This is a genomic window from Bradyrhizobium sp. UBA2491 (assembly GCF_002341725.1).
GTDB lineage: Bacteria > Pseudomonadota > Alphaproteobacteria > Rhizobiales > Xanthobacteraceae > Bradyrhizobium.
Genome location: NZ_DDOP01000015.1, coordinates 211,824 through 253,907 on the forward strand (window position 1 = coordinate 211,824; position 42,084 = coordinate 253,907).

General features: G+C 64.9%; 40 protein-coding genes (1 of these 40 cut by a window edge). 12 read left to right on the top strand and 28 right to left on the bottom strand.

Translation table 11 applies throughout. The annotated features are described in order from the left end of the window. The 4 genes from B2W55_RS04840 to B2W55_RS04855 form a co-directional block, all read right to left on the bottom strand. Positions 1 to 84, bottom strand: partial view of a barstar family protein gene (locus B2W55_RS04840; protein ID WP_029878720.1) — the beginning only. Its footprint begins 261 nt before the window's first position; 84 of the gene's 345 nt are visible here — the first part of the coding sequence; the start codon lies at positions 82 to 84; its stop codon lies off the left edge, out of view. 44 nt (positions 85 to 128) lie between these two features. Beyond that, the gene (locus B2W55_RS04845; protein ID WP_024578548.1) at positions 129 to 1,043 is read right to left on the bottom strand and encodes a DMT family transporter; all 915 of its coding nucleotides are present in this window, start codon (positions 1,041 to 1,043) and stop codon (positions 129 to 131) included. A gap of 253 nt (positions 1,044 to 1,296) precedes the next feature. After that, positions 1,297 to 2,355 carry a phosphotransferase family protein gene (locus B2W55_RS04850; protein ID WP_024578547.1) on the bottom strand — a complete coding sequence of 353 codons (1,059 nt, stop codon included), beginning with the start codon at positions 2,353 to 2,355 and terminating at the stop codon, positions 1,297 to 1,299. Positions 2,356 to 2,519: 164 nt separating this feature from the next. Next, entirely contained in the window at positions 2,520 to 3,752 is a 1,233-nt protein-coding gene (locus B2W55_RS04855; protein WP_024578546.1) for an acyl-CoA dehydrogenase family protein, read from the bottom strand. Between the two features lie 233 nt (positions 3,753 to 3,985). Between B2W55_RS04855 and B2W55_RS04860 the strand changes: the two genes are divergently transcribed. Then, entirely contained in the window at positions 3,986 to 4,675 is a 690-nt protein-coding gene (locus B2W55_RS04860; protein ID WP_024578545.1) for a TetR/AcrR family transcriptional regulator, read from the top strand. 21 nt (positions 4,676 to 4,696) lie between these two features. On the opposite strand, the gene B2W55_RS04865 is transcribed toward B2W55_RS04860, so the two are convergent. From B2W55_RS04865 to B2W55_RS04880, 4 genes are all read right to left on the bottom strand, one after another. Further along, on the bottom strand, positions 4,697 to 5,509 hold the full coding sequence (locus B2W55_RS04865; RefSeq protein WP_024578544.1) for an HAD family acid phosphatase: 813 nt from the start codon (positions 5,507 to 5,509) through the stop codon (positions 4,697 to 4,699). Positions 5,510 to 5,592: 83 nt separating this feature from the next. Continuing rightward, the gene (locus tag B2W55_RS04870) at positions 5,593 to 5,988 is read right to left on the bottom strand and encodes a RidA family protein (RefSeq protein ID WP_024578543.1); all 396 of its coding nucleotides are present in this window, start codon (positions 5,986 to 5,988) and stop codon (positions 5,593 to 5,595) included. Positions 5,989 to 6,068: 80 nt separating this feature from the next. Continuing rightward, the gene (locus tag B2W55_RS04875; RefSeq protein WP_024578542.1) at positions 6,069 to 6,788 is read right to left on the bottom strand and encodes a 3-keto-5-aminohexanoate cleavage protein; all 720 of its coding nucleotides are present in this window, start codon (positions 6,786 to 6,788) and stop codon (positions 6,069 to 6,071) included. An 89-nt stretch (positions 6,789 to 6,877) separates the two neighbouring features. Then, a complete protein-coding gene (locus tag B2W55_RS04880; protein ID WP_024578541.1) occupies positions 6,878 to 8,104 on the bottom strand; it encodes a CaiB/BaiF CoA transferase family protein in 1,227 nt (408 codons plus the stop codon). A 283-nt stretch (positions 8,105 to 8,387) separates the two neighbouring features. On the opposite strand from B2W55_RS04880, the gene B2W55_RS04885 reads away from it, so the two are divergent. Beyond that, positions 8,388 to 8,636: a hypothetical protein gene (locus B2W55_RS04885; RefSeq protein ID WP_024578540.1), complete on the top strand. Its 249-nt coding sequence runs from the start codon at positions 8,388 to 8,390 to the stop codon at positions 8,634 to 8,636. Between the two features lie 30 nt (positions 8,637 to 8,666). Here the strand turns inward: B2W55_RS04885 and B2W55_RS04890 are convergent, their stop codons facing one another. Genes B2W55_RS04890 through nirB form a run of 3 tightly spaced genes read right to left on the bottom strand, consistent with a single transcriptional unit; the run spans position 8,667 to position 14,126 of the window. Then, on the bottom strand, positions 8,667 to 11,330 hold the full coding sequence (locus B2W55_RS04890; protein WP_024578539.1) for a nitrate reductase: 2,664 nt from the start codon (positions 11,328 to 11,330) through the stop codon (positions 8,667 to 8,669). Between the two features lie 10 nt (positions 11,331 to 11,340). Beyond that, a complete protein-coding gene (nirD, locus tag B2W55_RS04895) occupies positions 11,341 to 11,670 on the bottom strand; it encodes a nitrite reductase small subunit NirD (RefSeq protein ID WP_024578538.1) in 330 nt (109 codons plus the stop codon). After that, positions 11,667 to 14,126, bottom strand: coding sequence for a nitrite reductase large subunit NirB (gene nirB / locus B2W55_RS04900; RefSeq protein ID WP_024578537.1), 2,460 nt, complete (start codon positions 14,124 to 14,126; stop codon positions 11,667 to 11,669). Before nirB ends, nirD begins: the two co-directional genes overlap by 4 nt. Before the next feature lie 637 nt (positions 14,127 to 14,763). Here nirB and B2W55_RS04905 point away from each other — a divergent pair. Next, positions 14,764 to 16,023, top strand: a complete 1,260-nt coding sequence (locus B2W55_RS04905; protein WP_024578536.1) for an MFS transporter — start codon at positions 14,764 to 14,766, stop codon at positions 16,021 to 16,023. Positions 16,024 to 16,056: 33 nt separating this feature from the next. Next, a complete protein-coding gene (locus B2W55_RS04910) occupies positions 16,057 to 17,760 on the top strand; it encodes a bifunctional protein-serine/threonine kinase/phosphatase (protein ID WP_024578535.1) in 1,704 nt (567 codons plus the stop codon). Positions 17,761 to 17,776: 16 nt separating this feature from the next. Here B2W55_RS04910 and B2W55_RS04915 read toward each other — a convergent pair whose 3' ends face one another. Beyond that, positions 17,777 to 19,009: an ABC transporter substrate-binding protein gene (locus B2W55_RS04915; RefSeq protein WP_244442104.1), complete on the bottom strand. Its 1,233-nt coding sequence runs from the start codon at positions 19,007 to 19,009 to the stop codon at positions 17,777 to 17,779. A 52-nt stretch (positions 19,010 to 19,061) separates the two neighbouring features. Continuing rightward, positions 19,062 to 20,846, bottom strand: a complete 1,785-nt coding sequence (locus B2W55_RS04920; protein ID WP_024578533.1) for an acyl-CoA dehydrogenase family protein — start codon at positions 20,844 to 20,846, stop codon at positions 19,062 to 19,064. 255 nt (positions 20,847 to 21,101) lie between these two features. Between B2W55_RS04920 and B2W55_RS04925 the strand changes: the two genes are divergently transcribed. Further along, on the top strand, positions 21,102 to 22,040 hold the full coding sequence (locus tag B2W55_RS04925; RefSeq protein WP_024578532.1) for an IclR family transcriptional regulator: 939 nt from the start codon (positions 21,102 to 21,104) through the stop codon (positions 22,038 to 22,040). A gap of 24 nt (positions 22,041 to 22,064) precedes the next feature. On the opposite strand, the gene B2W55_RS04930 is transcribed toward B2W55_RS04925, so the two are convergent. From B2W55_RS04930 to B2W55_RS04955, 6 genes are all read right to left on the bottom strand, one after another. Further along, a complete protein-coding gene (locus B2W55_RS04930; RefSeq protein ID WP_024578531.1) occupies positions 22,065 to 22,691 on the bottom strand; it encodes a hypothetical protein in 627 nt (208 codons plus the stop codon). Continuing rightward, entirely contained in the window at positions 22,688 to 23,179 is a 492-nt protein-coding gene (locus B2W55_RS04935; protein WP_029878714.1) for a c-type cytochrome, read from the bottom strand. Before B2W55_RS04935 ends, B2W55_RS04930 begins: the two co-directional genes overlap by 4 nt. A 113-nt stretch (positions 23,180 to 23,292) precedes the next feature. After that, the gene (locus B2W55_RS04940; RefSeq protein WP_024578529.1) at positions 23,293 to 25,035 is read right to left on the bottom strand and encodes a PQQ-dependent dehydrogenase, methanol/ethanol family; all 1,743 of its coding nucleotides are present in this window, start codon (positions 25,033 to 25,035) and stop codon (positions 23,293 to 23,295) included. A 163-nt stretch (positions 25,036 to 25,198) separates the two neighbouring features. Next, positions 25,199 to 25,669, bottom strand: a complete 471-nt coding sequence (locus tag B2W55_RS04945) for a copper chaperone PCu(A)C (RefSeq protein ID WP_244442103.1) — start codon at positions 25,667 to 25,669, stop codon at positions 25,199 to 25,201. Further along, positions 25,669 to 27,384 carry a thiamine pyrophosphate-binding protein gene (locus B2W55_RS04950; protein WP_024578527.1) on the bottom strand — a complete coding sequence of 572 codons (1,716 nt, stop codon included), beginning with the start codon at positions 27,382 to 27,384 and terminating at the stop codon, positions 25,669 to 25,671. Before B2W55_RS04950 ends, B2W55_RS04945 begins: the two co-directional genes overlap by 1 nt. After that, positions 27,381 to 28,952 carry a class I adenylate-forming enzyme family protein gene (locus tag B2W55_RS04955; RefSeq protein ID WP_024578526.1) on the bottom strand — a complete coding sequence of 524 codons (1,572 nt, stop codon included), beginning with the start codon at positions 28,950 to 28,952 and terminating at the stop codon, positions 27,381 to 27,383. The genes B2W55_RS04950 and B2W55_RS04955 overlap by 4 nt, the downstream gene beginning before the upstream one ends. A gap of 286 nt (positions 28,953 to 29,238) precedes the next feature. Here B2W55_RS04955 and B2W55_RS04960 point away from each other — a divergent pair, with 286 nt between their 5' ends. Together B2W55_RS04960 and B2W55_RS04965 are read left to right on the top strand one after the other, a co-directional pair. Then, the gene (locus B2W55_RS04960; protein ID WP_024578525.1) at positions 29,239 to 29,943 is read left to right on the top strand and encodes a GntR family transcriptional regulator; all 705 of its coding nucleotides are present in this window, start codon (positions 29,239 to 29,241) and stop codon (positions 29,941 to 29,943) included. Between the two features lie 19 nt (positions 29,944 to 29,962). Further along, on the top strand, positions 29,963 to 30,958 hold the full coding sequence (locus tag B2W55_RS04965; RefSeq protein ID WP_024578524.1) for a phosphotransferase: 996 nt from the start codon (positions 29,963 to 29,965) through the stop codon (positions 30,956 to 30,958). 3 nt (positions 30,959 to 30,961) lie between these two features. Here the strand turns inward: B2W55_RS04965 and B2W55_RS04970 are convergent, their stop codons facing one another. Next, complete coding sequence (locus tag B2W55_RS04970) at positions 30,962 to 31,669, bottom strand: NUDIX hydrolase (RefSeq protein WP_024578523.1); 708 nt, start codon at positions 31,667 to 31,669, stop codon at positions 30,962 to 30,964. 174 nt (positions 31,670 to 31,843) lie between these two features. Between B2W55_RS04970 and B2W55_RS04975 the strand changes: the two genes are divergently transcribed. Next, the gene (locus B2W55_RS04975; protein ID WP_024578522.1) at positions 31,844 to 32,890 is read left to right on the top strand and encodes an SPFH domain-containing protein; all 1,047 of its coding nucleotides are present in this window, start codon (positions 31,844 to 31,846) and stop codon (positions 32,888 to 32,890) included. Beyond that, positions 32,874 to 33,809, top strand: coding sequence for a sugar kinase (locus tag B2W55_RS04980; RefSeq protein WP_024578521.1), 936 nt, complete (start codon positions 32,874 to 32,876; stop codon positions 33,807 to 33,809). Before B2W55_RS04975 ends, B2W55_RS04980 begins: the two co-directional genes overlap by 17 nt. 27 nt (positions 33,810 to 33,836) lie before the next feature. On the opposite strand, the gene B2W55_RS04985 is transcribed toward B2W55_RS04980, so the two are convergent. From B2W55_RS04985 to B2W55_RS04995, 3 genes are all read right to left on the bottom strand, one after another. Continuing rightward, the gene (locus B2W55_RS04985) at positions 33,837 to 34,019 is read right to left on the bottom strand and encodes a hypothetical protein (protein ID WP_244442102.1); all 183 of its coding nucleotides are present in this window, start codon (positions 34,017 to 34,019) and stop codon (positions 33,837 to 33,839) included. Positions 34,020 to 34,108: 89 nt separating this feature from the next. Next, positions 34,109 to 34,564, bottom strand: a complete 456-nt coding sequence (locus B2W55_RS04990; protein WP_024578519.1) for a cupin domain-containing protein — start codon at positions 34,562 to 34,564, stop codon at positions 34,109 to 34,111. Between the two features lie 104 nt (positions 34,565 to 34,668). Further along, on the bottom strand, positions 34,669 to 35,370 hold the full coding sequence (locus B2W55_RS04995) for a GNAT family N-acetyltransferase (protein ID WP_244442108.1): 702 nt from the start codon (positions 35,368 to 35,370) through the stop codon (positions 34,669 to 34,671). A gap of 11 nt (positions 35,371 to 35,381) precedes the next feature. Between B2W55_RS04995 and B2W55_RS05000 the strand changes: the two genes are divergently transcribed. Beyond that, positions 35,382 to 35,927: a hypothetical protein gene (locus B2W55_RS05000; RefSeq protein WP_024578517.1), complete on the top strand. Its 546-nt coding sequence runs from the start codon at positions 35,382 to 35,384 to the stop codon at positions 35,925 to 35,927. A 40-nt stretch (positions 35,928 to 35,967) separates the two neighbouring features. On the opposite strand, the gene B2W55_RS05005 is transcribed toward B2W55_RS05000, so the two are convergent. The 4 genes from B2W55_RS05005 to B2W55_RS05020 are packed head-to-tail and all read right to left on the bottom strand — an operon-like array spanning position 35,968 to position 39,813. Continuing rightward, positions 35,968 to 37,077 (bottom strand): ABC transporter ATP-binding protein, encoded by a 1,110-nt coding sequence (locus tag B2W55_RS05005; RefSeq protein ID WP_024578516.1) that lies wholly within the window; start codon positions 37,075 to 37,077, stop codon positions 35,968 to 35,970. A gap of 9 nt (positions 37,078 to 37,086) precedes the next feature. Next, on the bottom strand, positions 37,087 to 37,911 hold the full coding sequence (locus tag B2W55_RS05010) for an ABC transporter permease (RefSeq protein WP_024578515.1): 825 nt from the start codon (positions 37,909 to 37,911) through the stop codon (positions 37,087 to 37,089). Beyond that, positions 37,912 to 38,763 (bottom strand): ABC transporter permease, encoded by an 852-nt coding sequence (locus tag B2W55_RS05015; RefSeq protein ID WP_024578514.1) that lies wholly within the window; start codon positions 38,761 to 38,763, stop codon positions 37,912 to 37,914. Between the two features lie 36 nt (positions 38,764 to 38,799). After that, positions 38,800 to 39,813 carry an ABC transporter substrate-binding protein gene (locus B2W55_RS05020; protein ID WP_024578513.1) on the bottom strand — a complete coding sequence of 338 codons (1,014 nt, stop codon included), beginning with the start codon at positions 39,811 to 39,813 and terminating at the stop codon, positions 38,800 to 38,802. Between the two features lie 165 nt (positions 39,814 to 39,978). Between B2W55_RS05020 and B2W55_RS05025 the strand changes: the two genes are divergently transcribed. Beyond that, the gene (locus B2W55_RS05025) at positions 39,979 to 40,503 is read left to right on the top strand and encodes a thiamine pyrophosphate-binding protein (RefSeq protein WP_145987277.1); all 525 of its coding nucleotides are present in this window, start codon (positions 39,979 to 39,981) and stop codon (positions 40,501 to 40,503) included. After that, a complete protein-coding gene (locus tag B2W55_RS05030) occupies positions 40,497 to 41,126 on the top strand; it encodes a thiamine pyrophosphate-dependent enzyme (RefSeq protein ID WP_024578511.1) in 630 nt (209 codons plus the stop codon). Before B2W55_RS05025 ends, B2W55_RS05030 begins: the two co-directional genes overlap by 7 nt. A 402-nt stretch (positions 41,127 to 41,528) precedes the next feature. Here B2W55_RS05030 and B2W55_RS05035 read toward each other — a convergent pair. Continuing rightward, a partial coding sequence (locus tag B2W55_RS05035; protein ID WP_291532184.1) for an NAD(P)(+) transhydrogenase (Re/Si-specific) subunit beta occupies positions 41,529 to 42,084 on the bottom strand: 556 nt, incomplete at its 5' end.

Here is a 42,084-nt window from a genome sequence, read left to right on the forward strand (position 1 = left end):
GTCGGGAAAGCCGAGCGTCGATTGGAAAACAGAATGAAAGCTGTCCCAATCCTGAATCTGGTCGACCGGAATTGTGATGATCATGGCGCGCCAGCGTAGTTGGCATGGTGCGGTTGCGCCAGCTTGGATCAGAGCCCATCCGGCGGCAGGCCGGGCCCGGTTGCGGCCGGGCGGAGCTTGTCGCGCTTGCGCTCGCGGTAGAAGGCGTAGAGGCCGGAGGCGACGATGATCGCGGCACCGGCGAGCATCGCGCCGTCGGGCTTGTGGCCGAACACGAGGTAGCCGAGCAGCATCGCCCACAGCAACGCGGTGTAGCGGAACGGCGCCACCGCCGAGATGTCACCCGTGCGCAGCGACACGATGATGCACTGGTAGCCGATCAGGATCAGCACCGCGGCGAATGTGAGCAGGCCGAGGGCATGGCCGGACGGCGCCTTCCAGCCGCCGAGCGGCACCAGCACGGCGGCGCCCGCAGTCGTCACCGTCACGGTCGTGAGCAGCGTGATGAACACGGTCGGCAGCTCCTTCGGGATGCGCCGGGTCGCCAGATCGCGCACCGCGCAGAAGCCGACCGACGCCAGCGCCAGCAATGCGGCCTGGCTGAAACCTTCGGCGCCGGGCCGGACGATGACGAGCACGCCAATGAAGCCGGCCGCGATCGCAAGCCATCGTCGCCAGCCGACCGGCTCGCCGAACACCAGCGCCGCGCCCAGCGTGATGACCAGCGGCAGCGCCTGGAAGATCGCCGACGCGTTGGCGAGCGGAATTTGCGCGATCGCCGACAGATAGGTCAGCGTGCCGCCGATCTCGCCGAGCACGCGCAAGCCCACCGGCCAGATCAAGAGCGCACGGAAGCTGCGCAGCGCATCGCGATACCACGCCAGCGCCGCAACCAGTACCATCGCGACCACGCCGCGGACCAGCAGGATCTCCCCGATGTTGAGCTCCGCCGACACCGCCTTGGTGATGGTGTCGTTGGCCGTGAAAGCGGCCATGGCCGCAGCCATGAACAGGCTGCCGCGAAGATTCGAGGACAGAGGCAAGGTGAAAGCGTCCGATCAGGACCAGGGCGGGAAACAGCGACCGGATTGACTTGCCAAAGCGGCGTGGCGAACTCAAGTCACAGATGGCTACAGGATGGAAACATGCCGTAGCGCAAATTCGGTGAAAGACGGATGAGCGGAAACTCCCCCTCACCCGGATCGCATCTGGCGATGCGATCCGACCTCTCCCCGCAAGCGGGGCGAGGTAAAAAGAGAAGCGGCGCGAGCTGTGAGCATCGCGCCGCTTGTCATGTCAGGTTGCGCCGGCCTTCTGCGCGTATTCCCACGATGCCTTCGACAGCGGCACGGTGCGCGCGGCCGACTCGAGGGCCTTGGCATTGGCAGCGGTGCCGTCGCGGACGCGGCCCGCAATGCCCTGCGTAATGCCGGCGAGGCGGAACAAATTGTAGGAGAAGTACCAGTTCAAGTCAGGCACGGCCATGCCGGTGACGTTGCAGTAGATCTGCGCAGCCTCATCCTGGCTCGGGATGTTCAACGCCTTGAGGTCGGCATTGGCGAGGCCCGGCATGGTCCACTGCATCAGCAGATAGGTGAAGTCGGCCATGGGGTCGCCGAGCGTCGACAATTCCCAGTCGAGCACCGCTTGCACCCGCGGCTCGGTGGCGTGGAAGATCATGTTGTCGAGGCGATAGTCGCCATGCACGACCGAGACACGCTTCTGCTCCGGCACCGTCTTCGGCAGCCACTCGGCGAGCTTTTCGAACTCGGGAATGTGCTGCGTCTCGGAAGCGCGGTACTGCTTGGTCCAGCGATCGACCTGGCGCGCAAAATAATTGCCGGGCTTGCCGAAATCGCCGAGGCCGATCTTCTCGGGATCGAGGACGTGCAGCTTCGCCAGCGTCTCGATCTTGCTGGTGAAGATCTTGTGGCGTGCATCGGGCGCCTGGCTCGGCAGCGTCGGATCCCAGAACACCCGCCCCTCTTCCATCGACATGATGTAGAAGGCCGAGCCGATCACCGCATCGTCGGTGCACAGCGCATAGGCTTTCGCGACCGGAAAATTCTGCTTGCCAAGTGCCGCGATCACGCGGAACTCGCGGTCCACCGCATGGGCCGACGGCAACAATTTACCGAACGGCCGGCGGCGCATCACGTAGTTGCGGCCGGGCGTCTCGAGCTTATAGGTCGGGTTGGACTGGCCACCCTTGAATTGCAGGACCTTGAGCGGGCCCTGATAGCCCTCGACGTGCTCTTTCATCCAGGCGTCGAGGCTGGCCTCGTTGATACGATGGCGCTCCTCGACTTCCCTTGTCCCGGAAAATTCCTCGTCTTTCCTGACGCCGTCCGCCACGGTGACGCTCCCTCAACACGTTTCTTGGGAGCGCCATTGGACGCTCCCTTGTTGACGGGAGCGCCTTTGCAGCGCTCCCTCGATCAGGCTGGCGCACCAGCCTGATTTCTCTTTTTCATTCTGAGCACGATGCGGTCGCGAACGCTATGCGTTCCCGGTCATGCTCAGTGCGACGTGTTTGCATACTTCCGAACTTCAAGCCTGGCAATGGCGCGATTGTGCACCTCGTCCGGACCGTCCGCCAAGCGAAGCGTGCGGATGTGGGCATAGGCGCGCGCCAGCCCGGCATCGTCGGAGACGCCACCACCGCCATAGGACTGGATCGCCTGGTCGATGATCTTCAGCGCCATGTTGGGCGCTGCGACCTTGATCATGGCGATCTCGGCCTGCGCGGTCTTGTTGCCGACCTTGTCCATCATGTCGGCTGCCTTGAGGCAGAGCAGACGATTCATCTCGATGTCGGTGCGGGCCTCGCCGATGCGCTGCTCCCAGACCGAGTGCTCGATGATCTTCTTGCCGAACGCAGTGCGCGAGGTGAGCCGCTTCACCATCTTCTCCAGCGCTTCTTCAGCCTGGCCGATGGTGCGCATGCAGTGATGGATACGGCCAGGACCGAGACGGCCCTGCGCGATCTCGAAGCCGCGGCCCTCGCCGAGCAGGATGTTTTCCTTCGGCACGCGAACGTTCTCGAGCAGCACCTGGGCGTGGCCATGCGGCGCGTCATCATAGCCGAACACCGGCAGCATCTTCTCGACCTTGATGCCGGGGGTGTCGAGCGGCACCAGGATCTGCGACTGCTGCTGGTGCTTGGCGGCGTTGAAGTCGGTCTTGCCCATCAGGATCGCGACCTTGCAGCGCGGATCGCCGACGCCCGACGACCACCATTTGCGGCCGTTGATGACATAGTGATCGCCGTCCTTCTCGATCCGGGTCTCGATGTTGGTGGCGTCGGACGAGGCGACCGCCGGCTCGGTCATCAGGAAGGCGGAGCGGATCTCGCCGTCCATCAGCGGGCGCAGCCATTTGCGCTTCTGCTCCTTGGTGCCGTAGCGGATGAACACTTCCATGTTGCCGGTATCGGGCGCGGAGCAGTTGAACACTTCCGACGCCCAGGAGATGTGGCCCATCTCTTCCGAGAGCAGCGCGTATTCGAGATTGGTCAATCCCGCGCCATGGAATTCGTCGTCCTCATGCGAGGACGGCGGCATGAACATGTTCCAGAGGCCTTCGGCCTTCGCCTTCTTCTTCAGTTCCTCGAGGACCGGGATCACCTTCCAGCGCGGGCCTTCGGCGTCCTGCTTTTCGTAGATCGGCACCGCCGGGCGAACGTGCGTTTTCATGAAAGCCTGAACGCGCTCAAGCCACTCCTTCTGCCTGGCCGACATCGTGAAATCCATGGGACGCTCCTCGTTTCCTAGACTTTGGGCCGCACTGTCCACCCGGCGCCCGGACGCCGCAAGGGCGTTCGCGGGACCGGCGCGGTGGTGTGCCAGAATGCCGCTCGCATTGTTGCGGATTGACATTGCCGGCTGTTCAAACGATAGTTTCATACAAATGTTTGAAATGCAACTCCCTGTCGTCTTCGTCGTTCCGGCGCATCGCGCGCAGACCGACTGAAAGGCTCTCAGCCATGGCCAGCGATCACACCCGGTCCGCCATTCTCGCCGCCGCCGAGCGACTCTATGCCGACCGCGGCTTCGGCGACGTCACGCTGCGCGACATCGTCGCGGAGGCGAACGTCAACCTCGCGGCGGTGAACTATCATTTCGGCTCCAAGGACGAACTGATCGCGGAGCTGTTCGTCACCCGCAGCATCCAGACCAACCGCGAGCGCCTCAACGAGCTGAAGGCCGCAGAAGAGAAGGGCGGCGGCCGCGCCACGATCGAGGACATCATGCGCGCCCTCGTCGGCCCGACCTTGCGCGGCTGCCTCGGCCCCGACCGCGAAGGCTCCACCGCGGCGCGCTTCATGATCCGCGCCTCGATCGAATCGGTGCCGCCGATCCGCCGCATCAAGAACCGCGAGGTCGACCATTTGCGCAAATTCGCCGCCGCGATGCGCCGCGCGATGCCGGCGAGCAGCGACACCGAGCTGTATTGGGGCCTGCACTTCGCGCTGGCGATGGCGCACCACACCATCCGCGAGAAGGAGCGCCTGCTGCGGCTCTCGGAAGGCAAATGCGATCTCGACGACGTCCGCGCCATCATCGATCGCGTGGTCACGGTCTCGGTGATGGCGCTGACGATGGGCGAGGTGCCGAGCAAGCCCGCCGCGCGGCCGGCGATGGTGCACGGCCGGCTGACGCGGCAGGACCTGTGAGCCGCCACGCAGCGGCGTAGCCTATTCGATGAAATAGAACGGATTCGGCACCTTGAAGGTCATCTCGGCATGTCCGCCGACGAGATCGCTCTTCTGATCGCCGACATTGGCGATGATCGCAAAGCCCTTGCTTTCGATGTCGGCGCGCGCGGCCGTCTTGTGGATGCTGACCGAGCCGGTCGAGGCCGGATCGCGCATGTAAAGATGATCTCGCGCGATGCCGTCGAAGCCCGCAAGTTGCAGATTGCGCAACGTCCAGACGCTCGCCATCTCCTTGTTGTGCTCCTGCTCACGTCGGCCTGTGACGAAGAACACCTCGACCTTGGTGCAGGTGGCGGCTTGGTCGATGCAGCGGGCGAGCTTGTAGAGCTCAAGCGTCGGACCGATCGCGGCGGCACGCGCGCTCTGCTGCCAATCGAGGTCGCCGCAGGGATCGCCGACCTCGGTGAAATCGCAGCGGCCGCCGGGCGTGCTCGGGATATAGGCGTAGTCGTCCTGGTAGATGCGAGGCCAGTTGAACAACGAGGTCTCGTCGATATCGAGTACGACGGCCGGACGCTGGACTTCCGGCGCTCGCGCCGTCACCCACTTCCGCGCATTGCCGAGCACCGCGGCGATGTCGTTCTCGTAAGCCGCGCAGCGATAGGTCAGCAGCCGCTTCTTGAAGAGGTCGATATTGTCGGGCTCGCCGGCATCGGCCGCCGGCGCTGTGCCGGCCTTGTCGCAGCCGAGCCGCGGATCGACCGGCGTCCCGGTTTGGGCGAACGCCGGACTGCCGGCGACGACAATGGTCGCAATGAGGGCGCAGAGACAACGCAGGGCAATATTCGTCATCGGATCATCTCCCGGTGAAAACCGGAAGACTACGATCACAAGTTGCACGAATTTAAGACAGGCGCGCGGTCCCTCGCCCGCCCTCAGACCATCGCGATGGCGTCGATCTCGATGTCGAACGGCCCGGTCCATTCCGGGATGCAGACGAAGATCCGCGCCGGCAGATCGTCCCCGAAATATCTTCGATAGATTGCATTAAAGGTGGCGAAGTGCTTCGCCGAAGTGCAGAAGATGTTGCACTTCATGACGTTGTCGAACGAGGCGCCGGCGGCTTCCAGGCACTGCCTGAGTTGCTCCATCACGAGCTCGCTCTGGCGCTCGATCGAGGCGCCTGCGGCGATCTCGCCGGTGGCGGGATCGAACGGCGGCAGGCCGGAGACGAAGATCATGTTGCCGGCGCGCGTCACCGCGGACGCCGGCGCCTTCCAGCGCTCCAGCCAGCTTGAGATCGGTTCGACGCGGACCACTTCCCGTTTCATGATGGGGACCTTCGATAAGAGGATCGATGCCGCCAATCTAGCAGGAAGATGTCAATGATGATTCGATATCGGTCGAAGTGTTAAAGCATCTCGCGGTAGACCGCGACGGCGGCCGCCACGAGTGCGGCATTGCCCGAGGCTACGGTGCCATCCGGCATTGCCCTGCCGTCCTCGAGACCGACCCTGGTCGACCAGCGCCGGCGATGCGCTTCCTCGAGCAGTGGCCAGACCGTGGCATCAAAACCATGCAGCAGGATTTGTCGGCGCAATTCAGCGCGGTTCAGGATCGAGGCGATCTCGTCGACCGCCTGCAACGCCTTGCTGTGGTCCTGCGCACCGATCTCGATCATGACCCGCAACACCGACCCGTGTCCGGGAAGGCCGATGAAGCGCTCGGCATCGGCGACCGATGCGAGGCCAGCCTCGATGCCGACACCGCGGCCGCGCAGCAGGTTCATCACCTCCGGCGCATCGGGTTCGGAGAGGTTGACCGATGCATAATCGGGCAGCTCACGCCACGCCGTGATCGCGGCCCGCGTGCGCTCGACGTCGTTCTCGATCCACGCCCCGGTCGAGACACCGACCAGGGTGCCCGGACATGTCCGCCGAACCGCAGCCACCGTCTGATCGATACAAGTCAGGCTCTCGCGACGCTCGGGGTCGCGCGGATGGATATGCAGCTCGGCGGCACCTGCCGCGACGCAGGCTGCGCTGTCCTGCGCAATCGCAGCCGCGGTCAACGGGAGATGCGGATGGAAATCGACGGGACGCGCGCCGTTGAGACAGGCCTGGATGATCATCAGCGGACGCGCCTCATCAACGTGGCGATCGATCGCGTCAGGTTAATGCAGCGGCGGCGGCTTGTCACCGCCGCCGTGCCGGCACGCGCCTACAGGATCCCCTGCGCCTTCAGCCCTTCGACCTTGGCGTCGTCGTAGCCGATGGTCGCCAGCACGTCCTTGGTGTCGGCGCCGAGCAGCGGCGGGGCGCGGTAGTCGGTGATCGGGGTGCCCGAGAAGGTCAGCGCGTTGCGGATCAACGACAGGTTCGGCTCGAACGGATGATCGACCTTGACCCGCATGCCGCGCGACTGCACGTGCGGGTCGCTGAACACCTGCTCGAAATTGTTGATCGGGCCGGACGGCACGCCGGCCTCCTCCAGCTTCTCCAGCCAGTGGGCCACCGGCTTCTTCAGGAACAGGCCGGCGAAGATCGCCATGATCTCCTTGCCGTGCACGACGCGGTCGTTATTCTTGACGAAGCGCTTGTCGTTGGCGAGTTCGGGCTCGCCGAGCACCGCGCAGGTGCGCTGGAACTGGCCGTCATTGCCGACCACGAGCATCAATTCGCCGTCGGTGCAGCGGAACACGCCGGCCGGCATGCCGCCATTGCCCCAGGTGCCGCGGCGCGGCGGGGTGGTGCCGTTGACCAGGTAGATTTGCAGCCAGTGCGACAGCGAAGCGATCACGGTGTCGAACAGGCAGACGTCGATGTGCTGCCCTTCCCCGTTGTTGGCGTCGCGATGGTAGAGCGCCGAGAGGATGCCGATCGAGGTGTTCATGCCGGTCATGTAGTCGACGATCGAGGGACCGACCTTCATCGGGCCCTCGCCCGGCTCGCCGTCGATATGGCCGGTGACGCTCATCAACCCGCCCATCGCCTGCAGGATGGCATCGTAGCCGGCGCGCGGCGCGTAGGGTCCGGTCTGGCCGAAGCCAGTCACCGAGCAATAGATGATGCCGGGGTTGATCTTCTTGATGGTCTCGTAGTCCAGGCCGTAGCGCTTGAGGTCGCCGACCTTGTAGTTCTCCATCATCACGTCGGCCGTCTTGGCGAGTTCGCGGACGATCGCCTGCCCCTCGGGCTTGGCGATATTGACGGTGACCGACTTCTTGTTGCGGTTGGCGCAGAGGTAGAACGAATTGTTGTTGTTCTGCTTGCCTTCGGGGTCGGCCAGGTAGGGCGGGCCAAAGGCGCGGGCGTCGTCGCCGCCGCCGGGCCGCTCGATCTTGATCACTTCGGCGCCGAGATCCGCCAGCATCTGGGCCGACAGCGGGCCCGCGAGCACCCGTGTCAGGTCGAGAATCTTGATGCCCGAGAGTGGCAGAGCCGACATGAAGCATTCCTCCGATATCTTGCGAATTCTGATTATGCGGCGCCGGACCCGTCCCAGCGGTGTCCTTGGGCGCCAGAGCTTGCCGATACACCATTTTGGTGCCGCGAGCACTGCATTGTCGGCATGAAGCCATCCCTGGACGGCCTATGTGCGGCGCACCGGTGGAGCCGTCGGGGAACCGGTCGCGAGAATCGTGCGGATTGCCGCCACGCGAAATTGTGAAGATGCCGACACCGATTTGCCGCAGCGTCTGCGGTAATTTACCTCCGACGAGGAGGAGACCATGCGGACGATCACGACGGTCGGGCTGCTGCTGACCCTGCTTGCGGCCGCAATGCCGCCGGCGGACGCGCGCGGCGGCCATGGCCATGGCGGCGGACACAGTCACGGCATGCATGCCGGCGGCGCCATGCGCGGCGGCGGATTTGCCTCCGACAAGCGGCACGGCGATGACGCCTATACCAAGGCGGCCTCCGATGAGGAGGACCGCCTGCTCAACAGCAAGCTGAAGAGCATCTGCCGCGGCTGCTAGCTCACTCAGCGCGAGCGGATTGCGGGACTTTCAGGACGCGACGGCCTGCCGCGGCTGCGCGGTGGCGCCGATCAGCTTGCCGATCTCCGGCTTGCAGCCGCCGCAGTTGGTGCCGGCCTTCAGGCAACGGCCGATCGCCTCGACGCTGGCGGCACCCTTCCTGATCTCGGCGGTGATCTGGTGCCGTCCGACGCTGAAGCAGGAACAGACGATCGGACCGACATCCTCGCCCGCACCGAACGGGCGTCCGGCAAGCAGCGACATTCGTGCATTGGCCGACAATTGCTGCTCGGCGAACAGCCCGGTCAGCCAGGCCCGCGACGGCAGCGCGTGGTCCGGCGCGATGAACACACAGCCTGCGAGCCGGCCGTCGCGCACCGCGGCGTAGCGGAAGCGGCCCGCCGCCGGATCGCGATAGGCGAGCCATTCGATCTCGACGCCGTCGAGCCCGAGCTGCGCCCGCGCCCAATCGCGCCAGCTCTCCGGGCGGACGTCGAGCGCAAGCTCCAGCCGCGTGCCCTCGCCGGCCTTGCCGTAGACCCAATAGCCACCCGTCGGACGCTTGATCGCATCGCGGCTCAGGATGAAGGCATGCCATTTCGGCGCGTATGGATCGGCCTTGACCGGCGTGTGCTTGGACTCCGGCTGGCCGGACAGCGGATCGACCACCGGATTGACCAGCGCGTTGACGCGGCCCTCGCCGGCGAACGCCTCGTTCCAGTGCATCGGCACGAACACGCAGCCGCGGCGCTGGTCGGCGGTAACCACGACCCGCGCGATCATCTCGCCCCAATTGCTGGTCAGCCGCACCAGCCCGTCATTCTGCACGCCCGCCTGCCGCGCATCGTCGGGGTGGAATTCCGCGTAGGGCTCGAACACATGCGACAGCAGCCGCCCGGTCTTCCCGGTCCGGGTCATGGTGTGCCACTGATCCCTGACACGACCGGTGTTGAGCACCAGCGGAAAGTCGCGGCTGGTCGCGTGGCGCGCCGCACGTGGCGCGACCGGCACGAAGCGCGCCTTGCGATCGGGCGTGAAGAATGTCTGGCTCCCGAACATCCGCGGGGTGCCGGCGGGATGCTCCGATGTCACCGGCCACTGCACCGGCGCCAGCGCGTCATAGGCGACGTCGTCGAGTGCAGCCAGCGCCGAGATGTCGAAATCGCGCCGGCCGTCATTCTCGAAGCCCGACAGCCCGGCGTGCTCGCGAAACACGGCCGCGGCCGAAGCGTAGTCGAAGCCGGCGTATCCCATGCGGGTGGCGACGTCGCAGACGATGCGCCAGTCGGCGCGCGCCTCACCCGGCGCAGCCAGAAACGGCCGCTGTCGCGAGATCCGGCGCTCGGAATTGGTGACCGTGCCGTCCTTCTCGCCCCACGCCAGCGCCGGCAGCAGCACGTCGGCATGGCGCGTGGTGTCGGTGTCGCGCATGCAATCCGTCACCACGACGAGCTCGCAGGCGTCGAGCGCGGCCCGCGCGCGATCGGCATCGGGCAGGCTCACCACCGGATTGGTCGAGATGATCCACACTGCCTTGATGCGGCCGTCGGCGATCGCGTCGAACATGTCGACCGCCTTCAATCCCGCCTTCTCCGCGATCACGGGCGCGCGCCAGAACCGCTGCACCAGTTCGCGATGCGACGGATTCTCGATCTCCATATGCGCGGCCAGCTGGTTCGCGAGCCCGCCGACCTCGCGGCCGCCCATCGCGTTGGGTTGGCCGGTCAGCGAGAACGGCCCCATGCCGGGACGGCCGATGCGCCCGGTCAGGAGATGGCAGTTGATGATGGCGTTGACCTTGTCGACGCCGCTCGACGACTGATTGATGCCTTGCGAATACAGCGTGACGACGCGCTCTGTGCGGGTGAACCAGTCGAAGAACAGGCCGACGGCACCTTCGGTCAGGCCGCAGGTCGCAGCCGTCTGCGCCACGGTCTGGCCGGCCACCTGCTTGAGCGCGTCGACGACGCCGGTCGTGCAATTGCCGACGAAGCCGCGATCGACCGCATTGCTGCCGGCGAGGAACGCGAACAGACCGTTGAACAGCACGCTGTCGCTGCCGGAGCGCAACGGCAGATGCAGATCGGCGCCCTCGCAGGTCGCGGTGCGGCGCGGATCGATCACCACGATCTTGCAGGCCGGGTTGTTCTCCTTTGCCGCCAGCATGCGCTGGTGCAGGATCGGGTGGCACCAAGCGGCATTGGAGCCGACCAGCACCAGCAGGTCCGCCTGCTCGAGGTCCTCGTAGCAGCCCGGCACGGTGTCGCTGCCGAACGCGCGCTTGTGCCCGGCCACGCTGGAGGCCATGCACAGCCGCGAATTGGTGTCGATATTGGCGGTGCCAACGAAGCCCTTGGCGAGCTTGTTGATGACGTAATAGTCCTCGGTCAGCAACTGGCCTGAGACGTAGAACGCGACCGCATCGGGCCCGTGCTCCCTGATGATCCGGCCAAAGCCATCGGCGACGCGATCGAGCGCGGCGTCCCATGTGGCCGGCGCGCCGTCGACAAAAGGTTCAAGCAGGCGCCCATCGAGATCGATGGTCTCGGCGAGCGCCGAGCCCTTGCTGCACAGCCGGCCGAAATTGGCCGGATGCTGCCTGTCCCCCTCGACCCGCACGAGGCCCGCCGCGTCCCTCGAGGCGATGACGCCACAACCGACACCGCAATAGGGACACGTGGTCTTGACGGACATGCCTGACTGCTCAGCTCACCGCAACCGCCTGCCGCACCGACAGCCAGACCACGCCGTCTTCGACCTTGGCCGGATGGGTATGCGTGCAGCCCTCGTCGGGGGCGACCGCCTGCCCGCTCGCGAGCTCGATGACGAAATTATGCAGCGGACAGGTCACGCGCTTGTTGTGCACGATGCCCTGCGATAGCGGCCCGCCCTTGTGCGGGCAGCGGTCGTCAAGCGCGAACACCTCGTCGCTCTCGGTGCGGAACACCGCGATGTTGCCGCGAGGCGTGCGCACCACGCGCGAGCCGAGCCGCGGAATGTCGTCGAGCGCACCGATCTCGATCCAGCTGGTCATGCGAGCTCCAATTCGGCGAGAGGCGCGAACTCGTTGCGGTCGACGCCCCGGCTGGCGCGCTCGGCCCAGGGATCGGTCTGCGCGAACTGCTGTGAATGGGCGAAGCGGGCGAACAGCGCCTTGCGGTTCTTGACGTCGTCGACCACCCGCTTCCTGATCTGCTCGAGACCGACGCGGTCGCACCATTTGTACATGCGCTCGAGATACCAGCCCTCCTCACGATAGAGCTGGGTCAGCGCGACGATCACCTCGATCGTCTCGTCCTCGGTTTCGACCTTGGTCAGGAACTCGGTGCCCTTGATGTGCAGGCCCGCGGCGCCGGCGAAATGGATTTCATAGCCGGAATCGACGCAGACCACGCCGACGTCCTTGCAGGTTGCTTCGGCGCAATTGCGCGGGCAGCCGGAGACGCCGAGCTTGACCTTGGCCGGCGTCCACGAGCCCCACATGAACTTCTCCAGCTTGACGCCGAGGCCGGTCGAGTCCTGGGTGCCGAAGCGGCACCATTCGGAGCCGACGCAGGTCTTCACCGTGCGCAGCCCCTTGGCGTAGGCGTGGCCCGACACCATGCCGGCGTCGTTGAGATCGGCCCATACCGCCGGCAGGTCCTCCTTCTTGACGCCGAGCAGGTCGATGCGCTGGCCGCCGGTGACCTTCACCGTCGGGATGTTGAACTTCTCTGCGACGTCGGCGATCGCACGCAACTCGCTCGGCGTGGTGACGCCGCCCCACATCCGCGGCACCACCGAATAGGTGCCGTCCTTCTGGATGTTGGCGTGGACGCGCTCATTGATGAAGCGCGACTGCTGGTCGTCGCGATACTCGCCGGGCCAGGTCGCGAGCAGATAGTAGTTCAGCGCGGGACGGCAGGAATGGCAGCCATTGAGCGTCTTCCACTCCATGAAGCGCATCACGGCCGGAATGGTCTTGAGCTGCTGCTCGACGATGACGCGGCGAACATCGTCGTGGCTGTGGTCGGTACATTTGCACAGCGGCTTGACCTTCGGCGCCGCCGAATAATCGCCGCCGAGCGTGAACGCCAGCACCTGCTCGACCAGGCCGGTGCAGGAACCGCAGGACGACGATGCCTTGGTGTGGGCGCGGACGTCGTCGAGCGTGAACAGCTTCTTCTCCGAGATCGCCTTGACGATCGCGCCCTTGCAGACGCCGTTGCAGCCGCAGATTTCGGTCTCGTCGCTCATCGCGGCGACCGAGTTCTGGCCGCTGACGCCGCCATCGCCGAGATTGGCGGCGCCGAACACCAGGCGCTCGCGCATGTGCGAGACGTCGGTGCCGTCGCGCAGATGCTGGAAGTACCAGGGGCCATCGATGGTGTCGCCATAGAGCACGGCGCCGACGATCTTCTTGTCCTTCAGGATGATGCGCTTGTAGACGCCGCGATTGGCGTCTTGCAGCACGATCTCCTCCTTGTCCGGCCCCGGCGCGAAATCGCCGGCCGAGAACAGGTCGATGCCGGTGACCTTCAGCTTGGTCGAGGTGACCGAGCCGTCATAGGTGGCAAAGCCCTTCATCGCGAGGTGGTTGGCGCAGACCTTGGCCTGATCGAACAGCGGCGCGACCAGACCGTAGGTCTGGCGGCGGTGCTGCACGCATTCGCCGACCGCATAGATGCGGCCGTCATAGGTCTGCATGGTGTCGGAGACGACGATGCCGCGCTCACAATACAGCCCGGCCTTCTTGGCGAGCTCGAAGTTCGGACGGATGCCGACCGCCATCACCACCAGGTCAGCCGGCAGCTCGGTGCCGTCGCCGAAGCGCACGCCGGTGACGCGGTCCTCGCCGAGGATCGCCTGGGTCTGCGCCGGCATCTTGAACACCATGCCGCGCTCTTCCAGCGACTTGCGCAGCAGACCGCCGGCCACCGGATCGAGCTGTCGCTCCATCAAGGTATCCAGCAGATGCACCACCGTGACGTTCATGCCGCGCTTCATCAAGCCGTTGGCGGCTTCGAGGCCGAGCAGGCCGCCGCCGATCACGACCGCGTTGCGATAGTCGGTCGAGGCCTTGATCATGCGATCGACGTCGTGGATGTCGCGGAAGCCGATCACCCCCGGCAGCTCCTTACCCGGCAGCGGCAGCACGATCGGGTTCGAGCCGGTCGCGATCAGCAGCCGGTCATAGGGAACGCGGGCGCCCGCCTCGGTGACGACCTCGCAGCTGCGGCGGTCGATCATGGTGACCGTCTCACCCTTGCGCAGGGTGATGTTGTTGTCCTCGTACCAGTCGACGGTGTTGAGCATGATGTCGTCGACGGTCTTCTCGCCGGCGAGCACCGGCGACAGCAGGATGCGGTTGTAATTGCCGTACGGCTCCGAGCCGAACACCGTGATGTCGTAGAGATCGGGCGCGCGCTCGAGCAGCGCCTCCACCGTGCGGATGCCGGCCATTCCGTTGCCGATCACCACGAGCTTCTGCTTCGTCACCTTGTCGAGCATGGTCTGCCTTTCAAATCCGACGGCGTTGCCCAGCGACGCGGCGCGCGTCGTTGATCGACACCGATAAAGGTTTGGAGTTGGAGGAAGCCCAGCCGCGGGCGCAGACCGTCGTCGATGACGATCGATGTTCCGTTATCGATTGGTATTCAAAACGCGTGCCAAATCCCGGAAGACAAATCCGGCAACAAAATCAATTGGTTTCGAGGCGCACCGAAACAGTCCAATGACGCGCCATCGCAATAGCCGGCCGATTTTTTAGCCACGCCGATGATCTCTTGTGCATCACAGCATCGACGTTGGCGACGGCGATCGCGAACTCGCTATCGAAGCGCCGTCAGCTACCCGGAGCGTATCGCACAAGAAAGCATCAGCCTGCGTGTTTGCGTGGCGACGCGTGATGCAAGCCAAGCCAGTTCCGATCGCCGAATGCGGTTCGCGATCTCGCGACAACGTCTTGCGACTGCAAGGCAAAGCGGCGCGATCGCCTCGATGGCACGCAAATTGCTGACCTCATCTGTTGCCGGAGTGCGTCTCAACGACGAGCGCGCGCACACATTCACCCACATTCGATCTGTCTGCGCCTGAGAGGGCCGCGCGTCTGCGGCAGTCTCCGCCGCATCACCGCGAGATGCTTGCGATGAAACTTGCCGAGTTCAAGAAAGCCGGTCACTGGCCGACACTGCTCGCCGCGTTCCTGTATTTCGACATCAGTTTCATGGCGTGGGTCGCGCTTGGACCATTGATCGTCTACATCGCGCGCGACATGAATCTGGCCGTGAACGAGAAGTTCACCCTCGTCGCCATCCCCGTGCTGGCCGGTGCCCTGCTACGTGTGCCGATGGGCATTCTCGCCGACGTCATCGGCGCCAAGCGCACCGGCATCATTGCCCAGCTCGTGGTGATCGCCGCGACCCTAGCGGTCTGGCAGTTCGGATTGAACAGCAAGCTCGCGATCGAGCTGTTCGGCGTCGCACTCGGCGTCGGCGGTGCCTCGTTCGCGGTCGCCCTGCCTCAGGCCAGCCGCTGGTATCCGCCGCAATATCAGGGGGTCGTCATGGGCATCGCCGGCGCCGGCAATATGGGCGTCGTGCTCGATACGCTACTGGCGCCCTCGATCGCCGAGCATTGGGGCTGGCAGGCCGTATTCGGGTGCCTGCTGATTCCGATGCTGATGGTGCTCGCCTATTACGCGTTCGCAGCCAAGGACGCGCCAGGCGAACGTAAGCCGATTTCGCTGAAAGCCTACGGTACGCTGCTGAAGGACTCCGATACCCGCTGGTTCATGTTCTTCTACTTCATCACCTTCGGCGGCTTCGTCGGCCTCGCCAACGCATTGCCTCTGTATTTCACCGTGCAGTATCACGTCTCGGGCGTCGCGGCCGGCATGCTGGTCGCACTGATCGTCGCCTTCGGCTCCGGATTCCGCCCCGTCGGCGGCATGATCGCCGACCGGATCGGCGGCATTCGCTCGCTGTCGATCCTGTTCGGTGTCGTCGTCGCCGCCTATGTCGTGATCGCCTTCATGCCGGAGGGCCCGGCGACGCCGACGCAGGGCGGTTGGGTGTTGAGCAACATGCCGCGGATCGCCTGGATCTCGGTGCTGCTGTTCTCGATCGGCGTGCTGGCGCTCGGAATGGGCAATGGCGCCGTGTTCCAGCTGATCCCGCTCCGCTTCCGCCACGAGATCGGCCTGATGACCGGCCTCGTCGGCTGCGCCGGCGGCATCGGCGGCTTCTTCCTGGCGCAAACCCTCGGCACCGCCAAGGGCATGACCGGGGGCTTCGGCGCCGGCTTCCTGTTCTTTGGCGCGCTGGCGTTGCTTGGCTTCATCGGACTTGCCATGGTCAAGGTCCGCTGGCGCACCACCTGGGGCGCGGTGTCGGGAGCGCGCGTCTGACGGCCCGCTCCCCCGGGAGAGGATAGCTCGGACGTGGCGAACGGCGCGCAACCGGATCTGGGCGTTCGCGTCGGTTTCGCCAGCGAGACCGGCAAGCGCGCCGCCAATGAAGATTACGTCGCGGCCTGCCTCGGCCGACCAAGCGCCATGCATCGCGATGTCGTGGCCGCGGTCGCCGACGGCGTCGGCGGGCACAAGGGCGGACGCGAGGCCGCGGAGATCGCCGTTCGCAGCTTCATCGACGCCTATTATTCCCTGCCGGAGACACTCGGCGTTCGCCGTCGCGCAGCGCGGGCGCTGGAGGCCGCCAATGGCTGGATCTATGGCCAGGGCCGCGTCGATGCCGCGCGCAGCCGCATGGCCTGCGCCTTCTCTTCCGTCATCCTGTCGCGGCGGACGTGCCATGTGATCCATATCGGCGACACCCGCGTCTACCGCCTGAGCGAAGCACGATTAGAGCGCCTGACGCAGGACCATATCGCCGGCCGCGGCGAGCTTGCGCACATGCTCAGCCGCGCCATCGGATTCGAGGAGTTCGCCCGTTTCGACACCACCTCGGCCGGACTGCGGCAACACGATCGGTTGTTGATCTGTAGCGACGGGGTTCACGGCGCGCTCGGCGATTCCCGACTTCAGCAATTGCTGGAAGAGCGTACGCCGCCGGAGGAGTCGGCGCGCAGCATCGTCGAGGCCGCGCTTGCGGCCGGCGGCAGCGACAATGCCACCGCGGCGGTGCTCGACATCGTCGATCTGCCGCCGGCGGATCGCGACGAGCTCACGCACGCGATCGCGACACTGCCGATCCTCGACCTGCCCGAGACGGGCGACGTGATCGACGATTTCGCGCTCGGCGACGTACTGTCCGACGGACGCTACAGCCGCCTGTTCAAGGCGACCGACAAGCACGCAGGCCGCGAGGTCGTGCTGAAATTTCCGCATCCGCGGGTCGCCAGCGAGGGCTCCTACCGCCTCGCTTTCGTGCGCGAGGCGTGGGTCGCGGCGCGGGTGCGCAGCCTGTGGATCGGCGAGATCATCGAGGTGCCGGCCGAGCGGCAGACCCGGCTCTATTCGGCGATGCCGCTCTATGAAGGCGAAACGCTGGAGCAGCGGCTGACGCGCTCGCCACGGCTGTCGCTTGCCGAAGGCATCGACATCGCCACCAAGCTGGTGCGCGCGGTAACCGCACTGCACCGCGCCGGCATCATCCATCGCGACATCAAGCCGGACAATGTGATCCTGCTCAGGGATGGCGGCCTGCGGCTGGTCGATCTCGGCGTCGCGCGGGTGCCGCTGCTGGAGGATTTTCCCGCCGAGGACATTCCGGGCACCGCAAGTTACATGGCGCCCGAATTGTTCGGCGGCAAGGCCGGCGACGAGGCCTCCGACCTGTTCGCGCTCGGCGTCACGGTCTATCGCATGTTCACCGCGAACTATCCGTTCGGCGAAATAGAGCCGTTCTCGCGGCCGCGCTTCGGCAAGTCGTCACCGCTGTCACGCTACCGGCCGGACCTTCCGGCCTGGCTCGATGCCGTGATCGGCAAGGCGCTCAGCATCGAACCAGCGCAAAGATTCGGCGACGCCATCGAGTTCGCGCACGAACTGGAGAACGGCGCGACCTGGGCCGGTCCCGCCGTCACGGCCCGCAAATCGCTGCACGACCGTGATCCCGTGACGTTCTGGAAGGTGCTGTGCGCGATCCTCGCTTTGATCATCGTGGCGCTGCTGGCGCGGCATTAGCACAGCGACACTGACATCACTGGCCTTTCGCCTGCACGAACGGGCAACCGCCCTCCGCAAGCGGCCGCCAGGCTTCATCAGGCGAAATCGTCGCGATCACCTTCTCATAGTCCCAAGGTTCGCGCGATTCGGAAGGCGATTTGGCCTGGACGAGATACATCGAGCGCATTACCTGTCCATCCTCGCGGATCGGTGCATTCTGCGTCATGAAGTCGTTGACGGGAAGCTTGCGCATGGCCGTGGCAACGGCGTCGGCATCGTCGGTTCCGGCCGCCTGCACTGCCTTTAGATAATGCATCACGCCGCTGTAGACACCTGCCTGGATCATGGTCGGCGCCTGCCCGTGCCGACGCGCCATGAAGCGATGCCCGAACGCACGGGTTGCCTCACTCTGGGTCCACGAGAACGAAGTGGCATAGCGAATGCCTTGTGCCGCTTGCAGGCCGAGCGAGTGCACGTCGGTGATCAACATCAGAAGCGCGACAATGCTCTGGTCGGCCGATTTCCCGATGCCGAACTCCGCGGCCTGCTTGAGGCTGTTGACGGTATCGCCTCCCGCATTCGCAAGCGCGATCACCTTCGCCTTGGAGTTCTGCGCTTGCAACAGAAATGAGGAGAGATCGGACACGCCGAGCGGATGACGCACCGCGCCCACGACCTTGCTGCCTGCGGCTGTGATGAAGCCCGATGCGTCACGCTCCAGCGCGTGACCGAAGGCGTAATCCGCGGTCAGGAAGAACCACGTATCAGCACCGTTCTTCAGCATCGCCTTGGTGACGGCGGAAGCTTCAGCGTAAGTGCTGTAAGCGAAATGAAAACCGTAAGGCGAGCACTGCTTTCCGGTCAGATCGGAACTGCCAGGCCCGGAAATCACGAAGATGCGCTTCTTGTCGCGGGTGATGCCCTGAATGGCCAGCGCCGTTGCCGAATTGCCACCGTCGGCAATCAGATCGACACCGTCCCCATCGATCCAGCGGCGTACGATGCCCGCCGCGATGTCGGGCTTGTTCTGGTGATCCGCCGACACCAGTTCGATTTTCTTGCCAAGCACGGTCGGACCGAAATCCTCGATCGCCAGCCGGGCGGCCTCCACCGAGCCTTCGCCACCGAGATCGGAGTAGAGGCCCGACATGTCGTTGATCACACCGATCCGCACCACGTCGCCGGAGATCTGGGCCCAGGCAAGCTCAGCACCTGCCAGGCAGAGCACAACCATGAACGCGATCGCAACCGCTCGCCTCATTTGCATGACAAGGACTTCCTCCGCATTGCTTGTTTTCTCTTCGGCGCGCTTATGGCCGTCAGGCCGCCAGCAGCTCGGCGGCCTGAGCGACAGTGACCGGCCTCTCGCCGAGCACCAGCGCGATCGCGTCGCGTTCCCATGCATCATCGCTCGGCGCCAACGGGTCCTTCGCGGTCAGGCGGTGCTCGAGCACGAAGCGCGACAGCAACAGCCGCCGTGCGTCGACCTCCGCCTGGCATCCCTCCCAGGCGAGCGTGATCGCCGATGCCGCGTGGTAGAGCGCGCTGGCGGCAAGCCGCGCTGCATGCTCCGCCCCGCGATCGGCCGCGACTTGCGCGGCAAAGGCGATCGCGCGGTCGAGCGCGGTGCCAAGGCGCTGGCGGAACGGCGCGGGCAGCGCCTTCGCCTCAGCGAGGCGCGCATGCAGCACCGCAGCCAGGGCCTTGTGCGCGCCGCTCTTGCCGACGGCGCGCGTGATGATGTCGAGCGCATTGATGTTGCTGGTGCCCTCCCACAGCACGCCGACATGGGCATCGCGCACCAGCCGCGGCTGCACCCACTCCTCAATGTAGCCGTTGCCGCCGCGCACCTCCATCGCACCTGTCGCGACCGGAATGTTGTCGCGGCAGGCGCGGTACTTCAGCAACGGCGTCAGGATGCGCAGCAGGTCCCTCGCCTGCGCCGAACCGGCATTGGCCTCGTCCATCGCGTGCGCGGCGACCAGCATCATCGACAGCGCCTGCTCGGTCGGCACGATCAGCTTCATCAGCTGACGACGCAGCAGCGGAAAATCCATCACGCGCTGGCCGAACGCCGTCCGCGAGGTGGCGCTGACCACCGCCTCGTTGACGCACCGCCGCATCATCGCAGCAGCCCGCACGCCGTGCGACAGCCGTGACAGGTTGACCTGCTCCATCATCTGCTTCAGGCCCGCCGTGGGATCGCCGACCAGATAGGCCACCGCATTGTCGAGACGGATTTCGCCCGACGCCATCGATTTGGTGCCGAGCTTGTCCTTGAGCCGCACGATCCGGTAGCTGTTGCGGCGGCCGTTCTTCAGACGCCGCGGCAGCGCGAACAGCGCGAGTCCTTTGGTGCCCGCGGGCGCGCCTTCCGGCCGCGCCAGCATCAGCGCGACATCGGCATCGGCATGCGAGCAGAACCATTTGTCGCCGGTCAGACGCCAGACGTCGCCATCGCGGCGCGCCACGGTCTCGATCGCGCCGACATCGGAGCCGCCGGCCCGCTCGGTCATGAACTGCGTGCCCTTCCACAGGCTCGCCATGTCGTCCGACAACATCTTCGGCAGCAGATAGGCCTTGAGCTCGTCGGAGCCGAACTTGCGGATCAGGTGCGTTGAGGTGTCGGTGACGCTGATCGGGCACATCAGCCCGAACTCGGACTGCACGAACAGATATTGGAACACGTACTTTGCCACCGCCGGCAGCGGCCGGTCCATGCCGAGCACGCCGGCGCGATGGCTCATCGCATGAAACTGGAAATCTCCGAAGGCGATCGCCTCCATCTCGCGGTAGGCCGGATGATAGTCGATCCAGTCCTCGTCGCGGCCGTAGGCGTCCCTTGGATTGAGCACCGGCGCATGCTTGTCGGCGATTCTCGCAAGCTGGTCGAGCCGGCCTCCCGCCAACGCGCCCAGGCGATGGAAGTGCGGCTCCAGCGTTTCGCGATCCGCGCGCGACAGATACAGGCCGAGCAGACTGCGAAGCCCGCGGTCGAGGTCGTAGAAGTTGAGGCCGGCGCAATCATGGGAGATGTGGCGGGCCGGATCGGCCGGCTCTGCGGCTTCGTCAGGGTTGCGAAGGTCGTGCGCACTCATCTGCATCTGGCTCTCCTTGTTTGGGGTGACGTCGCACCAGCCGTACCGCTGTGCGGGATGCCAGCCCCGGTGTTCAAACTCTCGCTGCAACATCGAGAACCATCGCGGCGATGTCCACCACGCGGAAATAATTTCAGATACGTGGAGGAAATGCCGCGCGCGGGGGCGCACTCGAAACCGTTGACCTCGATTGGTTTCGCGGCACACTCGCCGCGAGACGTGCAGCATGTTGCGACGCACCAAGGACATGAACGGCAACAGATGAAGGGAGCTCGCTCCGACAACGCGCCGCCATCCCGCCGAGGCCGCCGGCGCATCGTCGCCGACCGGGTCCGGGCGCAGCCCGACGATCCCTCGGCGACGGTGATCGAAGCCAACCGGCATGCCGAATTGTTTCGTGCCGCCGACGGCAGTCCGGATCCGTCCGTCGTCAAATCGGCGCAGCGCGTGCTCCGCATTTTCGAGTATTTCGCCGAGATCGAGCGGCCGGCGGCAATGACCGAGATCGCGCGGCGGCTGAACTATCCGCCGTCGAGCACGTCGGCGCTGCTGAAGAGCCTCGTCGAGCTCGGCTATCTCGACCATGACCGGCAGACACGCAGCTATCTGCCAACAGTCCGTGTCGCGCTGCTCGGCGGCTGGCTCAACAACCAGACGCTTCCGGGCGTCACGCTCGATGCGATCACCCACGAGCTGCATGAGGCGACGCGGCTGACGACCTTCGTCGTGGCGCGCAATCAGCTCTACAGCCAGTACATCCGCGTGCTGCAAGGCACGACGCCGGTGCGCTATTATCTGGAGCCCGGCGCGCGGCGGCTGTTGACCCATTCCACTCCGGGCCGGGTGTTCCTGAGCCTGATGAACGACGAGGACGCGCGGCGGATCGTGCAGCGGATCAATGCCGAGGAAGCGCCGTCATCCGCCGTCCGCTTCGGCGATATCCAGCCGGCGCTGGCGACGATCCGCCGACAGGGCTTCGCTTACACGCGCGACATGGGAACGCCAGGCCTGAGCGCGATTGCGATGCGGCTGACCGACACCGACCGGACGCCACCGCTCGTCATCACGGTCGCCGGCCCGGGCTCGATCATCTCGGCGGCGGCGAAGGCGATCATCGGCAAGATGCGCGAGCTGGTCGAACGGCAGTCCCCTGGCCTGCTCCCGCAGATCGACATCGACGCAGCCCCGATCGAAACCTGAGATCGACGATGTGCTCGATTGAGCTCACGATCCGGCGCGGCGGATCGTGATCCGGCTTTCGTCGGTGAAGTCCTTGAGGTCCTTGTTCGGCTCGCGATAGAGCTTGCGCTCGATCTCGATCGATCGGCCATCAGTGGTCTTGGTGCAACGCTCGTTGACGAAAACGCCGCCGACCTCCTGCTTGTCGCCGGCAGGCTGTGCATCCGAGCAGGTCCAGCCGTCCTCGCCATAGCGCGACTTCGCCTGCAGGCCGAGCAGGAATGCCTTCTTGCGCAGATAGAGCCGCGCCTTCGGATCGGTCTCGATCGTCAGCGCCGCGATCTTGGCGTCCTTGTCGATCATCACGGTCAGGATCGCCGGATGGCCGGCCACCATGGTGCCTTCGCGCGCGGTCTCACGATCATACTCAAAGCTGACGCCGCGCAGCTGGTCGGGCCCGGCCGGGCAATTCGGCCACTGCGCCCAGTCCGCCAGTCTGTGGGTCTTCTCGCCGACACAGGTCAAATTGATGTATCCCGCGTCGGGAACCTTGCTGATGTCCATCCCGACAGTGATGTCGCGCAGGTCTCCGGCTGTCGCCATCGCCGGCACGGCAGCCGCAACGGTGGCGGCGAAGACCAACCCGCGGATGACCGATCGATGCTTGCTCATGGCTTCTTCTCGCTCTGGTCGGACGGCGCGGCGGCGTGCCCGGCCTCCTTGTAGATGTTGCAGACACGTGAGCCATCGCCGAAGAAGGCGATGCATTCGTCGTAGTTTGGTTCGCCCTTGCCCTTGACGTGCGCGAGCACGTAGTCCGCCACGGCCTCGATCTCGTTCGGCCGCAGGAACACGTTCGCCTCGGGCGGCATTTGACCGCCAGCATCCTGCCGGCTCATTCCATAGCATTTCATGGTGTCATAGGAGCCGCGCACGAAGAACGGCATGCCGGTCCCCGGCCGGCCGCAGCTGACCGTCTCGATGATCTGCTCGCGCGTCAGCTCGGTCTTGCGCAGCGACAGCGCGTCGCCGCCATAGCCGCCCCCGCCATTGCCGTGCCATTTGTGGCAGCCGACGCAATTGCCGCGCTTGAACACCGCCTTGCCCGCATCGGTCGGATCGCTCGCCGATTGTGCATGTGCCGCGACCGTCAATCCCATCGCCAGCGCGCAGCCGAGCCACGCGCCAATCAGCCGTTTTTGCTTCATTGTTTCTTCTCTTGGCCAAACCGAACGCGGGAGGCTTCGCTCGGAAGCCTCCCGCGCTTGTGACGTCAAAGGGCGAACACGTAGAGCATCGAGCCCGGCTGCATCCGCTTCAACTCGGGCGTGGAGTCGATGAACCACTTGTCCCACGCACCGCCGAGGCCGACCAGCACCGCGATGTACTGCTTGCCGTCCACCGAGAACGTCATCGGAGGCGCGTTGAGTCCGCCGCCGGTGTTGAACTGCCAGAGCTCCTTCAGCGATTTGGCGTCATAGGCGATCACCTCGCCGGACGGCTGTCCGGAGAACACGAGGTCAGGCGTCGCCAGTATGCCGCCGAGGTTCGGGAACTGGGTCTCCGCCTTCCCTGCCACCTTGCCCGTCGTGACGTCGATCGCAGTCACGCTGCCGGTGATCTTGAACGGCTGGCTCGGGCCGCCGCCGGTGAAGAATTCGCGCGGCTTGACCTTGTCCGGCGTCATCTCCTCGACCTTGATGTGGTTACAGCTCTCGATGACGGGAATGTACCAGAGCTTCAGGTTCGGGTTGTACGCAGTCGGCGGCCAGTTCTTGCCGCCCATGTTGCCGGGGCAGATGTCCGTTTCCTTGTTGGTGCGGCTCGGCGTCACCGAGGCGTTGTACTTCTGAACGCCCTGCTTCGGATCGTACTCCACCGGCTTGCCGGACTCGGGGTCGAGACCCTTGGTCCAGGTCACCTTCTTGACGAAGGGCAGACCCCAGATGAACTTGCCGGTGTTGCGGTCGATCGCATAGGCAAAGCCGTTGCGGTCGGCTTCGAGCGCGAGCTTCAGCGTCGAGTTGTTCGGACCGGGGACGTCGACCAGCACGTTCTCCGCGACGCTGTCATAGTCGAACGGATCGTTCGGCGTGTGCTGGTAGTGCCACTTGATCTTGCCGGTGTCGGCGTCAAGACCAAGCGAAGAGTCAGTGTAGAGATTGTCGCCGGGACGGTATTCATTGTCCCAGTCCGGGCCGGGATTGCCGACGCCCCACACGATCGTGTTGGTTGCCGGGTCGTAGCTGCCGGTGACCCAGGTCGATCCGCCACCGCTCGCCTTGGCGTTCTTGTCGTCCTTCCAGGTCTCCGAGCCGGGCTCGTCCTTGCCCGGAATGGTGTGGGTGCGCCACACTTCCTTCTGCGTCTTCAGATCGGTCGCCGCGATCCAGCCGCGAATGCCGTATTCGGCTCCGCCGACGCCCGAGATAGCCATGTCCTTGACGATCAGCGGTGCGCCGGTGATCACCTCGCCCTTGTCGGGATCGGCGACCTGACGCTGCCAGGCGACCTGTCCGGTCTCCTTGTTGGTGGCGACCAGGCGGCCGTCGAGCGTGTGCGAGATGACGAGGTTGTTCCACAACGCGACACCGCGATTGTCGACGCCGCAGCAGGCGACCGCGCCGGCCCAGTCGTGATCAGTCTTGGGATCCATCTTCCAGACCATCACGCCTTTGCCGCCATGGGCGTCGATCTTGTAGACCGAGCCCCAGCCATCGGTGACGTAGATGAATCCGTTCTCGACGATCGGAGTTCCCTCCAATCCGCCATGCGACCAGATCCCGCCACCCTCGACGCCGCCGAGATGCATGGTCCAAGCGACCTTCAGATTCTTGACGTTGTCCTTGTTGATGTCGGTCAGCGACGAGAACCGGGTCGCCGAATAGTTCTTGTGATGGTGCAGCCAGTTGCCTGCTTCCTTGTCAGCGTTGAGCAGTCGCTCCTGGCTGACATCGTCGGCGAGCGCGAAAGAGCCCGCGAAGGTCGCTGCGGATGCTACTGCCGCTGCGAGCATATGCGATTTAACCCAATTCAACCTTGCCATAGGTTTGTTTCCTCCGGATCCAGCATTCTTCATTGATCGAATCACCCGTCACATACGGGCGATCACGCGAGAAGCCTTGAGTCCCGACGAATGGCTGTGCCATCCGCCGCCGTGCTTAGTCACAAATCGTGGGTCACTTCTGGACCTGTACCTCCGTCTCGATTGTTCCAGCCTTCTGAAAAACGATCGCGCATTTGAACGTCTCGCCCGGCGCGAGTGCCTGACGCAACTGAAGCAGCATGACGTGATAGCCGTCGCGCTTCAACTCGAGCGTAGCCTTCGCAGGCACAGGAATGTTCGGAATCGAACGCATGGCTGGTGCGCCTTCGCCGCGGTCGACAATGTGGCGCTCAGAAAAGTTTGCCACCGGGCAACGAACGCGGAGCAGTGCATCGGCGCTATCGGCCTCATTCCTGATCGTCATCGTCAAGGGAAGGTCCCCGCCCTCTTTGTCGGCCGCCGGCACACGCGCATCCACGATTTGAAGTGAATCGCTTGCGACCGCGCCGCCAGCTACTCCGAACGCGCTGATCAGGCAGAACGATGGCAACGCAAACAATCTCACGCATGTTGCGACGCGAAGCGCGACTCGCTTGAACGGCATCAGGCTTTCTCCCTCCATGACCGTTCAGCTTTGTCCCATGCTTCGAGCGGCTGCAAGTCTGGAACCCACGCCAATCCGCTCTTCGCGTCGGACGATATGGCCTCTGGCGTTACGACCATGTCGAGCAACGCCGGCCGGTTAGCCAGTGCACGCAAGATCGCGGGACCGAGTTGTGCCTCGGTCTCGACGCGCTCGGCATGCATGCCGAAGCTGCGCGCCATTGCGGCGTGATCGCAGCATTGCAGCTGCGTGCCCACCACTTTTCCATGCGTAACCTTCTGATCGTGCACCTCGATCTGCCAGGCTCCGTTGTTGGCGACGACGATCAGCACCGGCGCCTTGTGGCGCACGGCAGTGTCGATCTCGATGGCGTTGAAGCCGAACGCGCCGTCACCGGTCGCGACCAGCACCGTCCGATCCGGATGCACCAGGCTCGCGGCGATGCCGTAGGGCACACCGATGCCGATGCAGCCGAACGGCCCGGGATCGAGCATCGTGCGCGCATTGAGCGCGACGCGCGCAAAGGAGAGAAAGTCGCCGCCATCGGTGATGACGACGGCATCGGGGCCGACCGCCTCCTGCACGGCGGCGAGGACGCGGTTCGGATGCAGCTTGCCGTCGGAACCGGGTGCCGCCTGCTCCATTGCCAGGCGCAGTTTCGCCGCGCGGGCAAGATGCTCGCCCCGCAATCGCGCCGCCCATTCGGACTCGACTTGCGAGGCACGGTTGCCGGCATGCGCCAGCATGGCGCGAAGCGTCTCGGCGACCGAGCCGAACAGCTCGACCTCGCCGCGCCGGTTGTCGCGAACTTCACCCGGCGTGTCGCCGATCCGCACGAAGCGCGCATCGCGGAAGATCGCGGGCGATCCGAAGGCGAGCTGGAAATCCAGCCGGCGACCGACCGTCACCACCACGTCAGCGTCGCCCATCACGGCGCCGCGCATCGCGGCCACGATGGAGGGATGATCATCGGGCACGAGGCCGCGGCTCTCTCCGGTATCGAGATAGACCGCGCCGAGCCGATCGAGCAGCGCGGTCAGTTCAGGCGCGGCGTTGCGGGCGCCGCGGCCGGAGATCACGAGCACGCGCCGCGCCGACCACAGCAGATCGACGGCCGCGGCGACACGCTGCGGATCGGGCGCCATGACGACCGGTGGCTTCGGGCGGAGATGCTCGTCGAGTTGCAGCGCCTTCGGCACCTCGGCGCGCAGCGTGTCGGTGGGAAAGTCGATGTAGCAGGGCCCCGGCTCGCCGGCCTCGCCGAATGCGCGCGAGATCGCCTCGTCGAGCTCGGCGAGCGCCAGCGACGGCTCGCGCACGGTGCGCGCATAGCGCGTGATGCCGCGCACGAGGCCGGCCTGGTCGAGATCCTGCAAACCGCCGCGGTTCTCCTGCGGCCGCGGGCTGGTTCCCGATATCACCAGGACCGGCGCGCGCGAGATATGGGCGTTGGCAATGCCGGTGATGGCATTGGTCAATCCCGGCCCCGCGGTGACCAGCGCGACGCCGAGGCCGCCGGTCAGTTCGGCCTCGGCCTGCGCCATATGCACGGCGGCGCGCTCGTCGCGCACGTCGACGATGCGGATGCCCTCGGCATCGAGCCGCATCCAGATCGGCATGATGTGGCCGCCGCACAGCGCGTAGACCCGCTGCACGCCGCGTCGTTTCAACATCCGCGCGATCAGCGCGGCGACACTGTCAGGCGAGAGCTTCATGGCTTTCCTCCGGCTTGACCGCCGAAGCGCGCCCGCAGCTCACGATGCAGCACCTTGCCGGTCGCGTTTCGCGGCATTTCGGTCTCGGCGATGAAGGCATAGGATTTCGGGCACTTGTAACCGGCGATGCGCGTGCGCACCCAGTCCTGCAACGTGGCCTCATCGATCGGTACGCCGTCATGCGGCACCACGACGGCATGGACGCGCTCGCCCCATTTTTCGTCGGGAACGCCGATCACGGCGACGTCCTTCACCATCGGATGGCCGCCGACCAGCGTCTCCACCTCCGACGGGTAGATGTTCTCGCCGCCGGAGATGATCATGTTGCTCTTGCGGTCGACCAGCCGGATGAACCCCGCCTCGTCGCGGCGCGCCATGTCACCGACCGTACAATAGGCGCCATGGAAGGCCGCGCGCGTCTTCTCGGGCAATCCCCAATAGCCGTCGAATGTATAGGGCGTGCAGGAATAGAGCTCGCCGGCCTCGCCATCGGGCACTTCCTGACCCTGCTCGTCCAGAATCCTGATCGGCGCCGATCCGACGCATTCGCGGCCGACCGAGCCGAGATGGCTGAACTGCTCGTCCGGATGCAGCATGGTGACCCATCCGGTCTCGGTCGCGCCGTAAAGCTCGAACAGACCGGAGTTCGGAAACATCTCCATCACGGCGCGCTTGGTGTCGGGCCGCGCCGGCGCCGAGGAGATCATCAGGCGTGTCACCCGGGTCAGGTCGCAGGACGCGCGAACCGCCGCACTGAGCCCGAGCAGCATGATGTAGTGGGTCGGGACCAGCGAGGTGAAGGTCGCGCCGCCACCGGCGAGCGCGCGCAGGAAATTCTCGGGATCGAACGCCTTGCGCGAATAGATCGTGCAGGCCGCGCCGCACGTGGTGAAAGCGCCGAAGAAATACAGCGAATTGGCATGGCACATCGGCATCGCCAGCAAGGCGGTGTCGTTGCTGCGAATGCCGAGCTCGACGCTCGTGACTAGCGACAGATGCGCGGCACCGAGATGATTGCGCACCACGCCCTTCGGATTGCCCGTCGTGCCCGAGGTGTACATCAGGGTCCAGGGATCGCCGGGGGCAACGTTCTCCGTCGGCTCGTCGTCGCTGGCGCCGGCCAGCAACGCCTCATAGAGGCGAAACCCGGTGCGCGGGGTGGCGGCACCGAACAGGATGAAGCGATCGCGCGGCAGCGTGAGCTGATCGCGGATCTCATCGATCAATTCGACCAGATCGTGCTGCACGATCAGCGCGGCAATCCCAGCATCCTCGGCGATGTAGCGGATCTCGCGTCCGACCAGCCGGAAGTTGACCGGTACTGCGACTAGGCCCGATTTCGCGGTCGCCGCGTAGATCTCGCCCCATTCGATGCAGTTATAGGCGAGCACCGCGACGCGATCGCCCTTGTTCAGCCCGAGCGCGAGCAACGCATTTGCCAGCCTGCACGCACGCGCATTCCATTGCCGGAATGTGAGTGACCGATCGAGATCGCGAATCCCGACATCGTCGGGGCGAAGCCTGGCGTGAACCGACAACATCTGTCCCGGACTGCGCAGACCGCTCATGCTGCCCTCCAGGCGAGGAACGTCGGCCGATCGCAATGTGGGAGTTCAGTGCCGAGCACGATCCGGCGAAGCAACGCCAGAACGACCGGACCGGCGCGTTCGCCGCAATCCGAGCCACGATCAACGCTGCGCACCACAGGTCCGCCCGCCACCGCTATCCTCCCTGTCGGGGCGATCGTCGCGCCCTCGAGCTTTGAATTCGGAATTCATATACTGAATTCGAATGCCAGGCAATCGTCTTTTAAGGGCCGAAATGATAGGTTCCAGTGGGATTTATGGAGACCGCATGCGCACGATCCCCGCACAGCCGACCCTGGTCGAACGGGTTGTCGAGACGATCATTTCCGAGATTGTCGATGGCGATCTGCCCTCGAACACCCGCCTGATTCAGGATGAACTGGCGCAGGCCTATGGCGTGTCGCGCCATCCGGTGCAGCAGGCGCTGCTGCTGCTGAAGACCCGCGGCCTGGTGCGCGAGGCGCCGGGGCGCGGCCTCATCGTGCCGCCGCTCGATGTCGATTTCGCCCGCAACCTCTATGAGATCAGGGCGATGCTCGACGGTCTCGCGGCACGGATGGCGGCCGAGCACGGCGCCAAGCGCGCCGCCAAGGAGGGTCCTGCCTTTCTTACGGCAGGCCGCACCGCGATCGCGAGCGGCGTGCTCAACGCACAGATCGAAGCCGACATGAAGTTTCACGGCTTCCTGTGCGAACTGTCCGGCAACCCGCTGATCGATCAGACCACCGAGCCGCATTGGCCCTATCTGCGCCGCATCATGGGCGAAGTGCTGCGCGGCGACCAGAAAATGCCCGACAACATCTGGGACGAGCATGCCGGAATTCTCGACGCCGTGATTGCCGGCGACGGCGATGCCGCCGAGCGCCTGAGCCGCGTGCACATCCACAATGCCGCCGAGGTCTTCGTGCACCGCTTGCAGCTTCGGCACAGCGAAGCGGAAGGACAGCGGCGGCAGCGGCGCATCGAGCGTTGAGCCCTCGCTTGCGAGATCCATGATTGCTTTCGACACCCTTCTCGCGACGGAACGCGAGGCCGCGCACGCCGCGATGCGCCAAGTTCTTGGCACCGCGCATATCGATGGCGTGATGCCGGTCTCGGGCGGCGCCACCGCGGCGCGGCTGTTCCGGGTCGATGCGGACGGTCGGCATTATCTGTTGCGGATGGAAGGCGAACCGAGCCCGCTGCGCAATCCACATCAATATGTCTCGCTGCGCATCGCGGCCGAGGCCGGCATCGCGCCGCGGCTCCACTACGTCGACGAGACCGCGCGCGTCGCGGTGATGGATTTCATCCAGCGACAACCGCTCGACTGTTATCCCGGCGGCCTGCCCGGACTTGCAAGGGCGCTCGGCGAATTGCTGGCGCGCCTGCAAGCGACGCCGACCTTTCCCGCCTTCGTGCGCTACCCCGACATCGTGGCCCGGCTCTGGGCCCATGTCTGCCGCACCGGGCTGTTCGCACCCGGCGTGCTCGACCGCTGCAACGCTCATCTCGAACGCGTCCGCGCAACCTATGTCTGGGACGAGGCGAACTCGGTCTCCAGCCACAACGACTCGCTCCCGGGCAACATTCTATTCGACGGCAACAGGCTCTGGATGATCGACTGGGAATCCGCCTACCGCAGCGATCCGCTGGTCGACCTCGCCATTATCGGCGACAGCCTGGCGCGAACGCCGGAACTGGAAACCATCCTGCATCGCGCCTGGCTTGGCCGACCGCTGGACGATGCACTGGCCGGCCGCCTCAAATTGGTGCGCGCCCTCACCCGGCTCTATTATGCCGGCGTGTTGCTCAGCGCATCCGCGACTGCCCGGCGCACCACGCCCGATACGAGTCTTGCGGCGCCGACGCTTGCCGAACTCGCAGCCGCCAGCCGCACCGGCCGGTTCAGGATCGGCACGCCTTCGGGCAAGCACGTGCTCGGCAAGATGTTTCTCGCGTCATTCCTGACCGGAGCCGTGACGCCGGGCTTCGATCTTTCGGTTTGACGTTCAGTCCGGCGGATTGAACGTCCGCGCAAAGAATACCGGCGCCCTGGCCTTCTTGAGCCGGTAGAGCTGCGCCGGCCGGTTCGGTCCCTTGCGCATTTTCGCGACCGGTTCGATCAGGTCGGCGGCAAGCATGCGGGTGCGAAAGGCGCTCTTCTCCAGCGGACGATCGAGCACGATCTCGTAGGTGCGTTGCAGTTCCGGCAGCGTGAACTCCGGCGGCATCAGATAGGCGGGCAACGACGTGTACTCGACCTTGCTGCGCAAACGCTGCACCGCCGCCTGAAGGATCACGGCATGATCGAAGGCGAGCTTCGGCCTCACTTTGTCGCCCTCGACCGCGAACCACTGTGCATCGGCGCCCAGCGCGCCACCGGCGGCGTGCTCCGGCAGCAATGCGAAGTAAGCGTGTGTCGCGGACCAGCCGCGCGGATCCCTCGCCGCACCGCCCCAGCTTCCGAGTTGCTCCAGATACGGACTGACCACCCCGGTCTTGTCCTTCAGCTTGCGCACTGCGCAGGCTTCGAGGTCGCGATCCCCCGCGATATCGACGAAGCCGCCGGGCAGCGCCCAAGCTCCTGGAAACGGCTCGATTTCCGTGTTTGGGCGTTGAACCAGCAAGGCCTGAAGCGCGTCTGACCTGATGGCGAAGATGACGACGTCGACGGTCGTCAATGGCCGCGGAAAGTCCAATTCCGGCTTCTTGTGCATGCTCTCCCCGCTCCGTTCTCGTCGGGACGCGTCGTTTTCACGCGAACCGGTGTTCACTTCGAAAGCAATCCGGTGGCGTGAACCTTCCCGCGTCCCGGCTTGACAATAACATACTTAGTTGTACAGTCCAACTAACTTAGTTGCCTAGACACACTTACTTAGGAGTACCCCACCATGTTCGGTCTTCGCTTCATCAAGGCCCAGCCGACCACGTACCTCATGAAATACCGCGGCGGCACGGTGACCCAGCAGGGCGCCGGCCTGTCCGGCTTCTACTATGGGCCGGTCACCTCGCTGGTCGCGGTCCCGATCGGCAGCCGCGACGCCGCCTTCATCTTCCAGCAGATCGCGCGCGACTTTCAGGCACTGACCGTTCAGGGTCATGTCACCTACCGGATCAGCGAGCCGCAAAAGGCCGCCGCGATGCTCAACTTCACCCTCAAGGCCGACGGCAAGACCTATGAGTCCGACGACCCCGAAAAGCTGCCGCAGCGGATTCTCGCAACCGTCGAGGTGCTGGCGCAGCAGGCAATCAAGGAACTGACCTTGAAGGAAGCCTTGCAGGCCGCCGACCGCATCGCCGGCCTGATCGAGAGCGGATTGCGGGGCCGTGCCGATATCGCGGCACTCGGTCTCGAAATCCTCGGCGTCTCGATCCGTGGCGTGAAGCCGACGCCCGACACCGCCAAGGCGCTGGAGGCCGAGGCGCGCGAAGCGATCCTGAAGGGCGCGGACGAAGCGATCTTCGCGCGGCGCAACTTCGCGGTCGAGCAGGAACGCGCCATCCGCGAGAGCGAGCTCGACACCGAGATCGCGGTCGAGCAGAAGAAGCGTTCGATCCGCGAGACCCAGATGGACGCCGAGGCGAGCGTCGCGGCCAAGCAGGCCGAGCTGCGCGAGGCCGGCATGGTTGCCGACATCACGCTGGAGAGCAAGCGCAAGGATTTCGTCAGCCTCAATGCCGAGAACACCCGGACCCTGGCGGACGCCGAGGCCTATCGGGTCGGCGCGCTGATGAAGATATTCGAGGGGGTCGATACCCGCGTGATCCAGGCACTGGCAGCCGCCGGCATGCAGCCGGGACAGCTGATCGCGCAGGCCTTCAGCGGGATCGCCGAGAAGGCCGAGAAGATCGGCCAGCTCAACGTCTCGCCCGATCTGCTCAACACGCTGCTGGAGAAGCCCGCCACCGTGGAGGCCAGCCGTGCGCGCCGACAATGACCGCAAGATCGTCCTCGTCACCCGCAAGACGCGACTCGAGGAATTGATTGCCAAATACCTGACGGCGGCGCAGGCCCGCTTCTATGTCGAGCATCTCGGCGCCGACTTCTCGGACTACCAGCGCGAGCACGATGTCTATCAGGCCGAGCGCCGCGTCACCGTGCAGGCGCTGGAGCAGTGGGGCCGCTACCAGGTCATCGACCGAAGTTTCCTGCCGAACTTCATCTTCGGTCCGTCCGATATCGTGGTCGCACTCGGCCAGGACGGCGTCGTCGCCAATACGATGAAGTATCTCGACGGCCATCCGCTGATCGGGCTCAACCCGGATGCCAGGCGCTATGACGGCGTTCTCTTGCCCTTCGTGCCGCACGACCTCCCTGCCCTGCTGCGCGAGGTCGCAGCCAACAAGCGCGGCCACAAGGCGGTGACGATGGCGAAGGCCGCGCTCACCGACGGGCAGGTGCTCTACGCCGTCAACGACCTCTTCGTCGGCGCGCGCACGCATACCTCGGCCATCTATGAGATCGCACTCGCCGAACAGAAGGAGCGGCAGTCCTCCAGCGGCCTGATCGTCGCAACCGGGCTCGGCTCGACCGCCTGGTTCAAGAGCATCGTCACCGGCTCGCTCGCGATCGCAGGCACCTTCGGCGGCGGCGGCGAGAGCCCGCCCTATCTGCCGCAGGCCTGGGACGCCGGCGCGCTGCGCTTCGCGGTGCGCGAGCCGTTTCCGAGCCGCACTTCGCAAGTGACCCTCGTCTGCGGCAGCCTCGACCGCGCCGAGCGCCTCAGCGTGCGCTCGCTGATGCCGGAGAACGGCGTCATCTTCAGCGATGGCATCGAGGCCGACCGGCTCGACTTCAATTCAGGAACCGAAGCGCAGATCACGGTCGCCGAGCGCGAAGGACGGCTGGTGGTGTGAGACAGCCGCGCTCGCCGGCGGCCCAGTTCACCGAGGCACCGGGTGCAGCCGCGCCAGCTGGTCCAGCGACAGACCGGCCTCGCGATCGCTCAGGGGAAAGCGGACGATGATGTCCTGGCGGCCAAGCTGCCCCCACAGTGCGTCCGACGACCATTTCTGCGGCTCGGGTCCGCGCGGCCCGTCGATCCAGATGAAATACCATTCCGCCATGGACGCGACCAAATCTCCCTCTCGGCAAGATTGATCCTTCGCGGCTCAATCCGCAACGCTGATTTTGGCGCCGGTCCGCGGCTGAGCGTCTATTCGTACGGCCTGCCGTCCTTGTGCAGGAAGCGGCCGTCGGAGCTCGGGCTCAACATGTCGATGTCGGAGCAGGTGATGACGTCGGCGCTCGATCGCGATCCGACCTCGAGATAGATGGCCGTCATCTGCGAGCGGTTGATCATGTGGTGCCCGTTGCCGGAATTCTTCGCAAACGCCGCGCAATCGCCGGCGCGCAGCACCGTCTCGCCGCCGTCTTCCACCAGCACCAGCTCGCCCGCGAGCACATAGACGAACTCGTCCTCGTCCGAATGCCAGTGGCGCTGGCTCGACCAATTACCCGGCGGCAGCCGCATCAAATTGACGCCGAAGTCGGCCAGCCCGCCGGCGTCGCCGAGCCGCTGGCGCACGCGGTCGGCACAGGCCGCGGCAAATTCGGCCGGGTAACCGGTCCCCTTGCGTTCCGGCACTTTCGTCAGGTCAATCTTCGGCATGGCAGCTTCCCGGCTGGTTGGCAGGCGAACCGATGTCTCCTTACGCGAGCGCTCTCCTATCGCGACGCTACGACGAAACTGTGTCGCGGCATCGGCCGACGCAGTCAGCCGCGCCGGACCAGATCCTTCGCCATCAGGATGTCGTCGTAATAGCGGCCGTCGATCTTCAGCGCGTGCAGCTCGAGCCCGTACGCGACAAAGCCCGCTGCCTCGTAGAGCCGTCGGGCCGGCTCGTTGCCTTTGACCACGATGAGCTGCACCAGCTCGACCGATTGCGCCGCGAAATCGAGCACAGCATCGACCAGGAGCCGGCCGACACCGGCGCCGCGCGCCGCCTGCCGCACATACATTCCGACCAACGCGCCCTTGTGCTGCCGTTTCGGCCCGTCGGCGCGAACGAATCCGACAATGCCGGCAAGTTTGCCGGCCTGAAACGCGCCAAAGATCGCCGCGCCGCGCTCCAGCCTTTCCGCGAACCAGCCGACCGGATGAACGCTCTCCGTCTCATACGCACTGCCGAACGCCTCGGGACTCAAGCGCAGCGCCTCGAGGCGGATCTCGCGATACAGCTCAGCGTCCGCGGGCAGCAGTCGCCGGATCTCGATCGAGTGCGTGTTCATTCGGTGTCCTGTCCGCGAAAAGCAATGATCGCGCGATTTCGATCGTTTACTTTGGATCTCAATCGGATCAAACACTACCCCATGGAGGCTGACAATTCCTGGCAAGAGTTGCGCGGCCACCATCACATCTGCGAGCGGCAGCGCCGACCATTTGCGCCGATCGAACCTCATCTGTTGCAACGTCACCGGGATCAAGCATGGCGTCTGACCGACTCACCGCGACCGACGCGATCGCCACCTACATCGAAGCCAAGGACCATAACCGTCCCGAGCTAATGGCCGACGCTTTCCTCGACGACTGCCAGCTCGAAATGATGGTCAAGACGACAGCCATCGCATTTCCGAGCGCGGCGGTTGGACTGGAGCAGGTCACCCGCGTTCTCGTCCGTGACTTCTCCGCCCAGTACGACAATGTGCGGACCTTTTGCCTGTCGCGCCCGCCCTCCGATCACCCCAGTCAGTTTCGCTGCCGCTGGCTGGTCGGAATGACCGCCCGGCAGGACGGTGCCGTGCGCGTCGGATGCGGCAATTATGATTGGCATTTCCACCCCGGGGACGGACGGGTCGCGCGGCTATTCATCGAGATCGCGCTGATGTCCGTGCTGCCCGCCGAGGACGCGGGCCGGATCCTGCCCTGGCTCTCTGCGATCCCCTATCCATGGTGCTCCGGCCCGGATGCCGTAAGGGACATGCCTTCGATCGAGGCTCTGGCGGCGATCAGGGCCTTCATCGTCGCGCGATGAACCCGCCCGAAGCGGCCAATCTTCGGTGCTACGACCAATCCTACTCGGCCGGAAAGGCCACGCATCCATTCGCCTGGACTGCGACGCCGACCCGCGCTCCCATCGGCCAGCGCGCGACGGCGAGATCACCCGCCGATCTGATCAGCAGGCGACCATGGGCCGGTCCGGGACATTCGACGTGAAGGTCGACATGCCCGCCCTGATAGATCTGCGCCACGACATTGCCGCTGACGGCGCAGGGGTCATTCGGCCCGACGACGTTGAACTGCTCCGGCCTAACGAAGACGTCGACCGCCGATGAGCGATCGAGGCTCGCGAGCGCCTGCTTCGGGACCCGGACCGATGCGTCGCCGAGGGCAATGATCGCATCGGCGGCCTCAATCCCGAGCAGTGTCCCACGCAGCCTGTTGTTGTCCCCGACGAAGGTCGCGACGAACCGGTCCATCGGCGCCCGGTAGATGTCGACCGGGGTGCCGAGCTGCCGGATGCGCCCTTCGGACATCACTGCGACGCGGTCCGAAAGACTGAGCGCCTCCGATTGGTCGTGCGTCACGAAAATCGTGGTGAGACCGAGCTTGCGCTGGATTTCGCGCAGCTCGACCTGCATCGAGGTTCGCAGGCTCTTGTCGAGCGCCGAGAACGGCTCGTCCAGCAACAGCACGGTCGGATTGATCACGAGGGCCCGCGCGAGCGCCACGCGCTGCTGCTGGCCGCCGGACAATTGCCGTGGCCTCCTGTTCTCCTTCCCCGTGAGCTTGACCAGTTCCAGGACCTCGGCGACGCGACGATCCCGCTCGGCCTTGGGGACATGGCGCGTCTTCAGGCCATAGGCCACATTGTCGGCCACGGTCATATGCGGAAACAGCGCATAGTTCTGGAACATCATCCCGATGCCGCGTTGGTAGGTTGGCACCTCGTTGACCATCCTGCCGCCGATCACGACCGATCCGCGATCCGGCCCGAGAAAGCCTGCGGCGAGCTTGAGCAGCGTGGTCTTTCCGCAGCCCGACGGGCCAAGCAGCGTCAGAAATTCGCCGGGATCGACGTCGAGCGAGACGTTGTTGAGCGCCACGACGTCGTCGAACCGCTTGGTGACCGCCTCGAAACGAACCGCCGCCTCCTTGCGCTCGCGCTTGCTGCTTTCGGACATCGCCGCTCCCTATCGATGCTCTTGTTCAATGTTGAGGACTTTGCCCAGTCCCAGGAACGCGTTGGCGAAGATGATCAACGCGGCGGTGGCGATGATGTACATCACCGAGAGCGCCGCCATCGACGGATCGGCAAACTCGCGCACGTAATTGTACATCGCGACCGGCAGGGTCTGCGTGCGCTGCGACGTCACGAACAGCGAGGCGGTGAACTCGTTGAAGGAAAGGATCGCGGCAAACAACCACCCGCTCACCAGTCCCGGCAGCAACAGCGGCAGGGTGATGGTCCACAGCACGCGCAGTGGCCCGGCACCGAGGCTCGACGCCGCGAGCTCATAGCTTTGATCCAGATTCTTCAGCGAGACGTAGACGCTGCGCAAGACGAACGGCAGCACCAGGATGACGTGACAGACCACGACCACGGCAAAGCCCCGGCTCAGCCCGATCTGCGCCGCCAGGATGAGGAAGCCGAGCCCCACCGTGAAATGCGGAATCACCAATGGCGACACCAGGATCGCCTCGATGACCTTCTTGAACGGGATGTTGTAGCGGTCGATGACGAACGCGAACATGGCGCCGACGCACAGCGCGATCGTCGAACTCCAGACCGTCACCGTCAGGCCGTTGAAGAAGCCCTGGCGAAAGTCCTCATAGCTGAGCGCGCGGCCAAACCAGCGCCAGGACCAGGCCTGCGGCGGAAACGACAGGATCGGCTTGTCGTTGAACGCGGCGATCGTGACCACGACGGCCGGTAGCAAGAGCAACAGGACGATCAGAATGACAATCAGGCGCCCGATCCAGCCGAGAACCCTCTGGTAGGTCGATCGCGGCGTCATTCAGTGCACCTCGATCTTCTGTAGCGGACTCGTGGCGAGCTTCAGAAGCGCCAGGACCACCGCCGTCAACGCCAGGCCGGCGACGCAAAGCGTCGCGGCAAATGGAAAATTGAAGCTCGCGAAGCCGAGCTGATAGACCAGGTTGGAGAGCATGTTGACGCGTCCTCCTCCGATCAGCTGCGGCGTCGCGAAGGCCGAGAACGTCCATGCGAAGGCCGTCGTGGTGCCCGCGATCACACCGGGCATCGACAAAGGCAGCGTGACGGTCAGGAACACCCTGATCGGTCCCGCCCCCAGGCTCTCGGCGGCCCGCGCATAATCGCGATCGATGTGCGACAGTCCGGCCGCGAGCATGATCACCATTACCGGCAACGTCACATGGACGAGGGCGACGATGACGCCGAACGGCGTGAACATGAACTGGATCGGCTTGCTGACGAACCTTGCCCATAGCAGCACGGCGTTGATGAAGCCGTTATTGCCGAGCACGATGATCCAGGAATAGGTCCGGACCACCTCTCCGAGGAACAGCGGCGTGACCACGATCACCAGCAGGAAAGAGCGGATGATTGGTTGCTCGACGCGCACCAGGGCGTAGGCAAGTGGATAGCCGACGACCAGGGTCGCCAGGCCGGTCGCTGCGCAAATCAGCACGGTGTCGAGAAACACGCGGGCGTAGAGCGGCTTCAGGAGATCGGCGAAATTGGCGAGCGTGAAGCCGCCCGGATCAAGCGAGCCCGGAACATAGGCGCGCAGGCTGTATTGCAGGACCGCGGCCAGCGCCGCCAGAAACCCGACCGCACAAAGCGCCGCCGGAGCCGTGAAGGTGCCTACGAACGGTTGCCGCTTCATGATGCGCGCCCGCTGCCAAGAACGCTCAACTGACGCTCAATTCATGATGTTCTCGGCGAACCATTTCCGCCATTCGGCGGTCTTGCTCGCGCGCAGCTTCGCATCGATGTTGATCTGCTGCTTCCACTGTTCGGCGCTGGTGAAGACCCCGGGAAGCTTGGCGATCTCTGGATCGAGCTTGGCATTCAGCACGGCCGGGCTGCCCTTCTTCTGCTTCGAGATCTCGGCCTGGATCTCGGGATCGTAGAGCGTGTTGATGAACTTGTGGGCGAGATCGACCTTCTTCGAGCCCTTCATGATCGCGACGGTGTCGATGCCCAGCACCGCGCCCTCCTTGGGCATCGCAAGCGTGATCGGGATACCCTGCCCCATCATGTAATAGGCGTTCATCGAAAGCACGATCTGCACCGGAGTCTCGCCGCTGGCGAGCAGTTGCTGGCTGTTGGCGTCGTTGGTGTAGAACGCCTTGAAGTTCGGCTTCAGTGCCTTCAGCTTGGCCTCGCCCTGCTCCCAATGCGCCGCGTCGGCACCCGAGAGAATCGCAGCGACGGCGATGATGTGGCTCGGATCGAAGTCCGGCGCAGCGAGCTTGTCCTTGAGCTGCGGGCTCCAGAGCTCATTCCAGCTGTCGAACTTCAGATCCTTGATGAGATCAGATCGATAGCCGATGGTGTAGACATAGGCCCAGGCGCCCAGATGATAGGGGCTGATCCGCGCTTCCTCGGCCAGGTTCTTGGCGTTCGGAATCTTCGACGTATCGATGGTTTCGAACAGGCCGTCATTTGCATAGAGCCAGCCGACATGCGAGGTGGTGAACGTCACGTCGCTCTCGGGATTGCCCTTGGCGAGCTTTTCCTTGTTGAGCCGGTCGATGGTGCCGCCGGTGACGAATTCGACCTTCACGCCCGTTTCAGCGGTGAACTTCTTCGCAACCGTCTCGGCGACCAGATCGCGCCAGCTGCCGCCCCAGATACTGACGACCAGCTTGTCTTGCGCATGGGCAGGCACGGTGAACAACAAGGCGATCAGCAACGACCAGACGCGTGTCATCGGTCTTCTCTCCCGCAATTGTGGATTGCCCCGCCCGGCTCCGTTGCAATCGCAATCTCCAATTAAAACTATCATCAGCTTAATAGTACCTTTTATCAAGGATTATCGTATCGACAATAGTACCTTTCTTGCGTAGCCTTGGCGGCAGCTGTGGAGGAGGCCTTGATGACGTCGTCGACGCTGGGCGCGGTCTCGCACCGCCCATCCGAGATCCTGGACACGCTGAAACGCTTGGGGTTCGGCCTCGTCGTCGCCGTGCCGGACAGCTGGCTTGGCGAGATTCTGGTGCGGATCGATCAGGAGCCGGGCATGACCCTGGTTCGCGCGACGCATGAAGAAGAGGCCCTCGCCATTGCCTGCGGCAGCCGCCTCGGCGGCGTGCGCACCGCTTTGCTGGTGCAGAACGCGGGGGTCCTGAGCATGGGCGCCGGCCTCGTCTCGCTGGCGCAGCGCTATCAGTTTCCGCTGCTGATGCTGGTTTCCTACCGCGGCACACCGGAGGATGCGGTCTTCTATCACATTCCTAAGGGACGAGCCACGGAGCCGGTGTTCCGCGGCATCGGTCTCAATCACGCATGCGCCGACAGGCATCGTCCGATCGGCGCGCAGGTCGAGCAGGCCGCGACCTATGCGGAAGAAGGCTCTTGTCCGTTCGCCCTGCTTCTGTCCCGGGAGGATATTCAATGGTGACCGGACGCCGCGCCAGCCGGGGCGACTATTACAAGGCACTTGCCGCGCATCTGCCGCCGCAAGCGCTGGTGGTGACGTCGCTCGGCAACGCCTCGTATCTCTGGGCCTCGATTCATCATGCGCCCAGCAATTTCTACTTCGAGGACGCCATGGGCCTCACTTTGCCGCTCGCACTCGGCCTCGCACTTGCCCAGCCGAAACGGCCGGTCATCGCGGTGGAAGGCGACGGCGCCTTGCTCATGCATATGGGTGCCCTCGTCACCATCGGCGCGATGAACCCTGCCAATCTCACGATATTGCTGATCCAGAACGGCGTGCATGCCGCATCCGGCGGACAGGCTCTGACCAATGCGACGCTCGATCTCGCGCAATTGGCGCGGGCCGCGGGCATCGCGCACGCCGAGAATCTTGCGCAACCGGAAGCGCTCGGCAAGAAGATCGGGCAGATCGAGGACCGCCGCGGCGTCGGGATGCTGGTGCTGGCAACGGAGCCGGACGTGGAGCCGATCCGGCCGCCCGTCTCGCTCGATCCGATCGCGACCAAGCAACGCTTCATGGCCGAGATCAAGGCTCCACGTTACGTGCCGACCTTGTTCGGCGGTGGCCGGCTCGAGCCCGAATAGACGCACCTGCCGGCTCGGTTCTCATCATGAGGGACAGCCCGTCGTACTCACGGTTGTTCGACAGATTGCGCTCGCCACCGAACGGAAAGGCACGCCGCCATGACTGACGACGAAGGCCCGCTGTATTGCGATGTTCCGGCATCGATCGCAGCCGGCGCACCGGTCCTGCACTTGCGCCGACGCGAGCCTGCGCCCCGCATGGTGGCAAGATCGGGTGGTTCTGACGGTTTGCCGAGCGGAGCGCGCGCCAGCGCCCTGCTTCTGTTGTCATGCGCCTCGTTTGGCGAAGCCTGGCCTTCGCTTGAATTGCTGCTTGGCCGAGATCGCGACGGTTAGCACCTCGCCGGGGCGGCATGCGATGCGCGCGATGCCAGTCCCGGTTCAGCGCCATCGCGATCGATCCTACATCGCCTTGACGATGTTCTCGGTGACCTTCTTGGCGTCGCCGAGCAGCATCATGGTGTTGTCGCGATAGAACAGCGGGTTGTCGATGCCGGCATAGCCCGAGGCCAGCGAGCGCTTGATGAACATCACGGTGCCGGCCTTCCACACCTGCAGCACCGGCATGCCGTAGATCGGCGAGGTCTTGTCCTCTTCGGCGGCCGGGTTGGTGACATCGTTGGCGCCGATCACGAACGCGATGTCGGCCTGCGCGAACTCCGAGTTGATGTCCTCGAGCTCGAACACCTCGTCATAGGGCACGTTGGCCTCGGCCAGCAGCACGTTCATGTGGCCGGGCATGCGGCCCGCCACCGGGTGGATCGCGTACTTCACCTCGACGCCCTCCTTCTTCAGCAGGTCGGCCATCTCGCGCAGCGCGTGCTGGGCCTGCGCCACCGCCATGCCGTAGCCGGGCACGATGATCACCTTGGAGGCGTTCTTCATGATGAAGGCGGCGTCGTCGGCCGAGCCGAGCTTGGCCGGCTTCTGCTCGCCCGAGCCGCCGCCGGCCGCCGCG

Coding starts and splice junctions, on each gene's coding strand:
- B2W55_RS04950 (WP_024578527.1), bottom strand. CDS start 27,384: ATGAAGCTCTCGCCTGACAGTGTCGCCGCGCTGATCGCGCGGATGTTG.
- B2W55_RS04970 (WP_024578523.1), bottom strand. CDS start 31,669: ATGCACAAGAAGCCGGAATTGGACTTTCCGCGGCCATTGACGACCGTC.
- B2W55_RS04905 (WP_024578536.1), top strand. CDS start 14,764: ATGAAACTTGCCGAGTTCAAGAAAGCCGGTCACTGGCCGACACTGCTC.
- B2W55_RS04875 (WP_024578542.1), bottom strand. CDS start 6,788: ATGATCATCCAGGCCTGTCTCAACGGCGCGCGTCCCGTCGATTTCCAT.
- B2W55_RS04960 (WP_024578525.1), top strand. CDS start 29,239: ATGCGCACGATCCCCGCACAGCCGACCCTGGTCGAACGGGTTGTCGAG.
- B2W55_RS04965 (WP_024578524.1), top strand. CDS start 29,963: ATGATTGCTTTCGACACCCTTCTCGCGACGGAACGCGAGGCCGCGCAC.
- B2W55_RS04920 (WP_024578533.1), bottom strand. CDS start 20,846: ATGCAGATGAGTGCGCACGACCTTCGCAACCCTGACGAAGCCGCAGAG.
- B2W55_RS04985 (WP_244442102.1), bottom strand. CDS start 34,019: ATGGCGGAATGGTATTTCATCTGGATCGACGGGCCGCGCGGACCCGAG.
- B2W55_RS04935 (WP_029878714.1), bottom strand. CDS start 23,179: ATGGGATTGACGGTCGCGGCACATGCACAATCGGCGAGCGATCCGACC.
- B2W55_RS04885 (WP_024578540.1), top strand. CDS start 8,388: ATGCGGACGATCACGACGGTCGGGCTGCTGCTGACCCTGCTTGCGGCC.
- B2W55_RS05030 (WP_024578511.1), top strand. CDS start 40,497: ATGGTGACCGGACGCCGCGCCAGCCGGGGCGACTATTACAAGGCACTT.
- B2W55_RS05000 (WP_024578517.1), top strand. CDS start 35,382: ATGGCGTCTGACCGACTCACCGCGACCGACGCGATCGCCACCTACATC.
- B2W55_RS04990 (WP_024578519.1), bottom strand. CDS start 34,564: ATGCCGAAGATTGACCTGACGAAAGTGCCGGAACGCAAGGGGACCGGT.
- B2W55_RS04930 (WP_024578531.1), bottom strand. CDS start 22,691: ATGAGCAAGCATCGATCGGTCATCCGCGGGTTGGTCTTCGCCGCCACC.
- B2W55_RS04915 (WP_244442104.1), bottom strand. CDS start 19,009: ATGCAAATGAGGCGAGCGGTTGCGATCGCGTTCATGGTTGTGCTCTGC.
- B2W55_RS04890 (WP_024578539.1), bottom strand. CDS start 11,330: ATGTCCGTCAAGACCACGTGTCCCTATTGCGGTGTCGGTTGTGGCGTC.
- B2W55_RS04955 (WP_024578526.1), bottom strand. CDS start 28,952: ATGAGCGGTCTGCGCAGTCCGGGACAGATGTTGTCGGTTCACGCCAGG.
- nirB (WP_024578537.1), bottom strand. CDS start 14,126: ATGCTCGACAAGGTGACGAAGCAGAAGCTCGTGGTGATCGGCAACGGA.
- nirD (WP_024578538.1), bottom strand. CDS start 11,670: ATGACCAGCTGGATCGAGATCGGTGCGCTCGACGACATTCCGCGGCTC.
- B2W55_RS04855 (WP_024578546.1), bottom strand. CDS start 3,752: ATGGATTTCACGATGTCGGCCAGGCAGAAGGAGTGGCTTGAGCGCGTT.
- B2W55_RS04870 (WP_024578543.1), bottom strand. CDS start 5,988: ATGAAACGGGAAGTGGTCCGCGTCGAACCGATCTCAAGCTGGCTGGAG.
- B2W55_RS05020 (WP_024578513.1), bottom strand. CDS start 39,813: ATGACACGCGTCTGGTCGTTGCTGATCGCCTTGTTGTTCACCGTGCCT.
- B2W55_RS05010 (WP_024578515.1), bottom strand. CDS start 37,911: ATGACGCCGCGATCGACCTACCAGAGGGTTCTCGGCTGGATCGGGCGC.
- B2W55_RS04975 (WP_024578522.1), top strand. CDS start 31,844: ATGTTCGGTCTTCGCTTCATCAAGGCCCAGCCGACCACGTACCTCATG.
- B2W55_RS04860 (WP_024578545.1), top strand. CDS start 3,986: ATGGCCAGCGATCACACCCGGTCCGCCATTCTCGCCGCCGCCGAGCGA.
- B2W55_RS04940 (WP_024578529.1), bottom strand. CDS start 25,035: ATGCTCGCAGCGGCAGTAGCATCCGCAGCGACCTTCGCGGGCTCTTTC.
- B2W55_RS04880 (WP_024578541.1), bottom strand. CDS start 8,104: ATGTCGGCTCTGCCACTCTCGGGCATCAAGATTCTCGACCTGACACGG.
- B2W55_RS05015 (WP_024578514.1), bottom strand. CDS start 38,763: ATGAAGCGGCAACCGTTCGTAGGCACCTTCACGGCTCCGGCGGCGCTT.
- B2W55_RS05025 (WP_145987277.1), top strand. CDS start 39,979: ATGACGTCGTCGACGCTGGGCGCGGTCTCGCACCGCCCATCCGAGATC.
- B2W55_RS04945 (WP_244442103.1), bottom strand. CDS start 25,669: ATGCCGTTCAAGCGAGTCGCGCTTCGCGTCGCAACATGCGTGAGATTG.
- B2W55_RS05005 (WP_024578516.1), bottom strand. CDS start 37,077: ATGTCCGAAAGCAGCAAGCGCGAGCGCAAGGAGGCGGCGGTTCGTTTC.
- B2W55_RS04925 (WP_024578532.1), top strand. CDS start 21,102: ATGAAGGGAGCTCGCTCCGACAACGCGCCGCCATCCCGCCGAGGCCGC.
- B2W55_RS04865 (WP_024578544.1), bottom strand. CDS start 5,509: ATGACGAATATTGCCCTGCGTTGTCTCTGCGCCCTCATTGCGACCATT.